Here is a 46,172-nt window from a genome sequence, read left to right as displayed (position 1 = left end):
CGCTGTCATGAGCAGGATTGTGGTCTAAACATGGGTCAACTTAGGATGCAAATTTCCTGAGAAAGTGGGTCAGATTTCAATGCAATTCAACATGGTGGTTATTGAGCTAAAGCGGGACGATGCAGGCCACATGGAACTGCAAGCGCTCCGCTACGCTGCGATGGTGTCAACAATGACGCTTGCGCAGGCTATTGTCACGTACAAGACCTATCTCATCTCTCGCGGGATGCCTGACGACGGGGCTGAACAGAAGATTGCCGACTTTCTTGAAAGCGACGCGAAATTCGGCGAATCCGTGCGCATAGTTTTGGCCGCGTCGACGTTCCACAAGGAGATCACATCGACGGTCCTTTGGCTCAACGACAGGGGCCTCAATATTTCGTGTGCCCGACTGACGCCATACAGCAACAACGGCAAGGTATTCCTCGACGTAGATCGCTTTATACCGCTACCTGGAGCGGAGGAGTATCAAATCGCTGTCAGAAACAAGGTGGCTGTCGAAAGAATAGCTGAAAGCGAGCGGATTGCACGCAATCTCGCAAAGTACTCTCTTCACACATCGTTCAAAGACTTCGATTCCTTGAGTAAACGAGACTTAATATTTAACGTTGTGAAGATCGCGCTCGAATTGAATGTTGGAGTTCAGCAGATTCAGGAAGCAATACCTTGGAAGTCGGACCTCTTCGTGTCTGCGAAAGGATCGCTTTCCATAGATGAATTCTTCCGACAGGTAGGGCCACGGGCTATGGCCGCCGGTTTAAATCTCGAACGTCTCTATTTCAAAGATCAAAAGCGACTACTAGAGTGCGACGGCATGACTTATCTCATGCGCCGGGATTGGGGGCCCAAGACCGAGCAAGCCGTACAAAGCGTCATCAAGCTTTTACCTGAAGGTCACGGTGTTACTTACAGCCTTCAAGAGTGAGACGAATCTGTTTAGAACCGAGGCGCATTGAACGTCCGCTTCCGGCCAATAACGGACTTCTGTTGCTCGTTCTGCCCAGCTAGCCGCCGCGCTGCTCAGCTCGTTCCGGTTTGACGGGCCAACTCAAACCGAACTGGGCGTCCACGAGCCGCGGCCAGCGGGAATTGCATTATAGAACTGCACCAGAAAGAAGCCGTCAGCCGTAAAAAAGCCCGCAGTCGCGGGCTATATTTGGCAATAGGGGAATTCGCCAAAACAGCGCTAGTGCAATCTTATCGAACGCTGTTCATGAGAAAACTTTGGGCCAACGACGTATTCTTCAGTATCAAGCTCCGGGCAGACATTCATCGTGGTCATGATGATTTGATGGAGAACGTTAGACTGAGCCGATTGGTCGCGAATGATTCTCTGGAAATTGTAGCTACGCTCAACTTCCATGCCGCCGTCTTCTACTCCATCCAAGATAAGCAGGTGCGGATACGCTAAGCGGCAAACGTGACTCTCGCTTAAGCACGATGGATGCCTTAGCTGGCGCCATGAATACCAGTCTAGTCGCGGTGCCGAATCATCTGCTGCCTGAGGTGTTACGCCTCATGTCGGGCAAGGTCATTGGACCAGATGATGTGCCGACCGCCGCCGAACGCATACTGAGAGGTGAAGTGTGAGAAAGTCCACGCCGGTCCGCTATCAAGAAGTTTGGTTGCAGGACCAGCATGCAGGCTGGCTATGTGAGGCTGACGGCATCACTCGATTTGTGGCCACCGAGCAGTACTTAACCAACACCAGGCGACCGACCCTATCTATTTCAATTACCCCGCCAGGTTCAGACGACTTGAGCCGAAGTATCTTGGGCAATCAATTCGATCCCGCCATTTACCGCGAACGGGGGCAACTCCCCCCATTCTTCGCTGGCTTGCTACCTGAGGGCTCATTGCGACGTCGCCTCGCATCGACGCGCCTGCATGCCGAAGACATGGATGATTTCGGGCTGCTGGCCTTGGCCGGCGAGGATCTCCCTGGAGCGGTCAGGGTCGTACCCGCGCGTCTCGACCATCTGACGCCAACGGCACTCGCTTTGGGCGCCACCGGCGGCGCCGATGGGCTCAATGTGTGCGTTCCAGAGGGCGCCGCCAAAGGTGCGGCATCACTTGCGGGCATGCAGGACAAGCTAGCGCTCTCTCAAGTTCACCATAAGTGTGGGTATTGCCTTCCCTCCGAAGGGCAGTTGACAACCATCATCGCAAAGCTGCCAGCGCCCAACGATGATGACCAGGTGATGAATGAATATGCCTGCATGCGGTTGGCAGCACTAGCCGGTGTCGACGTCGCACAGTGCCAACCTGAGCCAATGAAGGCCATAATTGATCAACCTGATTTGATTGAGGAGCTTGGCCCCGCCACCCGGTTCCTCAAGGTAGAGCGCTTTGATCGCAGCCTTGATGGTGCGATACACATGGAAGATGCTTGCCAGCTCCTGACGTTGATGCCGCCGCAAAAATATGCCAACCAAGACCGCTTCGTCACTTTGCTCGCGATAGTGAATCGTCTGAGCTCTCGGGGCATCGAGGATGTCCGGGCGCTGTTTATACGTCGAACCGTTAATACCTTGCTTGGAAATTCGGATGCCCACTTGAAAAACGTTAGCGTGCTGTACCGAGATGGTCGTTTACCGCAGCTTGCGCCGGCATACGACATCGTATGCGTGGCATCCTTTCCGAGTTTCCGGGGATATGCCGTGAATGTGGCCATCGATAAGCAGCAGCGCCTGGAAACACATGAGACTTACGCTGCAATCGCAAAAGCTGCTGGCATCTCGCAGCGCATCGCGAAAACCGCAGTTAAGCAAACAGTGACCTTAGCCAAGGAAAGTTGGCCCTCAGCTTTGCGTAAGATGGATGTTTCGCCGAGGGTGAGCAATGAGATCCTGCATCGACTAGCGACGCTGCCGCTATCGACAGCCTTGTAGGCATACAAAGATCGTCTTCATGACCGCGCGTGAATAGCGTCAATCAGCGTGGCAAGTTACCATTCTGCGTACCTTCACCATCCCTCCGCGTACGACGTGATTGCAAGGAAGCCCGTGACTGGGGGGATGGTAGCAATGATTCAGGTTAGCTCGCGCTCAAAGTTGCTGGGCGGGCGATGGGTCGATAGTGCTATATCTGCTGTGACGTAGAGCGCAATAATCAGAGAGATCGCATAGATACTTGCGGCGAGCCATCCAACCATCCGGAAGTTGTTGCCGCTCACGATCATTGCTGCCATCACAGGACCCACCCCCTGGCCGACAAAGACGGCAGCATTTGCCAGGCTGGTGAGGCGTCCGGTTGGGTCGAATTCGGCTGACAAGGCAAACAGGTAGGTCAGTCCAAAAAACCACACCGCCATGATCAGCGCTGCTGACGCAGCATAGACCAGTTGTGTTTGACCATGGACAATGGCTAGCGAGGCGGCAATAGAGCCGGCAAAGCCTATCACCTGTGCTGACATATGTCCCAGACGCTTCCCTAACATGCCGGCTATCGCCGCGCCAGCTGCGCCGGCCAACGTGCTCAGTCCGAGAATCGCGCCAATCACTGGGCCCGGCAGGCCGATGGAGACACCAATACGCTCCTGGTAGACCCAAAGCACGCCATGCCCGGCAAACAGCAGGCCGAACAAGAGCAGCAACAAGGTGGTTCGCAGATTGAGCGGTGGTGCCACCATAGGCTGAATACTCCGCGCCTCGCCTGGCTGACGCGGAATCAAGCGTGTCATCGCCAGGGCTGGCAAGGCCATCAGGGGGAAGCTCAGGAATACCGCGCCCACGCCGGCCGCCGAGATGAGCAAGGGTGCAGCGCCAATCGACACCGCTCCCCACAGCAGCAGCATGATGTTGGTGGCCGCATAGGTCCGATCCTTATTGCGGCGCTGCGCACTGGTGGCATAGACCACCGTTTGCGAAACACCGCCGCCGAAACCCGCAACTGCGCGCGAGGCGCACAGCAGCCAGTAAGTACCGTGCAAGGCACTGAGCGCACTGCCGCCGGCCAGCAGCAACAAGCCGCCCTGGCACAGCCGGCGCCGGTCCCAGTGATTGACCACCAGCGCGGAACTGCCGCAGCCGATGGCCATTGCGATCAATTCAGCCCCAAACAGCATGCCCATCTGCTGCAGGTTCAATCCCCAATGATCGACCAACGCGCCGCCCAACACCGGTTGCATCTGCAGCGTGCCCACGCCGATCATCATCAGGAATCCCAACAGGCCCAGCGTCTTGCCGCTGTCGACGTTGTGGCTTGCCTCTGTCTTGTATTGCTGGCTCATCATGTTCTCCTGTAGTAGCCGGACTCAGAACTCGTAGGCGTAACGCGCCTGCAAGACCAGGCTGTTGCGGGTGCGGTTGCGCACGTGGCTTTCGGTGTAGCTGTTGATCCACAAGGCATCGCGCTTGTCACCGCGATGGATGGTGAACATTGCGCCAAGACCCACACCAAGCACTTGCTCGCGCGAATCGGCCATATCCGTGCCATTGGTCTTGCTGTCGGTGAGCTGCTTGAAGTAGTAGCTGTTCACGCCCAGCCGCACGTCGCGCATCACTTCATAGGAAGTGGACAGATTGATCCAAGCTGCCTGCCCGGCCTGGGTGTCGCGCACGGCCTGGCCCTGGTAGGCAAGCGGGGCGCTGCCGGCTGGCTGGGTGTTCTTGAAGTTGTAGAGATAGTGCAGGCGCCAGCTGATTTCCCAGCGCGGCGTGGGCAGCAGCGTGGCGGCCCAGAAGGGATTGATAGAGTAATAGCCGGCCCCCTGATTGAGGTCATTGTTGCGGTTATAGTGTCCCGTAGGAAGCAGGAAGGAGAACTCCAGACGCTGCGAGTAAAGCGGCCCGGCCGCTCCCATCACGGGATCGAATTGCAGAGATGGGCTAATAGTCATATCGCCGATGCTGGTCCCGCCACCGGTCAAGGTGGCCCCTGGCTGGCCAAACCGCCCATCCAGGGAAACTACCGGCAGAAGAGCGTTCAGGCCGAGCGTGGCGTTGCCGATCCGAATGGGCGAGGTATAAGACAGGTGGTTGATCAGCGTGAGGGAGTCGATGCGAGGATCCTTGAAGGCGGCCGAGTCGCGTCCACTACTATCCTTGATGGCGTTGCCGTTGGCGTAACGTAGCGCGGGCAGGTAGGCCCAGCCCGGGTCGGTGCGCGAAAAACCATCCATGAAACTGGTTTCACCCAGGTTCAGTCCCTGCGGCTGCGATACCGTAGGTGCAATGCCGCTGACCTGCGCCAGCGCATGATCGGCCCCCAGGGCCAGGCTGGCACCGAAGAGGGTGATGGGGATGAGATGACGGAAAGCACGGTGCTTTCCCGATGGCACTTGCATGGTTGTCTCCGGTATGGAGCGATCTGCGGATCGCTGTCTTGTCTTGTTATGGTGAAACCCGCAGCCGCTTTGCCAGCCTTATCAGGGCAGTGCTCTCAAGCGGTCTGATCAAGTTCGGCACAAGTGTAGAAGCAATGCCGTAGCGGCTCTTTTGCGTAAGCGACGCGCTCTTTGCTCAAAGTGACCTGTGCATTAGCGAAGTCGCGGCAAGCAAAGAAAACACCACGCAGAAAAGCGAACGGCCCGCCAAAGCGGGCCGAACCATTCCGGTAAAACGACACAAGCGCGTTCAACAGCGTGCAGCCACCCTGCACTCGCGCGGACTGAGACCATAGGCCTGCTTGAACGCATGGCTGAAGTGCGCCGCATTGCTGAAGCCCCAGCGGAAAGCGATCTCGGTGATGGTGCAGCCGGCCTGCTCGCTATCCCGCAAATCCTTCAGACTCTGTGCCAGCCGCCTCTGCCACAGAGTCTGGGCCACCGTCATGCCGGTCTCGTCGCTGAACATGCGATGGATCTGCCGGCTGGAATAACCGAATTCCTCGGCGATGCGCGCCACCGTGAGGTGCTCGTCGCCCAGGTGCTCATCGATGAATTGCACGATGCGCTGGCGCAGTCCCATGGCCGCGCCGCCAGGATGGTCGTTGCTGGCTTCCAGGGCCGAGGCCACCAGTTGCAGGATGCTGTTGGCCACCACATTGCCCGAGCGCAGGGGCATGGTGTGGCATTCGCGGAAGGCACTGGTGATCTGTTCTCGCACCATGCGTTCAATGCCGGTGCGGCCGAAGCTGCGCGCAGCAAGTTGGCCCAAGGCCGCTTGCAGGGGTGGTTCGGCCGAGCGCGGATGCAGCAGGACCAGATGCTCTCCCTCCCCTTCGCTGGCAATGGAAAAGGCGCGCGTGGTGTCGTAGACACTCCAGTCGCCGGGTCGCAAGACATCCTGCCGCCGGCCTTGGCGAAACACACTGGTGCCGCGTGTCTGCAGGACGATCATGGCCGTACCCGGAGCATCCTGCGTCTTGGCAGGCTGGCGCACGTAACGGCAGGCATCGCTGCGCACCCGGCACAGGCTGGCGTCGCCCAGGTCGCCATATTCGATGCAGCCACGAAAGCCCAGCCAATCGCCGGGACTGAAGCTGATGCCGGACGTTGCCAGATCTTCCGGATCACGCGCCACATAGGTACTGAGCCAGGTTTTCCAGACCTGGCTGCGGTCGACTTGGGCGATGTCGTCGGTCACGACGACGGCCAGTTTTGCCATGCTGATCTCCTTGGCTAGCGTCTTCGCGGCTGCATGAGGCAGCTCACGCGTGCATTGCTCTTTTTTTTTCGCCTGCGGCCTCGCCGGGCAACAGGTCATGTCGGCTCAGGCGCTTGCGCGTCTGGCCTCGTCCTCTCCGCCGCCCTGCATACCTGCGGCAATATCCCGGCTGCCGGTAGCCAAGACACTGGCCAGGATGGGAATGTGCTCCTGCCCGGCACTGCCCGGCAGCACGAAGCTGAGGCTGCCGATGGGCTGTCGTGCTTCGCCCAGCAGTGCCACGGCGATACCGATGCGGTCCGGATCGATCTCGCCGAAGGACACCGCATAACCGGTCTTGCGCAGTTGCGACTGCTGGCTGCGGAACTGTTCCCAGGAGTCGGCCATGCCGCTGCTGCGCAACTCTTCCTGGTGGCGTTCGTAGAGCCGCTTCAAGCGGCGCGTTGGTTCATGCGCCAGGATGATGCGCGAGGTCGCGCCGCGCAACAGCGGCATCGGCCGGCCGCGCTCGTAGCTGATCAGCGATTGCGGCCCCTTGGTATGCACCTGGTGGATGCACAGCACGGTATCGGCAAAGGCACGGCACAGCAGCACCACCGAGCCGTCCGGTGCATAACCGGCCAGGCGGTTCATCACCGGGCGCGCACTCAGCAGCAGCGGATCGGTCAGCTGGATCTGGCGATCCAGCTGCAGGATGGCCGGGCCCAGGATGTAGTAGCCGCCACCGCTGGCGGCGACCAGGCCGACCTCTTCCAGCGCCAGCACGTAGCGGTAGGCGGTACTCATGGACACCTCCAGCGTGCGGGCTATCTGCTCCACGGTCCAGGCTGGCGTCTCCAGCGTGAACAGGCGCAGTACGCTCAGCGATCGGTCGGTTGCCATGGGTTTCCTGTCGGTCTTGCCGGGCCGGCGCTCAGGTCCGGATCCAGGCGCGGCCCCACGAATTGAGGGTGTATTCATTGTGGGGCCAGACGCCGGGCGTGGCGTCGATGGCGACGCGATCGAGCTCGGCCGAAATTTCCAGTCGGTTGCCATCCGGATCGGTGACCATGAAGAACAGGTTGTTGCCTGGTCCATGACGACCCGGCCCGAAGAAGATCGGAATCCTCAAGCGCGCGAAGCGATCGCCCCAGTCGCGAATGTTATTCCATTCATCGGTCTCGTAGCAATGATGATCCCATTCGTTGCGCGATCCGCGGAAGAAGGCTAGCGAATGATGCTCGTCATCCGAGCGCAGGAAGACCACCATGACGCGCCCGCTCTCTTCATCGATGCCCTCGTCGGAGACGGTGAAGCCCACCTGTTCGACGTAGAAACGCACCACTTCATCGAGCTGGGTGGTCTGGAACACGGCGTGCTGCAGGCGCGCCGGCATGGCATCGGCCTGGCGCGGTGCGCGTGCCAGGCCGTAGACGGTCAGGCGGCCTTGCGGATCGGCGATGCTGAAGGCGCCGGCTTGCAGCAGGGGATCATCGATGCCTTGCATGGCCACGCCATTGCGCGCCAGCCGCGTGGCCAGAGCGTCCAGGGCGGCGGCGTCGCGCAGGACATAGGCGGGATACAGCAGGCCGGCCGGTCCGGACGAAATCACGGCGGCACGGCTGCCGCCGCGCAAGACGTGGCGGTCCTGTTCAAGGCTGGCTTGCAGGTCCATGTTCTGGCTGTAGAAGCGCGCCAGCGCATCCGGATCCGGGCTGGTGATGTGCAGGTGGTGCAGCTGGGCCGGGCTGTGGGATTGCATTCTCATGTCGGGTTTCCTCATTCGGTTCAGGCGGTGGGACGGGCCAGGGCGCTTGTGTCGGCAATGCCATCTGCACGAGCGGGGATGGCGGCCGGGGCCGGGCGCAGGCCGAAGCAATCCATGCAGGCCTGGGCGAAGCCAGCTTCCTGGGCAACGGTAAAACTGCCGGCGACGTAGCGGTCCGGACGGACCAGCACGATGGATTGCCCCAAGGACTTGAAGAAGGCCAGGGCTTGGTCCTCCGCGTCCACACACTGGAGCACGCCCGCGATATCGGTGGGCGCAGCGGCCTGGCGCGGCAGAATGGCGATGCGGCGCACACCGAGGGCCTCCCACAGGGGTGCCTGCAAACCGGCCAGCCACTGCGCCGCTTGCGCACCAAAGGCCAGCAAGGCATAGCGTGGACCCACCACATCGTCGAGCCGCACGATGCTGCCGTCTGCCGCCTGCAGCCTCGGCTGCGGGCTCATGGTGCCGACCAGCGCCTGGGCACCCGCCTTGCCCTGGCCGATCAGCAGGCCACGGTGATAGCGCGGCTTGGGCTTGAATTTCATCTGCAGGAAGTAGTCGCGCAGCGGCGGCACATGCGCCACCAGCCGGAAGAAACCGCTGATGGCGGCGGCATGCCAGCGGCTGCGCGGCGCCATCACTTCACCCAGGTTCAGGGCCAGCTTGATGAGTGCCCAGGCATGCGGACGGCGCTCGGCTTCATAGGAATCCAAAGCGGCATCGGGCAGGCGCCCGGCGATCACCTCGGCCAGTTTCCAGCCCAGGTTGTGGGCATCGCGAATGCCGCTGTTCATGCCCTGGCCCGCATAGGGCGGCGTCAGGTGGGCGGCGTCGCCGGCCAGGAAGACGTTGCCGATGCGCCAGCGTTCGGCCATGCGGGCGTGGAAGGTATAGACCACCTTGCGCACGATGGTGGTGGGCTTGTCGCCCCGGAAGGGCCGCAGGAATTCGCGGATGCGCTCGTCCTGGAGCATGGCATCGGCATCTTCATGCGGATGGATCATCACCTCGAAACGGCGCGTGCGATGCGGCCCCGGCACTTCCACGATGGGACGGCCGGCATCGCAATAGACGCGGGTCTGCCAGAAGGGATCGTCATCGTTCTCGGTATCGAGCACGATCCAGCGCGACTTGAAGGTGGTGCCCGACATGGGGATGTCGAGCAGGGTGCGCACCGGACTGCGGCCACCGTCGCAGGCCACCAGATAGCGCGCGCTGACCTTCAGTGGCTGGCCGGCGGCGTCGCGGATCAGTGCCTCTACCTGCCCGTCAGTTTGCAGGAAGGACTCCAGCTCGTGCCCGAAGCGCATGTCCAGCGCAGTGAAACGCTGCGCACCCTCGCGCAGCGTGGCCTCGAAGAGCGGCTGGCGGAAGGCGTTGCGGCGCGGGAAACCATACTCGCTGCGGGTCGGCTCGACCTTGCCGAAACAGTGGCCGCCAGGGCGGGTGAAATAATGCACGCCGTATCCCAGCACTACGTCCTTCAGCACCGGCTGGTCCAGTCCGATGAATTGCATGGTGCGCAAGGATTCATCATCGATGGAGACTGCGCGCGGCTCGGCCACGGTCGATGGCTTGCGGTCGATGATGAGGGTGCGGATGCCGGCCTGGCCCAGGATGTTGGCCAGCGTCAGGCCGGTCGGGCCAGCCCCGACGATGAGGATATCGACGCTGTGCGTCTGTTGGTCTGTCATGGGTGTCTCTCTCTTCCAAGGCGCCCTGCCCCGGCGCTTTCATCGCCACAGGGTCAGGACGCAGGCTCCCGCTCAGGCTTCCTGGGCGACCGGATTGACCAGCTTGCCCAGGCCGGAGATCTCGACCTCGACCACATCGCCGGGCTTCATCCACAGCGGCGGTTCACGGAAGGCACCCACGCCACCGGTGGTGCCGGTGATGATGACGTCGCCCGGATTGAGCTCGGTGAAGGTGCTGCAGTATTCGATGAGCGCCGGGATGGGGAAGATCAGGTCATCGGTGCGGGCTTCCTGCACGACGGTGCCGTTGAGCCGGGTCACCAGGCTCAGTTGCGAGGGATCGCCCGCTTCGTCAGGCGTGACCAGCCAGGGGCCGAAGCCGCCGGTCTGCGGGAAGTTCTTGCCGGGGATGAACTGGATGGTGTGCTTTTGCCAGTCGCGCACGCTGCCATCGTTGTAGCAGGCGTAACCGGCCACATAGTCCAGGGCTTCGGCAGCCTTGACGTGACGTGCCCTGCGGCCGATGACCACGGCCAGCTCCCCTTCGAAATCGAGCTTTTCCGACGCATGCGGACGGATGATGGGCTGCAGGTGGCCGGTCTGCGAGTCGGCAAAACGGGCGAAGATCATCGGGTGCTTGGGCAGTTCGCGTCCGGTTTCCTTGACGTGCGACAGGTAGTTGATGCCCACGCACAGGATCTTTTCAGGATCGGGAATGACCGGCAGGAATTGCACTTCCGCAATGGCCAGCGCCCGTCCCTGTTCGGCGTCCTGCTGCGCGCGCGCTGCGCCGCCCCGGGCCAGGTACTGCTTCAGGCTGCCGGCACCGGCATGGCCCAGATCGATCACCTGCTCGCCCGTGACGAGGCCGAAACTGTCCTTGCCCTGATGGCGAAAACTCGCGAATTTCATGACATCTCCTTTGTTGTTCGAGGACCCGATCTTAATCCCGTCAACGCGAAGAAGTAAACACAATTATCAAAATAAGATAATTTTTGTAGTAGTTACATATCAAAAAATCCAAATAAGAGATTTGTGTTTAATTTTATTCACCATGCGGCCCGGCGCCGCCCGCATCCCCGAACAAGCGCGCGATGATCTGCCGCAACCATCGGAGGCCGGGATCGTTGGCGTAGCGCCCATGCCAGTGCTGCATGACGCGGTAAGGTTCCAGCCGGAAGGGCAACTCCACCAGCCGCACCGGATTGTGGTGGGAAACGATGCGGCCGAAGCGTTCCGGCACCAGGGCCAGGTAATCCGAATCGATGATGCTGGAGACCACACCCAGGTAGTTGGGAATGCGCAGTCCCACCTTGCGCTGGATGCCCAGCTCTTCCTCGATCTTGCGGTCGATCATGTGATGGCCGGTGCCCTGGGTGGAGATGACCAGATGCCGCTCCCGCTCGAAGTCGCGCAGCGACATGCGCCCCCTGCGGATGCGCGGATGATCGCGGCTGACCATGCAGATGAAGCGTTCGGTGAACAAGGCCTGCTGGTAGAAACCGGCATCAAGACCGCTGATGTAGCCCAGCGCCAGGTCGATCTGGCCCGATTCCAGATCCTTGCTGGTGCGCTCGGACACGTAGCTGAGTTCCATGCGGATGGCCGGTGCGGCTTGCTTCAGGTGCGCCAGGAGCCGGGGAATGATGACGCGCTGGCCGATGTCGGTGATGCACAGGCGGAACAGCCGGTCCGAGCGCGCCGGGTCGAAGCTCACGCGGTGTTGCAAGGTCGAGGTCAGGGTACTGAGCGCCAGCCGCATCGGCCCCACGATCTGCTCGGCCAGCGGGGTCGGCAGCATGCCGCCGGAGGTGCGCGAAAACAGCGGATCGCCATAGTGTTCGCGCAGCTTGGCCAGCGCCATGCTGACTGCCGGCTGCCCCAGGCCCAGGCTGGCAGCCGCCTGGGAAATGCTCTGGGTCTTGTAGATTTCGAGAAAGATGCGCAGCTGCCGGAGGTCGAGATTGTCCATGGCCTTTATCAATATTGCTGATGAAAAGTATCAGCATGGGCGTATTGATTGATAAAAGTCAAACTCCTAGACTGCCTCGCGATGGCCGCCGCTTTTGCGGCAGGCCGTCGGCCGCCTGCGCCGCTGCCCTCCCCGGGAGCGCAGCGCACGCCAGGACAACAACGACAATCACGACAAGAAGAGGAAGAGACACATGCAATCCGCTACCCCCATCCAGGTCAGCGAGGTCATCGACGCGCGCCCTGTCGGCATGGTGCAATGGAGCGCCATCGGTACCTGCATCCTGATCGCCGTGCTGGACGGCTTCGATACCCAGACCATCGGCATGCTGGCCCCGGCCATGTCGCGCGAACTGGGCATCCCCATGGCCCGCTTCGGCCCCATCTTCAGCGCGGGACTGCTGGGCATGCTGGTGGGTGCGATGATCCTGGGCCCGCTGGCCGACCGCTTCGGCCGCAAGACCATGGTGATCGCTTCCACCCTGGCCTTTGGCAGCATGTCGCTGCTGACCGCGCTGGCGGCCAGCCATGATGATCTGCTGCTGTTGCGCTTCCTGACCGGCATCGGCCTGGGGGGTGCGCTGCCCAATGCGCTGGCGCTGGCGTCCGAGTATTCCCCGCGCCGCCATGCACGCGTGATCGTCGCCACCCTGATGTGCGGCATGCCGCTGGGGGCGGTACTGGGCGGCATCGTCACTTCGCTGCTGCTGCCTTCGCATGGCTGGCACGCGGTATTCATCGTCGGCGGCGCATTGCCCATCGCGGTGGCGCTGTTTGCGCTGGTGTTCATGCCCGAGTCGGCGCGCTTCCTGCTGGTACGCGGCAAACACCGCGCCCGCCTGCAGGCGCTGATGCGCCGTATCGCGCCGGAACTCGGCGCCGATCAGGACCTGGCGGCACCGCCGCCCCAGGCGCCGGGCGTGCCCGTGGCCGAGCTGTTTCGCCATGGCCGCTGGAAGGACACGGTATTGCTGTGGACCCCCTACTTCATGAACCTGGTGGTGCTGTATTTCATCGTCAGCTGGATGCCGGCCGTGCTCATGGGCGCGCATCATCCGGTCACCGTGGGCATTACCGCCATCTCCTGCTTCAGTGCCGGCGGAGTCCTCGGTAGCCTGTTGCAGGGCTGGCTGATGAATGCGCTGGGCGTGCGCCGCACCCTGGTGCTGGAACTGGCGCTGTATGCCTTGCTGGCCCTGGGCCTGGCCAACTGGCCGCAATCGGAATGGAACGTGATCGTGGCCAGCGGCCTGATGGGCGTGGTGATCCAGGGTGCACAGGCAGGACTGAACGTGCTGGCCACCGAAATCTATCCGACCGCCATGCGCGCCACCGGGGTTGGATTCGCACTGGGTATCGGCCGCATCGGATCGATCTGCGGACCGCTGGCCGGCAGCCTGATGCTGGGATGGCAGATGGACGTGAAGCATATCTTCCTGATGGGCATCACCCCGGCGGTGATCGCCGGGCTGGCCATCGTCTTCAATCGCCGCGCCGAGACACCCTGCACCGACTGACGCGCGGAGGTAGGCGACCGGTTGAAACAGCGGCGGACAGGTGTGAACCTGTCCGCCGCTGCGCCATGAACCTCAGTCTGGGGACCAGTTGCCATGCAGGGACATGCGCATGCGCAAGGGAATCTGGACCCGCGCCACCGGTCCGGCAGACAGATCGCGCGTATCCAGGATCACCAGCTCGGCCGCGCCGCTGCGCAGGTGATTGAGCAGGCTCAGCAGGAAGCCGTCGCCCTCGGTCGCGTCGGCGCTGCGCGGCACGAAGACCGGTTCCTGGAAGCAGTGCGCATCCCCCGCAAACCAGGTACGGGTCTCCCCGGTGCGTACGTTGACGTGGGCCAGCTGGTTGAAGAACTGGAACGGCGGCGCGCCCAGCGTGGCGGCATCAAAGGGTAGCGTCGGATCGAAGGCCAGCATGAAGCCATGCTGGTAGGGATGGCCGCTGTAGCGTTCGTCGCAACGCGGGAACTCGCAGGGGAACGTGGTCAGCGGTTCGGGCAGGACCTGATCGCTGTCGGCATCCAGGTCAAAGGTCCAGCGCGCCAGGCTGGATTTGAGCGTCTCCGGGGAAGGGACGAAACCGTCGGCCTGCGGGAAGAAATAGAACACGTTGCCGCTGGTGACGGGCATGTCCAGGATCAGCTTGCGGCCCTGCTCATAGGCGTTGAGCGTATGGCCCTGGAAGCCGTCGGCCGGACCATGGAACCAGCGCACATCGCTGGCCTTGCCATCGCGCGGCAGCACGCCGAACAGTTGCGGCAGATCGGGTTGCCACTGGAAGTGCTGGCCGCCACGCTTCATCCTCTCCACGTCCACGGTCAGGGGGATGATGGGGAAGATCACGTAATTTTCCGTCACCGCGAAATCATGGATCATGGCCGCGTAAGGCGCCTGGAACCAGGTTTCGCGGGTGAGCTTGCCGGCCGCATCGATCTCGTAATAGGCGATGTCGGGGGTGCCGTCGCCCTTGGCCTCGTAGGCGAAGCACAGCATGCTCCCGGTCTGCGGACAAATCTTGGGATGGGCGGTGAAGGTCGCCGATTTCACCTGGCCGTGGAAATCCCAGACCCCGAGGGTGTCCAGGGTCACCGGGTCCATGGCATAGGGCAGGCTGTCTTCCTTCAGCGCCAGCAGTACCCCGGCATGCTTGATCACGGTGGTATTAGCCGTGGTGTTGTCGCGGGCCGCCTCGGGCGCATTGGTATGGACATTGCGGTAGATGCCATTGAGCGAGCGCCCGGCCTGGCGCTGCGCCTTGAGCCGCTCGGTCTGGACGTAGCGGCGGGTCAGGCTCACCTGCCCCTGGCCGAAGCGAAAGGCACTGACCATGCCGTCGCCGTTGAAAAAGATGTCCTGGCCCAGCATCGGCGGATAGGCCGGATCGGGCGAGACCTGGTAGAAGCAGCCCTGCAGCTGGGCGGGCAGCTGGCCTGAGACTTCCAGCGCCTGCACGCTGGCCTCGACCCGGCTGGGACGATAGATACCCTGGAACTCAGGGGTGGCGGGATATTGTAGAGACATGATCTGGCTTCCTTGTGGAGAGGGGAGGAACTTCAGTGCTGCCGGGACTGCGGCGACTGGATGCTGACCCAGTGCTCCATGGTCATCTCGGCGACGATCCAGTCGCTGTTGAAGCGACCGATGCCACTGTTTTTCTCGCCACCGAACATGTTGTTGGGATCGTCGCAAGGAGAGATGGCATTGACGTGCGTCATGCCCGCCTCCACACCTTGTGCAAAACGCACGCCGCGCGTCTCATCGCGGGTAAAGACGCAGCTCGACAAGCCGAATTCGGTCTGGTTGGCCAGGCGCAGCGCCTCGGCCTCATCGGCAGCTTTGATCAGCGGCGCAATGGGTGCGAACTGCTCGGCCTGGGCCAGCGGCGAATCATTGGCCACGTCCACGAAGACCTGCGGTGGCAACACCAGCCCCTGCGCCTGGCCGGTCAGCACCTGGCGCTGACCGGCGTTACGGGCCGCCTCCAGACGCCCCTGTGCCGCGTCCAGCTGACGCTGGTTGATCAGCGGGCCGATCAGGGTATCGGGATCGTGAGGATTGCCGCATTTGAGCGCCTTGGCCTTCTCGACGAAGGCGTCGACGAAGCGCGAATAGAGGCTGGCGTCGACGATGATGCGATTGCTGCTCATGCAGATCTGACCCTGGTGCAGGAAGCGCCCAAGGATGGCGCCATCGACCGCCCGCTCCAGCTCGGCATCGTCCAGTACCACGCAGGGCGCGTTACCGCCCAGTTCCAATCCGACACGCTTTATTGTCGGCCCGGTCATGGCCAACGCACCGATGTGGCGGCCGACCCGGGTCGAGCCAGTAAAGGAAATGAACTTGGGCGTGGGGTGCAGCGTGAAGGCATCGCCAATCTCGCTGACCGCACCGATGACGACGTTGAGCAGCCCGGGCGGCAAGCCGGCCTCTTCATAGATCTTGGCCAGCAGCAGGCCGCCCGTGACCGGAGTGTCGTCAGCCGGCTTGACCACTACTGCATTGCCCACGGCCAATGCCGGTGCAATGGAACGGTTCGATAGATGCATCGGCCAGTTCCACGGACTGATGACGCCAACCACGCCCAGCGGCCGCCGATAGACCCGGCTTTCACGACCAGCAATATCGATGGGCAGGATGCGACCATGCACGCGCGCAGGCATGGCGGTAGCGGCCAGCATGCCCGACTTGACAGCGGCCCACTCGATTTCGGCCTTGATACGGGTGCTGCCGGATTCGCGGATCAGCCAGTCCACGATCTCGGCGTGGCGCTGGTCCATGATGGTGGCGGCCCGCAGGAACAAGGCCGCCCGCTCCGACGGCAGCACCGCCGCCCACGCCTGCTGCGCCTGGGCAGCGGCGGCATAGGCGGCATCGAGGTCACCCAGGGATGCCTGGCGGATCTCGGTCAGCAATTGACCGGTATAGGGATCATGGTCTTGCAGCAGGCTGGCGGCACTGCCTTCTCGCCACTGCCCGCCGATGAATTGGCCGGTAAAGCCTTGCTGGTAGCGCGGCAATGTTTCGTTGTCTTGCACGGTAGTCTCCTTGATTGTCATGCGCCGGGGAGGCGAAAGAGTCCGCGCCGGACCGTTGCCGCACGCGAACCGGATAGTGCGGGCAGCCGTGATCGATCAGGCTTCAGCTCAATAATGAACGATGTCGTTCATTTAAAAAGATGGTAGCACAGCCCGTGATAAAATGTACGAATACGTTCAGATATAAGAAAAGGATCTATCGCGATGCGGGTCAAGACCGTGGAACAGCGCAATGAATTCATCGATGCTGCAGGCTACCTGTTCATCCAGCAAGGGTATGCCGCCGTAACCATGGAGGCCATTGCAGCGGAGGCGTGCAAGTCCAAGGTCACGCTGTACAACTATTTTTCGAGCAAGGAAGAATTGTTCGAGGCCTTCGTCGTACAAGCCGGTGCGGGGGCAGTGGAAGAGCTGAACAAGGTCTACGTGGAAGAGGACAGCGCCCGGGACATCTTGCAGCGCCTGGGCCTGGCGCTGCTGCGCCTGGTGTCGCGGCCGGATGTGATTGCATTGGACCGGCTCATCATCGGGGAAGCGAAGCGCTATCCGGAGTTGGCGCGGATCTTCTTCGAGAATGGCCCCAAGCGCACACTCGATGCGCTCGCAGAAGTGATGGCGCTCTGCATGGAAAGTGGAAAGATCACCGCCTCTGATGCCCAAGTGGCGGCCCTGCATTTCAAAGGGATTTGCGCTGGCGACTTGATCGAAAACCTGATGTGGGGAACCACAAAAGCACCTACAACAAGAGAACTGCAAAGGATTTCAAAAGATGCGGCGAATGCATTTTTAAACGGGTATCGCCAAGCACAATGACTGGATCAACGAGGACATATTCCTCGCCGATCCCCCAAATATGCGGTGGTTGCTTCTGGCCGATTACGGAAAAGGTATTGGCTGCTCAGCCGTACAAAGGTGGAAGCATTCCGCCGAAGAGAAATGCTGTCACTGACGCAGCGACAAGCAAACCTGCAGATATTTTCCCTGGCGAGACAGACGTTCGCGTCAAGAGGAACGCCCTAGCATTGAGAAGGATAGCCCCAGGCAGTATAGCAATGGCTGGATATACAATGCCTCCCCACCCCACGTCGGTAGCATCATTCAAGAATGCCAGCCCGAGAAAGGTGAATAACGCCGGTGCAAAAGGCAAGGCGATGTCGGAGGGTAGCAAAGTCCCGCGTCGGCCAAGAGAGCGCCAAGGTATGATGAGCATCAGTAGGAGCGCCAGAAAACCAACACCCAGACAGATGTATGTTTGCATGATTTGAGTCGCTTTCTCAGGGGCGGCTTCTTCTGATCGATCGTGGACCTTGCATCGTATTCTCCACTCGTTCTCAGAAACATAATACCGGCAATTTTAGCCAGAGAGCTTTCAGCGCCTTACAGAATTGCAGACCATTTTGGAACTGGCAGCCCAACGGGAAAATGCGTCTGACAAGCCAGTTTCAGATTTTTTGTCATGCCCTCGACAACGGACAACATCACTACCGCCTCGCGTTTGTCGAGCGTCGCCAACGTTTTGGAAATCGCCGTCCAGCGCAACCATATTTCGCATTATTGCCAACGTGCATTTGCGTATCAGCCCTCAGCTGCCTGTCGGTTCAAGCGACACCGCGCGCAGCAGGGTGCCGCAATAGAAAATCAACGGCTCACCTTCCTTGTGCGCCAGCCGAAGCACTCGCCCCACAACAATTGTGTGGTCGCCTGCTTCGTAACGTGCATACATTTCGCATTCAAAGCGTGCGTGATAATTCTGCAAAAGCGGAAGGCCATGCAGGCCCGTTTCGAGTGGGACATTCGCAAATCGGTCTATGTCTCTGGCAGAAAACTGACGACATAACTCACCCTGTCCGGCTTCAAGCACATGAACAGCGAAGTGGGTCGCGACGCACATTGCCGGATAATTGCGAGAGCTGTTCGCAATCGACCATTGGACTAGCGGCGGGTCCAGAGACAAGGAAGTGAAGCTGTTGCATGTCATGCCGATCGGCGTTGCCCCGTTGCCGCCTGCAGTAACCACAGTTACACCGGTAGTGAAACGGCCGAGGGCACGGCGAAAATTTTGGGAATCAAAAGAGGCTTGGGTCATGATAATGGGATTGGGTCTAGCCTAGGTCATAGCATCAATTCGGATGACCTAGGCTTGAAGAAAGAAGGTCGACATTTTTGTGGCAGGCGGCAGCTCCCGCTTTCGAATAAACCAAGCCAAGCCGGTCAGCTGCTTCATTGCCATTTATAAAGGACCCAAGAAAAATAAAGCAGACGTCATATATGCCAACCGAAAGCCCCCCTGGCCTAACCTACTTCGCCGGGCGTGAACGGGCCAACTCGGGCAAGCATGGTTTAAGAGGCGTCCTGGCCTGGTTGCAGAAGTCACAGCGCTTCGTGGTGACGCTTGGCCGAGCGATATGTGTGAGTTTCCAGCTGTCTCACACCTATGAATTCGGTCCCAATTGGCCTGACACAGTTCGCTCAACTTCGCAATCGCACTACACCGTCCGAGTGGATTTCCCGCGCTGCGCCATCGCTGCCACTTGAACTGCTCAGAACGCGTAACGAGTAGGAGTCGCGCCTATTGTCATCCACTGCCATTCAGTAAACTCGTCGACGTTCGTTGTGCTGCCAAAGCGTGACCCGTTGCCCGATTGGCCCATGCCCCCCATGGGGATGCCAGGCAGATCAGAAATGGTTTGATCATTGATATGGACCATCCCGGCTCGTATGCGCTGCGCCACACGAAGCCCGCGCTCGAGCGACGCCGTTTGTACGGCGGCGGAAAGGCCGTATTCCGTATCGTTAGCCAACTGAATTGCGTGTTCTTCGTTCTCTGCGATGACGACGGGCGCAACCGGACCGAAGATTTCCTGCTCATAAGCAGCCATTCCGGGAGTTACGCCGGACAACACTGTCGGACGGTAGTAAGGATGCGCATACGTGCCGCCGGTTATGATTTTTGCGCCGCTTGCGACACTTGACGTCACGAGCTCATGTATGCGCTCAATTTGCCGCCGGTTGATGATTGGGCCAATGGCGACATTCTCTTCGAAAGGGTTGCCTACGGCCAAGCGCTCGGTGTGATCGCGCAGTAATTCAAGGTAGGTCTTTGCAACGCTGCGCAGCACAATATGTCGCCCAGAGGCCATACAGATCTGTCCTTGGTGCAGGAACGAGGCCCACGCGCCCGCCGAAGCGGCCGCTTCGAGATCGGCATCATCCAGCACGATGAACGGACTTTTTCCTCCCAATTCCAGTGACACCTTTTTGACGTGTTGGCCCGCGAGCTCGCCTACACGACGGCCTACCCGCGTCGAGCCCGTGAACGTCACAAGCCGTACCGCCGGCGCGCCTACTAACGCCTCCCCAACATCAGCCCCGCCGTTGACGATCTGAAAAACGCCTTCTGGCAGCCCGGCCTCGGCGAAAATCTGTGCCAACACAACCCCTCCGGTAATCGGAGTCTGCGGGTCCGGCTTCAGCACGACTGCATTTCCGAGTGCCAGAGCTGGCGCAACCGATCGCATCGCCAGCAGCAGAGGAAAGTTCCACGGCGTGATGACACCCACTACGCCGAGCGGCACGCGGCGCGCAATACTCAGACGTCCGGAATTTGCTGAACGGAGGACGTGCCCCTCCGGTTCGATGAAAAGCGCGGCAGAATGAAACAATTCTCCGATCGTGCCTTGCAGTTCCGTTTCTGCCTTCGCACGCAGGCCGCCGGTTTCACGAACGATCCATTCGATCAGCGTGTCGTGATTGTCCTGGAGGAGCGCGGCCGCGCGTTGCAATATGCGCGCTCTAGCCTCAGGGCTCTCGCTCTGCCACGTAAGTTGGGCACACTTTGCGCGATCAACTGCGTCGAGGACGGATCCCGGTGTGCTGCTCCCGACCGTGCCGAGCGGCAGGTCAGTTGCAGGCTCGCGAACCTCGATCAATTCTCGCTCGGATGGTACCCATCGTCCTTGAAAAACACGACCAGCCCAAATGCCAGGCGAAAGGATACCTTCGGCATGCAATGGCTGGTCAATGGTTGTTCTGACGTTCATCAAATTCTCCTCATCATCAAATTGCATTGCACCAAACGTCTTGCAATGGTTTAGCTAGCGCAGTCATTACTCCCTGAGCAACCATCGCTGGCTCGCTCATGCGACCGCAACAAACTAATCACCCGAGCCACATGCGCCCGGTGCTCTTGACTCACGGACGTACTGCCCTGATGTGCTCTCTTCTACACCCTGCGAAAGGAATACCTTTATCTCGCCCGTAAATCAGCCAAGCAAAGGACGTTTACTTTCGATTTCCCAAAACGCGAAGCTCTGTATGGCTCGCGTAGGGGCAGAAGGAGAAAGGATTTGGCCTGCCTCGTCCGCACCCATGCTCGGAAGGCTACGCTTATTAAATTCTTAAACCAGAGGCCAGATTAAAGCGCTTGATACAAGGCTCGCTGATCGCCACGCAGTTCTCTGCGAGCAGGCCGGATGCGGCATATTTTCTACAAATTGGTTTTTTCAACATGACGGACAGAGAAGTCCGCAGACTAGGCAAGTTAGCGCGAAGTTATTCCGCTCGATAGGCCAGAAGCACGGTGACGAACATTTATCCACCTTGTTTTCTATTGAGTGACGAGGTGAAATGGCACCGAATCCTAGAGAGAATTCACATGATTTTCTCGGAAGGGCGGCTTTTAACCATCGATCAACGTGTGATTTGGTCATGCCCGGTCGAATTGAGTCATGGATGCCTGAGGGAAAACGCGCGCCGCCTTTCGGGATCAGGGAGGCATCCGAAGATGGTGAACGCAGCAGAGGACGGGATGCGATCGCGTACTCCTTTTTTCATCTTCAGCGGCGCTGCCACATGACACCAAGACACAGCAGCAACTCAGAGCGATCCAGTGGCGGCCATCCCGCCTTGCCAGTTTTTCAAACGTTTCTTAATGAGACTCTATGAACCAGATGTAGCTTGATCTTAGGAGGAAGCCCTTCCTGATCTGTGGATACAACATAGGAAGCGGTCGCTGCATCGAGCTGGAACTTACAAACGTGGATAGTAACTTCATGCAAGCGCCTCCTCAAAGCTGCAGCGCGCATCCAGCGGTCCCTCACTTCTAGTGTCAGCTAACAGCTGATCGCCGACCACTGAGGCGTAACGCGATTATCGAGGCCGCCACGCAGCGTGCTGGAAAGAACCAGATCGATTTTCTCCGCGTATTCATTGATACATCCTAAGAAAACCCCAAGCGCAGTATGCAGAAAGCGATCTTCAGTCGATACGCATAAATAACCAATATGAGATGCGCCTTTCCACATTGAGTCGATTCCGTATGTGATATCGATCAAGCCAAGCACCAGCCGGAATACGGCAATTACAAGGAGGAGACATGAAATTATTCAACAAGCTGACGGGTGCTATCACATTAGCGATCCTGACTCTAGGATGCTCATCGCTTTGCACAATGGCATCAGCTGACAATCTGCAGGCTGCTGAGGCAACCAACGCTGCAAGCGGGGCAGGGAGCATGCCGCTCACGGACAAAAATACCTCCCCCTCCCGTGATGTCTCGACATCTTCCAATCGAGATATCCTTCAGGCGCAGACAGAAATCGGTCAAAGTCCACCCATGGCTTCCGGCGTGAGCCCTCCCCCGCCAAGCGAGGGGCAACTGCCCAGAAAGGGACCGCTTAGCGGCATCGGCGATGCGCTTGAAGACCACGGAATCAACCTTGGCCTGCGGTTGACAAACTTATCTGCGGCGAACCCTTCAACTGGCATCGCGACCGGAAAATCGACCGACTACTTCACACTTTTTACGGGCGCCGATGTTGACTTGCAGAAGTTCGCGGGGATTCCTGACACGAAATTTCATTTTATTTGGGCCTGGGAGCCGCCTTCTCACAACACGGTAAATTACACCACTCAAACCGGATCGGCCTTCACTCCACTTGTTCCCCAGACCACCACCAACGACCTGATCAAGTTCACACTATCGCATGACCTGTTTGAAAAACGTCTCCACGTTGAGTACGGTCGCATGAATCTGACGGACGATTTTTTGGTGCCGACGATGTGCGCAGGATGTGTGGCGTCGACTCCCGCGATAACACTCAACGTGCCAGGCATCACGAAATCGTTGTGGGGAGCACGGCTCGCGTACATGCTCTCGCGCCATACCAGCCTGGGATTCGGCGTGGTCGAAGACAACTCCACGCTTTACATGAACTCCACTGGCTGGAACTGGAGCACCCGGACCAGAACCGGGGTTATAGGTATCGCAAATGGCACTTACAAGACGGATTTCTCCGACACCCGGTATCCCCTCAATGCCGAAGTCGGGGTATATCACAATACGAGTCCTTACACGGACGATCTGCACAACGTGGATGGCTCGAGTCAGATCCTCAATCCTTCTGGCAGCGCCCTCAAACACGGCAACGGCACATGGGGATTCTATGGCCAGGCAAGAAAAGTCATCTGGACCGCTCCTGGCGCAAAAGGCCCTACCCCTCCTAACGTCGCACTGTACGGCGGCGCATTTATTACGCCCGGCCCTGGCCAGTCCTTCCCGATCGAAGCGTATGGCGGAGCCGAGTACGGTGGCTTTCTCAGAGACAACCCTGCAGCGCTGGTGGGATCGATCATTCGTTATATCCAGTTGAGCAGCGGGCGCGCGCTTTATGAGCAGCAGCTCAGTACGGTGAGCGGTTGGAGCAGTGACGGCGTTAACCGCAACACATTCTCTTTCGATGTACACGCACAGTACGGGCTCGCTCCCGGGGTACTCGTCAATGGCTTTGCTCAATATCTTCTGCACCCCAACAGAATGCATCCATTGGCCGCCACCGGTTCCACCCACAGTGGCTGGATGATCGGTTTGACGCTTCTCGTCGATCTTGGGCGTATTACGGGCCTGACAAGACCTTAAGCATTGCGGTGAAGCCGCCGTATATGTCTGATCAACGCCGGACGTCAGGTGCAGCGCCTGGCGCTCCAGCGCTGATCATTCCATCGAGGCTGCCGGCAACTTCGGCGGGCAGTTCGCACATCGCCGACAGACGATTTCAGTTGTTTCTTTCTGTTCAGAATTCGAACGCAGCGCGCCAGAAAATCACCGGCGGTTTTCTCGGGGAAACCAGTCTAAGCCGTTTCGAGGGACACGAGCGCTATTTTCCATAGATCAGCCAGGTCCTGATAACCGCCCCATGTTGAATTCACGCTACTGGTTAACCGCCTCGCCAGGGGTTAAAAACGCAGGATGTTGCGCGGCTCCTCGAACCCGCCGCCGCCAGCCAGATGATCGCTTCTGGCAGCGATCGCGTCCCGATTAGACGCACGGCCAAATCTGCGAGCGCATCAACAGCGACTTGAGTCGCCGTTGCGCCTCACCGATAAAGGCTTAGCAGCCATCAGGCTGGGCAGGATACCGCCGACGGACCACAGATACAGGTTAAACGATAATGACACCACCCTTGAAGGAGCATCTGATGAAACACAAAGCAGTTCCGATTACTACCGCCGCCGGCCTGCCTTTGGCCAGCGATCCGCCAGCACGTACCGAGATGAGCCGCGAGGGCATTGTCGTTGCGATCGCCTGCTCCATATGCATGGGCCTAAGCTTCGCGCCTGTCTTCATGGGGACATTTCCCCTCTTCCTTGAGCCGGTGTCTCAGCGATTCCACTGGAGCGCCGCGACGTTTCCGCAAGCGATGTTGATCTCAGGCTTGACAGGCGCTCTTTCCGGGCCTCTGGTGGGCCGACTGATCGACACCATGGGTGTCCGCAAGGTACTACTCCCCGGACTGCTAGCTTGGGCGGCCATCTTAGCAGCTATGAGTCTTCTCAACGGCAGCATTATCTTGCTTTACGTCATCTCGGCGTTGATGGGGCCGCTGGCTGCAACATGCGGCCCGGTCGCGCTGGCCAAGGTCGTGTCGAGCTGGTTCGACCGCAGCCGCGGTATTGCGCTAACCGCCGTCCTAGGCGGGTCGGTTGCGATCTTCACTTCCTTGATGCTGGTGCTCACACGTGTGCTTATCCTTGATATCGGTTGGCAGGGTGCCTATCTCGCACTCGCGGGACTGATAGTGGCCATCGCCCTGCCAGTTTCTTACTTTTTCTTGAAGGAAGCTCCGCAATCGAGCCCATCCGTCATGATGGGAAAGCCCGATATAGCGGGCATGGACTTGAAACCCATGACTGCATTTACGAGTCGTGCCTTCTGGACGGTGATCCTGGCATCGACCCTCGTTTGTGCTTCGTGCAGCGGCTTGAGCAGTCACTTCGTTCCATGGGCTGGAGAACGCGGCGTCTCCTCCGCCACAGCGACGTTTGCACTGACTCTTTATTCTCTTGCCGGGCCATTTAGTTCATTGCTCGCCGGCGGTGCGGCCGATAGGCTGCCGCGCCCGGGTATGCTCGCCATTGTCTTCGCTCTGCCGCTGTTGGGATTCCTCGCGATGATGACATCGCAGGAATGGGCGGTCGTGATCGGACTTGCGCTGATGGGTTCCGGCTTTGCTGCAGTGGCCGGTCTTCTGCCGTTCTTCACGAGCCGATACTTCGGCCTGGCCAACGCCTCGACGATTTTCGGCGTGGCGGTTGGGCTCACCACACTATCTCTGGGCGTGGGACCGGTCGTGCTGGGGATACTGCGCGATAAATGGGGGGCATACACTCCGGCCTCTCCAGTGCTAGCGGGGGCACTGTCTCTGGCCATCATACTTGCGTTGACCTTACCGCGTTATCCGCGTCGTTGACGTTCAAACTGAACACGTATACTGTCGAGTCCGAGCTAGACAATTACAGGACCGGCCGTTGTAGGAGACAAATCATGACTATGGCGCAGCCAGCGTCGGCGCAATCATACGCCAGTCAGCGCAAAACAGTTTCTCACTGGAAAACCGCCAATCCGCTGTTCGATGCGATCGTAGGAGGTGGCTCCGCAAATACCAAAGCGGCCTGCATCATCGCGGCGCAAATCGAGGAGGATCTGATAGGCCGCAGTTGGCCCACAGGGACAATCTATGGGTCCGAAACGCATTTGGAATCCAAATTCGGCGTTTGCCGCAGCATCGTCCGTGAAGCGGTTCGGATTCTCGAGAGCCGCGGCACGGCTCGGATGCGACGAGGACCAAACGGCGGCCTGCTGATTCTGGCACCGTCCATGTCGCTCGTGCTGGAAGCGATTGATCGGTACGTCACATCGCATTGCCGCGAGCTCCATCGGGGAAAGGACGGCAGAACGATTCTGCAAGCAGTTCATGCGAGATTGATTGGCCCGGGAGCAAAGAACTGTGTCGGTCCAGGACTTGCCAGCTTCTTGGAGGAGATGATTTCGGCGGTCAACCAACATGCACGGCAAGGGCCTTCCGGTCGTATCCCCCTGGGCGCAACGGTTGAAAGCGCCCGGTCCCGGGCGCAGCATATCTTCCGCCTGCTTATGAAGGACCTGAACAGCAGTCGCACGATTGACCGCCGCCTGGGGTCCGAATTGGATCTCTGTGACCGCTACGGTGCTGATCGTGATGTGCTGCGCCAAGCAGTGCGTGTTCTGGAATTCGAGGGAATAGCTGAGTCAGTAGCCGGGCGTGGCAAAGGACTGATGACACGCACGCCAGAGCCCGCCGCCTTATGCCGGCTTATAAACTGTTATTTCACCGCTGCCCGCGTCACACCCAGCGATGCCATGAGTCTTTTCAAGCTCTTGAGCGTAGAGGCCATTTCGATCGCTGCGGAGGACGCGACTGACGAGGAACTTGCGCGACTGAAGAATGCGCAGCGTCTGCTGCATGCCGCAGACGTGCGCATGACTGCAAAAGTGATGCAAGAAGCGGAGGAAAGCCAATTCGGAATCATCGACGAGCCACTCGTCGACATTCTCCTGCGCTGCACCAAGAGCTATTCGACCTGGTGGTCTTCGCTGCGCAATCCCCAAAGTGAGCAACTGGATATCATCTATCGAACTGAGACGCTCAAGGTCATCTCTGCGCTCCTCGAACGCGATGTAACCGCCGTTGCGGCTGCCCAGGCCGCTAAAGTCGAACGTCTTAACGGACTCATCTTGAATCAGCACCGAGCCGTGTCGGCGTAGCGGTCTTTCCCCGGTTGAGCCGATCAACTGTCCTGTAAAATCCCGCCCGCTTCGTCGCTCGCGAGGAACGCGACAATGATGGTGGTGAGGATGTCTGTCGGGGTGTCCAACGGTCACACGCGGGATCGAACTTTCACGTTTTTTATAATGGCTGGCTTGCGCTCGGCCACGCAATATAACGCATGGCCTGCGCGCGATGATGCGCAGACGCAATGCCATCGAACCGGTCATCGGGCGCAGGAGGGCTGACGGCAAACTCGATCAGAAATGGATAAAGGAGTACTGGGTGGGGCGATACACGCAGTGCTGTGCGGCACTGGCCAAAATCTGGGCTTGATACCCAGGAACCTGCTGCTCTTTAACGTCCAGATTTCTGCCTTGTTTGACCGCGGCTTCACCGTACTATCGCTGGAACGACACACGCTTGGGAGAAAGCGAATTTTCAGATCCGATTAGTGAGCTTTGTGAGAAAGCTGTACTGGCCAGTTGGAGGTGGGCAGCTGTTCTAGTGCTGACAATCGACGGGGAGGCCTCCGTGGCACGGAGCCCTCCCTCCGGGTACGTCCGTCCGGGACAAGCGATGAACTTTCCAGCCTGCCCCGGGTTCTGCAACAATGCCCGTCAATGTCGGACCACGCAATCCCGGGGCGAAACTGAAGAATGCATAGCGTCTGAACAATTGGACATTCTTTATCGAGCTGAAACGCTCAACGTCATCGCCTCCTCGAACGTGATGTAATCGCCGCCACCGACCAGGCAGCGAAGCTCGAGCGCCTTGACGGACAGAGTCTGATTCAGCGGCGAGTACCGTCAGCCCAGTAGCGATCCTCCGGTCGCGTCGATCACCTGCCCGGTGATCCAGCCCCCTTCGTCGCTCGCGAGGAACGCGACAATGTTGGCGATATCCTCCGGCGTGCCCAGTCGCCGCAGGGCGGATTGCGCCTTGGCATGCTCGATGAAGGCAGGATTGCCCTCGGCCATGCGCAGAAATTCGGCGGTTGCAGTCGGACCCGGTGCAACGGCGTTTACCGTAATTCCGCGAGCACCTAGCTGCAGAGCAGCGGTCTTGCTGAACACCTCGAGCGCGCCCTTGGCCATTGCATAGGACACGACATTCGGATTAACGATGCGCGAGGTTCCAGACGAGATGTTGATGATCCGGCCGCCATCGCGAAGGCGCGGCAATGCCGCCTGCGTGAGGAAGAAAGGTGCCTTCACGTCCACGGCAAATGCCTTGTCGAATTCTGCGGAACTCAGTACTTCAACCGAGCCGAACATGATTTGGCCAGCATTGTTGACCAGGATGTCGAGCCCGGTCTGGCCGGAACACGTCAACAAGCTGCGATCGAACTCTTCGAACGTCGCCGCAAACGAAGCGTCCGACGAATGGAGATCCGCCTGGATGACAAAGGCCCGCCCGCCGGTCTGCTCAATGGTAGCCAGCGTCTCTTGAGCAGCCCGCAGATTGGCTCCGTAGTGGATGGCCACGGTCGCGCCGTTGGCGGCAAGACGCGTGGCAATTTCCCGGCCGATTCCGCGGCTCGCACCAGTGACGAATGCGACTTTCCCTTTGAGGTCGGCCATCTTACCAAGCTCCTGGAAAATTGGTTTCGCCACGCAACTGTCTGCCACCATACCAATATCCGTGGCCAGTGCTACGAAGACGGAACGGCAGGGCTACCGTTGCAACAGGTGGCGCGTTGATATCGCTCGCATCCAGGATGAGGAGTTCGCTGCGCATCTGCTCGTGCCGGCCGACCACGGTCATAATGTAACCATCGCCTTCTGCAGCGTTGTCGTGAGCGGGAACGAACTGAGGCTCGCCGATCGAGCAATTGTCTCCTGCATAGAGGATTTTGGACGGCTTCGCGCCGTTCACATCCATGGTGGCGATCCACTGGAAGCCGCGCCCGACGCGTTCTTGGCCAGGCACGTCCAGAAGGTTCATGGTGGCGAAACTGTATGGCAAGGTTTCGAAACGGGTATCGATTCGCGGAAGCTCGCAAGGGTATTCGAAAAGCGGCTGTTCGACAAAACTGTTGTCACTGCGCTCCATGTCGATCACCACCCGCTTCATATATGGCATGGCGTCGGTCGGCTTGAACTGCGAGCCGTCGACGTTTGGGAAAAAATGGAAAAAGGACCGCTTGCTGAAGGTGTTGTCGGCATAGATATATCGCCCATCATCATAGGCACCGACGGTATGGCCGTGGCACTGATTGGGCCCCTTGAACCAACGAATTTGATCGCCACGGCCCTTGCGTGGCAGCACGCCGAGATAGACACTCTCGTGCGGATCCCATTTGAATGCAGGCTCACTCCGCTTGATCCATTCCAGCTCATGACGGAGCGGGGTGATCGGGAAAACGACATAATTCTGCGTGACCATGATGTCGTGGACCATGCAGGTGTAGGGCGCATGGAACCAGGTCTCGTGAGTAACGTTCCCTTCGCTATCGGCTTCATAGTAGGCGATATCCCTGGTGGCAGGACCAGCCGCGCAATATCCAAAGAACACCAGCTCGCCCGTTTTTGCATCGATCTTGGGGTGCGCGGTGATTGCCTTGGCGGTCACCTTGCCGTTCCAGTCATATTCCCCGATGGTCTCGAGGGTGAAAGGGTTCAATTCGATAGCAGGGCTGTCCTCCTTCAATGCGAGTAGCTTGCCGCCATGCATCAGCATTGTCACATTTGCGGTGCCGCGGCTGAGCCCGGCAACCGAGGGATCGTCCGAGAAAGGATTTCGATAGTGGCCGAACAGAGCACGGCCGGCCTTTTCCTCCGCCACGAAGCGGGGCGTACGGACATAGCGCATACGGAAGTCGACCTTGCCGTCCTTGAAATAAAAACAGGAGGCCATGCCGTCTTCGTTGAGCATAAAGACATCATTGTCGACAAAGGCTGGCCATTTCCGATCTCCGATCAGGCGAAAGAAACCGCCCTCCAGGTTCTTCGGTACTTTTCCTTGCACAACTTCAAGCCCCGTCAATTCGATCTCTGCGCGCATCGGTGCCTCGAAGCTTTTGAAATCGTTATTTGAAAATCGGATATTCATCTCTACATCACCTCTATGAGCAAAAGAAAGCGCTATCGCGGAGGAAACGCTACCGCAGTTTGTCTCCATGTATTTTGACGCCGTTGTTTCAGGCTAACCATGTGCCACATTTCCACTAGAGTACGATGGTTCGTCCCATCCAACAGACTTGCCCAAAGGCAAAAATTCTCGTATCTCATCGATGATCCGAATCTCTCCGTCGACAACCTTGAACAATCCGAGCATATACATGGCACCGGCGTCAGGTCGAGGATGCGCAGGGATGGGATGGAAGTCCACCACTACAAAGCTGGCTGCAAGACCGAGTTCCACGTCCAGCACTGGAAAGCGTCGTTCGCGTGCCTTGGGTCTCGCGGCGCGCGTATCATTCAGCGCAGAGGCGCAGGTATGCACCTTGCCGTCGGGCGAGAGCAGCGTGCGTAGCGTGTTCGTCGTTTTCGCACCGTTATCGTATTTGTCGCAACGATAGCTGAAGCGCGGTATCAGGCCATCGCTCTGCTCCAGTCCTTCCCAATAGCGGTTGGCCGCCTCACGCAAACCTTCACGGTCGACGCGGCGATTCGGCGGGACAATAGCCTGATAGAGGATATCGGGCTTCAACAATTGCTCGACATCAGCGAAATGCCCTTTCGGGTCTGTGCTGAGGATGGCCTCAGCTTCTGCCAATTCACCCTCGAAAATTCGCAGGCGTTGAGCGAAGGGACGCGGCTGACCCGCAACATAGGCAACGCCTGCGCAAACGATCTGGCCCGTAAGCGCGTCCGCAAACGATTGGATGCCGGAGAAGCGCGGCTTGCAGCGCCACAGTCCTTCGTCGATGCCGAGCGTCCTGCCATTTTCCGTCAGACGGAAGTTCGATGCGAAGCGCAATCTGGTGTGATCGCCGACGGACATCGCCTCCAGGTAAATGTCCATTTCCTCTCTGAGTGCCGTCCCGTTTGTCATGCAATACCCACGGTCTTCTGGAGGAAATGTGCGCGGCCATAATTGACTGCAGCACTGTCGGACTGGTGAGCGAGATGGCCGCGCAGAACCCCTACATTGCGCCAATATCGGCCGAGCATCGAATCCTTCTTCGATGCGGACGTACCGACAGTGCGGAAGATGATATCGACTGCTTCGTGAGCAAGGTGGATGCTCTGCAGTATGACGAGCGTCAGACGTCGCGCGTCGTCGTCCGAACAGGGCTCGCCCGTTGCACAGGTCCGCCGCGCAATCTCCATATATTCACCTGCCGCGTGGAGCAGAGCGGCTCGCGCGGTATCGACCAATGCGCGACAACGGCCGAAGTTGAGCTGATATTCCGCAAGTTCCAGCCTTGGCGCGCCGGTCGGTCCGGTCGCCTTGCGGGTGCGGAAGCTCTCCTCGTAGAGGTCCAGCGCGCCTTCGGCGGCGCCGACGATCACCGATGCGGATTCGGTGATGATGAATGGCCGCGCCGGGCCATGAAAGAGGGGGCTGTCGTCATAGACTCGGGCAGGTAGCACCGCCTTGATTGGCGGATATGCCTTGGTTAGATGCATCGGGACGAACACATCCTGCAGAACTACCCGATCAGATCCGGTCCCCTGCATACCGATCACGTCCCAGTTACGAACGATCTCGTAATCGTCGCGATCGAATAGGCCCATCCGCATCGGAGCACCACCAGATTCGGCATCCTCGACCGTGAAGGTGAGCAGGATATGCGTGGCGTGCGCGCAGCCCGACGCATAATCCCATGCACCACTGACACGATAGCCGCCCGGGACAGCAACGCCATGGCCCTGCGGCGCTGCTACCTCAGGCGCCCGAAATTCTCCAGTAGTGCCATAAGCTTCGCGCTGCGCCTCCAGCGGATAGGTTGCGAGTTGGTGAACGTGGCCAAGGACAAGTGACAAAACCCATGCTGTTTCGGGGCATCCCCGCGCAATCGCCGTGACGAGTTTTACGTAGGTGGGCAGATCGAAGCCATAGCCACCGAAGACTCGGGGCTGGATCACGCGGAAAAAACCGGCGTCCACCATCGCCTGGTTCGTTTCCGCAGAAATGTTACCAGCGGCCTCGGCCGCTGCTTGAGCAGATCGAAGGATCTCGCGCATAGCTTCCGCCCGGCGGATCATTTCCTCCGGTACGAGATCAGGCTCTGGCGGAGCAATGCCTTTGATATCATGTTTCACAAACGTTGCTGATTTCATTTCTTTTCCCTGGATTTATGTATAGGATCGGCGCTCGCTTCAATGCTCCGACGGTACGCTTGCCCGCCACCGTCTTGCCCGGGAACAGATCTTTTTTGCATCCTCCGTCCCGGATCAATCGGCAAGCTATGTCGATGTCTAGGTGGGTGAAAGTGCGGAGCAAAGACAAGGTCATAAACTCGCCAAGGCTGACTAATCAAACCAAGATCTCCAAGGCTTGAAGGTACATCGACGCAATCAGCGATCTACGCAATAGCCGCTTCCGCGCTGTCCGACACTGCCCACTTCTCTAGCAAAATAGCACCCACCATTTTCACCACGCACGAAGTTGATCCGTTCACGACCACAAGACGTTTTAGGTTCCGCGGTTAAATGTAATTGACATGTCGCCCGTAAAACGAGTGGTGAGAAATGGGGCCAACCCTCGGACCTGCCCTGGGTCTGGCAAGGAAGCCGCACGCTTGATCTACCTCCAGACTACCCATCCAGGTCAACACCACAGATAAGATTGCTGTTCAGCGCCCGGACGCGGGCAAGGAGCAGGCAGGAAACGCTCGAGATTTACCGAAGAAAATCGGCCATGCGTTGCGATTGACTAGTGGTCGCTCGCCTAAGATCGGCGTCTGTTTTTACGAGCGTCTTATCTCGCTGACGCTCACTTCAGAGAGTGAGCAAAAAAGATATACGTGACTCTGCTCGGGAGATTCGAGTCAGCTTCAACATCTTCGAAGATATGGAGAAAGCGATTTATTGGTTCAAATGCCGCAGCATCGCCGCTTTCAAGGGATTGTCTGCTCAGCCGTTAGCCTCGACCCGCAGCCCAAAAGATGCGGTCCAACACCTTTTTCGATAGAATCAAAATTCGTGAAGTGAAGCTTTTCTGTTCGGAGTCTAGATTGAAGTTATTTTGTTGCATCAGCTTTTGGATTCGATTGCACTGAACAGAATCAACAGTAATTGATCCTCACTTTTTGGAAGTTCCTTCCAGACGGCACCTTTCTGCATTGAGTGTTCGCTCGACGCCTGAATCATCTCGTCCACTCATCTAAGGCTGGCTAACGCAAAAGGCCGCCAATCCACAGATTCCCCGCAAGCAACATTCAGCTTTTTGCTAGGAACGAAATCCGCAAAAAAACGCTTGACCACACAAATCGAGCCAGTGTACCCAGCAAGGCATTCGCCTAGTCCTCTTGATGAGTTTGCTCCCAAGCTCTCCGCCTGGCTGAGCGCTGAATCCGTTAAATCTCGCAAGCAACGAAGAACCCTGAAATAGATGTTCCTGGATCTGAGAGAGCTGGGATATGAGGGGTCGTACGACCGTGTTACCGCCTTTGGTAGATGGTGGAAGGTGGGGCAAATGGAAAGGGTCAAATCCGCGAGCAAATTAACAGCTGATAGGTATCTTCCGACCATCGGTCGCTAGGTGATTGTGGCCGTGTACATTAAATGCAGAACTGCATCCGCAGATGCGATGCCCTCGGCTTTGATCCCGCCGCCATAATCGGACATCACTATAGAAAAACCAAAAGAGTGATTCCAGGCTAGGCAGAAAACTGACGGACGTAGACCGCTGAACGAGGTTAAGCCACAATCGCCCGTGGCTATCGACGCTGACTGAAGTTGAAACCAAGGCCGCGATTGAATCTGTTGGTACGGCCGACAGTTACTTGCTAGGGAAGTTGGCAGCACGAGGAAAGTAGTCTCGTTCTAGAGGAAAATCACCGCACTTCTCACGTATGACGGTCCCAATTCCTTGGGGGAAAACCCGGCATCTTTGCGAGCTGGTTGTCAGGTCAGCCGAGGCGATAGGGTACCGCCACAAGCGGAACGACGGCCCGGTCACGGGTATAGACCACACAAGGCGAAAGCACCAGGAATATCCTTATTTTCAGTCGCGGAGCCTCCTATCAAAATGTGTCATGACGAGATGTGGTACGTCCGCTTAATCGAGTCTCGTGAAACCGACAAATTTAGGAGGCAATATGAAAGTGGGCGATATCAAAATCAGTGTAAGACTCGGGGCTTGTTTTGCCACGCTGATCATAATGATGTGCGTAGTGGCCGGCGTGGGCATGAAGAACCTGTGGGCAGTTAATGAGGCCACCGCTGAAATCGTCAATGATCGGTATGTAAAAGTCGCTTTGGCGAACCAGATATCGGAGAAGGTGAATACCGCTGCTCGCGGGATCCGAAATGCGATTATTGCTCCTGATCAGGCTACCGCGCAAAAGTACCTGGACAGTTCACTGAGCAATACTCGCGGCGTAAACGAGCACATGACCGAGCTTGAAAAACGACTCAATACGCCCAGGGGCAAAGAGCTCTTCAGCAAGCTTAAGGATGCTCGCGCCGAATATGCCAAGCCGCGTGATCACATACTTGAATTAATTCGCCAGCAGCAGAAGGCTGAAGCTAGTGCATTCCTTTTCAAAGAAGTCATTCCGGCGCAGGATAAATACTTCGCTGCGCTCAAAGAGATGGTCTCCTTTCAGACAGGGTTAATGGACAAAAGCGTGGCCGAAAGTAACGCTGCGTCAGCTGACGCCGTCAACCTCATGGTCGTTCTCTCTGCGGTCGCCATTTTGCTCTCAGTAAGCTGCGCCTTGCTGATTACTCGCTCTATTACTCGTCCTCTCAATGACGCGGTTCAAGTGGCTAGTGCGGTTGCGTCGGGGGACCTCACCGTGCAGATCACCACAACGTCCAAGGACGAGACGGGCGCTCTGCTTTCCTCCCTCCGAACAATGAACGATAATTTGCATCGCATAGTTACCGAAGTTCGGTTGGGCACTGACACGATTGCAACTGCATCCGGTCAGATCGCCACTGGCAACCTCGATCTTTCCTCTCGAACCGAACAGCAAGCCGGCGCCCTTGAAGAAACCGCCTCAGCGATGGAAGAGCTCACTTCCACTGTTAAGCAGAACGCCGATAATGCCCGCCAGGCGAATTCCTTAGCCGCGAGCGCCTCAGAGGTGGCTACCCAAGGCGGAAGTGTAGTCGGTGAAGTCGTTCAGACCATGGGCCAGATCAATGATGCCTCCCGCAAGATCGTCGACATCATCTCAGTCATTGATGGCATCGCGTTCCAAACCAACATCCTGGCTTTAAATGCGGCCGTGGAAGCTGCTCGAGCTGGTGAACAAGGGCGTGGGTTCGCGGTAGTGGCGTCAGAAGTGCGTACCCTTGCTCAGCGAAGCGCTGCCGCAGCGAAAGAAATAAAGCTCTTGATCGATACCTCTGTCGAGCGGGTAGAAAATGGTAGCCGTCTGGTGGAAAAGGCCGGTGCCACCATGAGCGAAGTGGTGGCCAGCGTGAAACGGGTCACCGATGTCGTGGCAGAGATCAGTGCTGCCAGCGGTGAGCAGAGCGATGGCATTGAGCAAATCAACCAAGCTATCGTACAGATGGATGAAGTGACGCAGCAGAATGCAGCTCTGGTCGAAGAGGCTGCCGCCGCTGCACAGTCGCTGGAGGAGCAATCCAACCATCTTCAGAAAACCGTAGCAATCTTTAAGCTCAGCGACAAGGATGTGAAGCAATCCTCAACCGGTGCCACAAGCATACCTCACCAGAGCGCAAATATAAAACTGTCCCCGGCGGGAATTTATCGCTAGTGGAACCGAGAAGATACGTTTTAGCATCCAGTCCCCGCTGGCAATTTTATCGTCGCCGCGAACGGGGATTTTTACTTTAAATTGACGCAGAAGCGTCTCTTATCGCTAGCACTGCATTGAGAAGGTACAGCGGAGCAGCTTCGCCTTCCCATTCCTTGCAAAATTTCAGCAGCCGGCCTTCGCCGATATCGTCCGACACGTGCAGGAAAGAGCGTAACAGATTGCGAATCCATCGATTGCCCAACGCCGAACGGCGTCAGAATCATCAGCTGCACGATTTCCTTTCACCCGAACATCGATCTTCTCGGCACCATGCGTGATCGCCACCGATCATACAAATCGTCGCCACTCATATACAACAGCCAGCTGCGCTCCATAAGTTCATACGCAGATCCTGGCTCACCGTACTGCTTTACATACGCCGGAAAAGCACATAACACGGGCCTGTTGGATTGCGCCAACGGGATCGCCACCATACTTGAATCAAGAGGCACACAGTAGCGCAAGACCAGATCGCCCGGCTACCGGACAATAACGGCGATGCGGACTGTCAGTTGCAGCAGCACGGGGACCGAGGGATGGCGTGCCTGAGATTTATCCCGCCAGCGCATCAATAAATGTCGACCAAGATCAGAGGGCATGGAGATATGGAGAACGCCGCGTAGGCTCTGCTCGTGGGCTCCGCCGGCGTGGAGGGCAAAGCCATTTTTCGGGCATTGCCGTCGTATCCACTGTAAACAAAGTCACCTATCTATGCTGAGTCACACCTAAAAGAGGCTGTCCCCAAGAGAGTAAGCGGACGGCCTTGAAGCCTCCTTCGGCGGACTGCGCCGGCAGGAGCACCGGGGCAAAGCCTGAAAGGATTATGCCGCTTTTGAAGCTGCCGCCAGACGCTTTAGCGCGCTGCAGTCAGCCTTGAAAACGTGCATATGGTCCGCCAACATTGACATCCGCACGTTGTCACCGGTTGCGCTCACATAGGAGCCATCAGTCTGCACCACAAGTTTCTCTCCGCTTGGCAGTTCAACGTGCACAAGCGTCAAGGATCCCAAGCGCTCAGCAAACAGAATCTTGCCGCTCAATGCGCCTGATGCATCGAAGCGGATGTGTTCCGCCCGCACGCCGAGAGTCACCTTCTCGCCAATGGAAACACCGTTACCTTCGGCTGGCAAGCAAATCTCAATCCCCTGAGCTGCGCTGACAACTAGGCCATCGGCAGTAGTTGTCCGCACGTTAGCTTGGACCAGATTCATTCTTGGCGAGCCGAGGAAAGTCGCCACGAAGAGGTTCCGCGGCTGGTGATACAACTCCAGCGGGGAGCCGATTTGCTGAACCTCACCGTTGTTCAACACGACAATTTTGTCAGCCATCGTCATGGCTTCGACCTGGTCGTGCGTCACGTAAATCATTGTGGCGCCCAGCTTTTTATGCAGGTCCGCCAGTTCGACACGCATCTGGCCGCGCAGTGCTGCATCCAGATTCGACAATGGTTCGTCGAACAGGAAGATTTTCGGGCTGCGTACAATGGAGCGGCCAATAGCGACTCGCTGCCGCTGACCGCCAGAGAGCTGCCCTGGCTTACGTTCGAGATATCTTTCCAGCTGCAGAACCTTTGCAGCCTTCACAATCTTTTTCTGACGTTCGGGCTTAGACACGCCGGCCAGCTTGAGAGCCAAGCCCATGTTGTCCGCCACGGTCATATGTGGATACAGCGCGTAGGATTGAAACACCATCGCCAGCTCGCGCTTCGAAGGAGCGATATCGTTCATCCGTTTTCCATCGATAAGCAGATCACCTTCGCTGATGTCCTCCAAGCCAGCAATCATACGCAGCAAAGTTGTCTTGCCGCAGCCGGATGGGCCGATGAACACAACGAATTCGCCATGCTTAACCTCAAGGTCGATGCCTTTGATGGCTTCTTGCCCGTCATACGACTTCCCTACCGCCCGTAATCTCAGGTTTGCCATACCCTCTCCTTTTCACCGCTTGTGCTGCGGATTAATTCGGTCGCTGACCGTGAACGCCGCTTGATCTGCAGGTCCAGGGATTCTCAATAGTTAAGCGGGAGCATCCTGTCCTAGCGCCCGCTCTGCCCTACTTAAGCAGCCTTTCGTAGCGGAGCCTCCGTAATCTTTGAGTCTTCCTCCAGCGAACGGGTCGGGCGCATGCCCAGCTTGTCCAGTTCGCTGTGGTAGAAGCGCACAGCTTCTTCAGTACCCAGGTCGCCGTCGACGACCCTACGCATAGTCGAAACCATGGTGACAGGCGATTCAGCCATGTTGATTTTGCGACCGAACAGTGCCAGGCGTGCGCCGAACTTCTCGGCTTGGCGAAGCAGTTCGAAGGTATCGCGGGTGGTGCCAGCTCCGCCACCCAGAACGCCAACCACCAGGCTGGAGTCGTAGGAACACAGCTCTTCCATAGCTTCGGGGCCGTTAAACGGCATCTTCAGGAACAGCGGACGATCGGCGTCCATCACGCCAGCCAGAGCGCGCACGATATGGTCGTTCACGAATTGAGGAATCTTTTCCTTGTCCAGGCGGGATGCTGCGTTCGGATTGAACACTTCCAGAAAGTGGCGGAAACCGTTGGCGGAAGCTTCGGAGCGAAACTCTGCGTAAGCTTCCAGCGAGCGCATGTCAGCGTCGATGTCGTTGTTGAAGGTCACCGAATAGAGGCCCAGGTCGGTGCCGCCATTCGGCTGCGATTCACGTAGACGCTTGATGTTGGCGGTACGGAAAGGACGCGACGGGGTGCTGACGTAGTTGCCACCACGCAGGCCGCCCCAGCAATCGGTCGTATCGTTGGCACGAATGGCCGGCTGAACGTGACTGCCTTTGAACAGACCTTCGTTCTGCAGCACTTCCAGATTCGAGGCCGAGACCAGCATAATATCGACAATATCCTGCTTCAGGACGGTGCGGATTTCTTGCAGATATTCTTGACGGCTGCGGAAACCGTTGGCCGAACCATCCTTGGTACGACGCGGGCCCATGCTGGTGCAGCCGCCGCCCATGTCGTTGTCCTTGGCGTCAGCCAGCATGAAGTCCTTCTTGGTGTAACGGCCAGCGCGGATATTGCGCAGTTTTTCATCCATACGACTCATTTGATTTTCCTCTTTTACCAGATTGAATAACCAGCGTCGGCCACCACGACCGAGCCCGTGAGAAGACTCGACGCATCAGATGCCAAGAACAGCACAACAGAAGCAATCTCATCAGCGGTTCCCGCCCGGTTCATTGGCGTCATGGACAACCAGAAGGGACCTATTTCAGGTGTACGCAGGCCGCCACCCGACATCGGTGTGTCGATGTAGCCAGGAGCAACAGCGTTGACCCGCACGCCGCTCGGTGCCCATTCGGCTGCCAGACAGCGGGTCAGATGGTGAACAGCGGCCTTGGAAGCGTTGTAGTGCGCTTGGCGCTGAGGCTTATTGGAAATCAGGCCGGACAGCGAGCCTGTTGCAACGATGCTTCCACGCTTGCGCTCCAGCATGCGCGCACCGAACTCACGACAGCACCAGAACACGCCGTTCAGGTTGACGTCGATGACCTTGGTCCAGATTTCATCGGACATGTCCTCAGCACCGGTATCGGGCCAAGCTATGCCAGCGTTGGCGAAAAGGATGTCGACGGGGCCGACTTCGCGCTCGACCTGGGCGGCCAGCTTCTTGACTTCGTCCGACTTGGTCACGTCCAAAACGTAAGAGCTGACGTTATAGCCCTTGCTCTTGAGGTAGCTGGTGCCCTCTTCAAGGACTTGCGAATTGTGGTCGGACAGGACGATGCGTGCGCCGCACTCGGCCATTGCTTCAGCCGAGGCCAACCCGATGCCGCGGCCACCACCAGTTATGAACGCAGTCCGGCCGTCCAACTTATATCGCTCAAGATACATATGAACCTCTTTTCAGTTTTTATTTGACCGCCCCGAACGTGAGTCCAGGTACGAGCCGTCTTTGAGTGAGCCAGCCCAGCACCAGAATCGGAGCAATGGCAAGCAGGGATGCAGAAGACAGACGGGCCCAGAACAACCCTTGTGGGCTAGAGAATGCTGCGATGAAGGCCGCCAGCGGCGATGCGTCGGTCGAAGTCAGGTTGATGCTCCAGAATGTCTCGTTCCAGCTCAGGATGATGGACAGCAGAGCTGTGGAGGCGATGCCCGGGCCAGCCAGGGGGAGCAGCACCACAGTCATTTGCTGCAGCGGAGTGGCACCGTCCATACGCGCCGCTTCGATGATGTCTCGTGGTATTTCCTTGAAGGACGTGAATAACATCCACACCGCGATTGGCAGGTTCGCCATGACGTGCACCAGGAGCAGGGCCGCAATTGTGTCCAGCAGTCCCAGATTGCGAACAATCAAGTAGATGGGAACTAACACTGCGACGGCCGGCATCATCTTGGTAGAAAGCATCCACAGGAGGATGTCTTTAGTCCGCTTGCCAGGATAGAACGCCATCGAGTACGCACCAGGGATGGCGAGAATCAGGCAGATGGCCGTCGACCCGAGCGCCACAATGACGCTGTTCATGGCGCTATGCAGGTATTCGGCGGAAGTCAGCATCGTCCACAGATTCGTCCAATCGGGCTGGAAGAACAGCAGTGGGGGCGTCGTTACAGCCTGCGCTTCCGTCTTCATTGCCGTCAGGCCCATCCAGAGGATTGGAAAGAAGACGATGAGCCCGAACAGCCAACCACCTGCTGTCAACAGAACTTTACTTAAGAATCTAGTCATGACCTGACTCCTTACCGGTCGATACTGCGAGCGACGGTGCGCACCAGTACCACTGCAACAACGTTGGCCAATATCACAGCTACGATACCGATCGCCGAAGCGCCACCAACGTCGAAGTTCAACAGGGCCGTCTTGTAAATCATATAGGACAAGGTCGTGCTTGCGGTTCCCGGACCACCACTGGTTGTCACCAGAATCTCTGCGAAGACCGACAGCAAGAAGATGGCTTCCAGCATGACCACGACACTTATTGCTCGGCCAAGGTGCGGCAGGATGATGTAGCGCATCAGCGAAATCGGACCCGCTCCGTCCATCTTTGCTGCTTCAAGCTGCTCGTTGTCCAAGGACTGCAAGGCTGTAAGCAAGACCAGGGTGGCAAACGGCATCCATTGCCAGGTGACGATGATGCCGATGGAAGTCAGGGGCAAGTCCGCGAACCAGTCAACGGCATGAAAGCCCAGGTACGTCGCCACGAATGCGAAGAGACCATTGACCGGATTCATCAGCAGGTTCTTCCAAACGACCGCGGCCACCGTCGGCATAACGAAAAACGGTGCAATCACCATCAATCGAACGATTTTCTGCCCAATGAACTTCTGGTGGAGGAGCACCGCAGCCGGCACGCCGATGACAATGGTCCCGGCCATAACGCCGCACGTAAGCAAGACGGTATTGATGAGGCTCCTGAGCAAGTCCGGGTTCGACACGATGTATCGGAAGTTCTCAAGGCCGGCGAACGACGTGTCTTTATTGAGCAAGCTGTAGTGCTGCACCGAGAAATACAGGGTCAGTACCAGCGGCACAATCATCCAGACGAACAAAGGAATTACCGAAGGAGCCAGCAAAATCCTGGAAATCAGGGACGCCTTGAAGTTCTTCCCCTGCTCGACTGGCGTAGGCGGCTGGCTAGCCGCGGCACCCAATTCAGAAAGCTTCAGCACGTTAATGTCGCTTTTCATTTCAGATACCCGCCTTGTTTCAGCGCGCGAGTCATGTTGGCCTGCGCGGTCTCCAGTGCTTCATCCGGAGTAGCGCTGCCGGCAACGGCCGCGGCAATCTGTTGGCCCAGGTCTGTTCCGATTTGCTGGAACTCAGGGATGTTCATATTGGTGATACCCACGTACGGAACCGGCTTTTGAGTCGGATTACGCATGTCAGCAGTGCTCATCGATTCAAGGACGAGTGCCGAATACGGTGCCGCCTTCTGGTACTGGGGGTTCTCGTAAGTCGAGACGCGCGTTCCTGGAGGCACACGACCCCAGCCATTTGTCTTTGCTACCAAGTGGATATACTCCGGCGAAGTGGCCCAGACAATGAACTTCTTGGCTGCTTCGGCTTTCTTGGTCGACTTGGGAATCGCCAAATTCCAGGCCCACAGGTAGTGCGAACCCTTCTGGGTAGTTTCGTACGGTGCCATTGCATATCCAACCTTGCCTGCGACGGTGCTCTGCTTCGGGTCGTCCAAGGTGCCGGCTGCGACAGTCGCATCGACCCACATTGCGCAGTGGCCACCGGAGAACAACGCCAGGTTTTCGTTGTAGCCGTTCGAAACGGCGCCCTTGGGACCGTACTTCTGCATCACGTCAACATAGAACTTAAAGCCGGCCTTCCACTCCGGCGACTTCAGTTGTGGCTGCCAATTCTCATCGACGAAGCGACCGCCGTAGCTGTTCACCAGGTCAGCGACGGTACTCACGTTTTCACCCCATCCAGGCTTGCCGCGCAGGCACAAGCCATAGACGCCACCTTGTGGGTTATGCAGCTTCTTTGCGAACTCGGCGATTTGGCTCCACTTCGGCTCCTGCGGCATCTGCAAGCCTGCCTTGTCGAACAAATCTTTGCGATACATAGTGAAGGCGCTTTCGCCATAGAACGGCAGCGCGTACAGTTGGTTATCGGTGGAGAGGATGTCTCGCACAGGCTTGATGAGGTCGTCGACGTTGTACGACTCGGGGATGTTGGTCACGGGGAGCAACCAACCCAATTTCGACCAAATCGGCACCTCATAGGTACCGACCGTGACGATATCCAGCAGGCCTGCGTTGGTCGCAATGTCTGCGGTGATGCGTTGGCGTAAAATATTTTCTTCCAGCGTGACCCATTTGAGCTTGATGTCCGGATTTGCTTTCTCGAACTGGGGCGCCAGCTTTTGCATGACAATCATGTCGGCGTTGTTCACCGTCGCGATGGTCAGCGTTGTTTGGGCATTTGCTACCGTGCTTGCTACAGCACCCGCTGCAATGTAGGCGCAAACGCTCAGCTTCTTCTTAAGCGATTTCAACATCTTTGTCTCCTAGTTTTTTAGTAGTGGTGATACATGGCGCGGGCACCTAATACAAATAGACACCCGGCCATAAAGGTGTCACCCAGACCTAGCGTAGTTGTGGGCTTTTCCAACCACGGTGCCGGACAGGCCACGTACTTCCATTGCCCATCGGTGGAGTCTTCAAATGGCACATCGCCCAACTTCGACGACGGCGGTAATCCAGTAGGAACGATGGTCTTGCCGGCTGCCGCACGTGTAGAGGCCAGCAAACAGCCCATCATCAAGGCTTGGCGTTCACGCTCCATGTCCGCACAGGTAAGTGCAGCCGCCCAGTCATCGGCATGCACGCATACGCGCTTCACCTTGTAGCGAGCAGCAATATCGGCTAGCCCTTGCTTCAACGGGACGTCCTTACCGACTAGACTTTGGAATTCGGAGTAGCTCATACCGATGGAATTGACCACATCAGCGAACTCGTTCAGTACGTAGTCCCGCAACAAATCGGTCGCGTACCCCGCAAGTTCGAGATGCAGCAATGGCAGGCCATGTTTCAGCCAACGTGCTCCCAGCCTCGTAGCGGCGCCTACCTCGCGCGAGATGTCATTCTGGGAGAGGATGCTGAATCCGGACATCACGCCGGCCCCGGCCTTCAGCACGTTGTTCAAGCTCGCGCGGACAAAGTCCTCATCAATATCCAGTACTTCGTCATGCAAACGCACGATGACGCGTGTTGATCGGGGCGCAGATTTACCGGCGATTTGGACGCCAGCCGTGATTTCAAAAATGTAGAGGCGACGATGGTCTGGCTCACCTGCTGCGACGTCAGCCGCCGACACTGCCCGGCCTCCGCATGACAGCAGAATCTTCGGGCCCAATCCTGCCAGCATTTCCGCGCTACGTGCACGCACGGCCAGCAGAGCGGGTGCCCCGAGAATAGTCAAGGCACGTGCAGCATGTGCACCGGTACCACCGACCGCCAGCTCAAAAGGGACATGTTTGTTCAGCCATTCCGCACCGTCTGCCCAATCGATTCGGATTTCGCCGCCGACTCCCGCATGCGCGCGGCGAACCAGTTCGTTCACCAAAACGTTGCCTTCATCAGGGATATTGCGGAAGTGAGGCACCGCTTTATCAAGCGAGATAACAGCATCCAAAACGGTAGCCAGACCGCACAGGGTCAGCTGAGAATTCGCCACCTTCTGTGGAAGCGAGCGAACGAGGTCCTCATATTTCTGATTCCAGAACATGCTTGGCGTCTCCGTGCCGTGAATTGTATTTTTCGTTTTGCGCTTTTATGCTTATCTTTGCGCTTATAAGCTTGTTTGTCAAGCATTTCGCGCTGCGTTAATATTTCGCAAAATTGGAGATTTGCAATGGTCAAGAAACCAAGCATGGAACCCGAAGAATCAGCTACCGCTGGCGCGGCGCTTCCAACAACCCGCCACGCGCAGATTGTCGAGTATGTAAACACCAATCATCAAGCGACTGTCGCAGAGTTGATGAACCTTTTTAAGGTGGGTCGCGACACGATTCGTCGCGACCTAATTGCTTTAGAAGAGCGACGTTTGCTCGTACGCAGTCATGGGGGCGCAGTCGCCTTGGAGAGCTTGGTTGGCGTTCAAACGACCTTATCTAGTCGCATGGATGCGCAAGTTGCAGCAAAAAAGCGCATAGCTAAGCGATGCGCCGAATTGATTCGAGATTCCGAGACGATCGCACTGAATGGCGGCTCGACTACGGCCTACCTGGCAGCGGAACTGGCAGACAAGCGCTATTTGACCGTGGTGACCAACAGCCTGCGTGTGCCACTCGTGCTCAATGAGAACGCTGTTCGTAACATCTATCTAGTCGGCGGAAACTACTCTGTATCAGCACAGGTGACGATAGGATTGGTGGGATTTGCAGATATTGCTGGAATCAGCGCTGATACAGCTATCATTGGCGTGACTGGCCTAGACACGAACGGCTTTACCATCGGTACGCTGGAGGAAGCTCTTGTAACCAAAGAGATGATGTCATTCTCGCGCCGCACCGTGCTCGTCGCCGATAACTCGAAATTGAACAATCGAGCCTTTGCACTTATCGCGCCGCTGAGCGCCGCTGATGTTCTGGTCACGGACCAAGAACCAACAGGTGACATCGGTGCAGCTTTGCAAGAAGCCGGCGTTCAGGTGATTGTCACCGGCTAGATTCGGCAGCGGGTGCCAGGCCCGCCGCCTTTCAGAGACGGTCGCCTAGCACAGTCGCATGTGGCGAACTTCTCGATGATGTCTAGCGGCCCAACGAGCGCTTCAGCTGCTTTCTTCACTTTTCCAGCGGCGACTGCCTCTGCCACCTCGGCGTGCAGTCTGGCCATAGCAGGCTCAATAGCAATTCGCAATCAGATGCTCCTAATGAAGAAACGCCCGCGAAGGGGCGGGCGTTTTTCTTGGACGGGCGATTTCTGCTTCTGGCCGATCGGCGCTGTCTGCTCTTTCAGGTGCCGCAATTCTTCGCGAACCGAAGAATTTTCAGTGTTTCCTGAAAAGTCTCCTGAACGGCTGGAGACGGATTAACACACGCCAGTTGATCGCCCTGGATTCCTGCAATCATCTCATCAAGCTTAACAGCGCCAGTCGCGTCTAATCGTTGAAGCAGCATCGTTATGATGTACCGAATAGCGGCGACGTTGGTATCTGGCTCTTCTTTTTCCATGGGAGCTCCCTTCCAAAATGCGCAGTATATAAGATGAGGTCCGCTGGCCGATTGCGGACACGATGCGAGGCACTCTGTCACCGCCCGCCGCGCCTGGCCAACGTGGTTTATTGGGCAGAAGCCGGTCTAATGAAATGAAGTATTTACAGATACCTATCGACCGAACCAATAACCCGCCCGCCCTGCTCTAATCCTTTGAATTTTATATGTTTTTAGCCGCGAGTAACGCTATTTCGTAATCAGATGCTCTGAACTGGAAAACTCCCGCGATCCCCGGGCGTTTCACTTGGACAGATGAAGCCCGCACCTGGTCGATTGCGGCACAACAAGACGTCGCTACTTTTTTGCCAACTTTTCAGAGCTCTCCTTCGCTCCTGGAGTGCCGTACCGCTTTTTTACTTCGGCGCCGCCCATGAATTGGCATCCTTCAAGGATTGGTCGGATAGCCTCGACGAGCGCATCAGCATTTGGTTCGTAAAGATAGAGAAAACCATTACTGCCATCCATAGCAATTTCGTGCCTATGCAATTCGCCTGTGCCCGTAGCGCTAATAATCTGCTCAAGGCGATCCTCCAAAGCATACAGCTCAGACAAATTCGTTGATCCATACTGTAAATGAATGGTTACGGCATGCTGGGTGGTGCTACCGCCAGCCGAGGGGGCAACCATGAACAGTCCAGATGTGAGGAATGGAACAAGAAAGCGAAATTTTTCATTGGGCGATTTTCGATTTTTTATGTTGTCCGCATCGGCCGATTGCCGACTTTATTAGGTAGCGTTATTAGACTGAATTTGGGAAGTGGGAGGAGCACTCCAAGATTCGGCAGGCTTTGATCAGCGCTTTCCGATGGCTATACTGAATTTATGTCATGGGAGGCCAGAGGGAGAGTCACGAAGACACCCCAATCGTCGTATACCCTGCTAGACTTAGACGAAACATTGAAGTGACCTGCGACGAATTTTGTAGCCACCGGATAAGTGAGTTCTTTATGCTAACGCCAAGGAGAACTCAATGAAGAAGCGATTTACGGACGAACA

At 57.8% G+C, this 46,172-nt stretch carries 34 protein-coding genes; 9 read left to right on the top strand and 25 right to left on the bottom strand.

The features are described 5' to 3' along the window. Nucleotides 1-130: 130 nt before the first annotated feature. Both J2X56_RS26795 and J2X56_RS26790 read left to right on the top strand, forming a co-directional pair. Complete coding sequence (locus J2X56_RS26795; RefSeq protein WP_310164218.1) at nt 131-925, top strand: oxidoreductase; 795 nt, start codon at nt 131-133, stop codon at nt 923-925. Between the two features lie 661 nt (nt 926-1,586). Continuing rightward, entirely contained in the window at nt 1,587-2,891 is a 1,305-nt protein-coding gene (locus J2X56_RS26790) for a HipA domain-containing protein (protein ID WP_310164216.1), read from the top strand. Between the two features lie 140 nt (nt 2,892-3,031). Here J2X56_RS26790 and J2X56_RS26785 read toward each other — a convergent pair whose 3' ends face one another. The 8 genes from J2X56_RS26785 to J2X56_RS26750 form a co-directional block, all read right to left on the bottom strand. Next, a complete protein-coding gene (locus J2X56_RS26785; RefSeq protein ID WP_310164213.1) occupies nt 3,032-4,231 on the bottom strand; it encodes an MFS transporter in 1,200 nt (399 codons plus the stop codon). Nucleotides 4,232-4,255: 24 nt separating this feature from the next. Continuing rightward, on the bottom strand, nt 4,256-5,287 hold the full coding sequence (locus J2X56_RS26780; RefSeq protein WP_310164211.1) for a transporter: 1,032 nt from the start codon (nt 5,285-5,287) through the stop codon (nt 4,256-4,258). Between the two features lie 289 nt (nt 5,288-5,576). Then, nucleotides 5,577-6,548, bottom strand: a complete 972-nt coding sequence (locus tag J2X56_RS26775) for a helix-turn-helix domain-containing protein (RefSeq protein ID WP_310164208.1) — start codon at nt 6,546-6,548, stop codon at nt 5,577-5,579. Between the two features lie 105 nt (nt 6,549-6,653). Beyond that, nucleotides 6,654-7,430 (bottom strand): helix-turn-helix domain-containing protein, encoded by a 777-nt coding sequence (locus tag J2X56_RS26770; RefSeq protein ID WP_310164207.1) that lies wholly within the window; start codon nt 7,428-7,430, stop codon nt 6,654-6,656. A gap of 31 nt (nt 7,431-7,461) precedes the next feature. Continuing rightward, a complete protein-coding gene (locus J2X56_RS26765) occupies nt 7,462-8,295 on the bottom strand; it encodes a VOC family protein (RefSeq protein ID WP_310164203.1) in 834 nt (277 codons plus the stop codon). A 20-nt stretch (nt 8,296-8,315) separates the two neighbouring features. After that, nucleotides 8,316-9,992, bottom strand: coding sequence for a bifunctional 3-(3-hydroxy-phenyl)propionate/3-hydroxycinnamic acid hydroxylase (locus tag J2X56_RS26760; RefSeq protein WP_310164200.1), 1,677 nt, complete (start codon nt 9,990-9,992; stop codon nt 8,316-8,318). A gap of 72 nt (nt 9,993-10,064) precedes the next feature. Further along, entirely contained in the window at nt 10,065-10,904 is an 840-nt protein-coding gene (locus tag J2X56_RS26755) for a fumarylacetoacetate hydrolase family protein (RefSeq protein ID WP_310164197.1), read from the bottom strand. Between the two features lie 133 nt (nt 10,905-11,037). Then, nucleotides 11,038-11,964 carry a LysR family transcriptional regulator gene (locus J2X56_RS26750; RefSeq protein WP_310164195.1) on the bottom strand — a complete coding sequence of 309 codons (927 nt, stop codon included), beginning with the start codon at nt 11,962-11,964 and terminating at the stop codon, nt 11,038-11,040. A gap of 193 nt (nt 11,965-12,157) precedes the next feature. On the opposite strand from J2X56_RS26750, the gene J2X56_RS26745 reads away from it, so the two are divergent. Continuing rightward, nucleotides 12,158-13,480, top strand: a complete 1,323-nt coding sequence (locus J2X56_RS26745; protein WP_310164192.1) for an MFS transporter — start codon at nt 12,158-12,160, stop codon at nt 13,478-13,480. A gap of 72 nt (nt 13,481-13,552) precedes the next feature. Here J2X56_RS26745 and J2X56_RS26740 read toward each other — a convergent pair whose 3' ends face one another. Together J2X56_RS26740 and J2X56_RS26735 are read right to left on the bottom strand one after the other, a co-directional pair. After that, nucleotides 13,553-14,998: a carotenoid oxygenase family protein gene (locus J2X56_RS26740; protein ID WP_310164189.1), complete on the bottom strand. Its 1,446-nt coding sequence runs from the start codon at nt 14,996-14,998 to the stop codon at nt 13,553-13,555. 32 nt (nt 14,999-15,030) lie between these two features. After that, a complete protein-coding gene (locus tag J2X56_RS26735; protein ID WP_310164186.1) occupies nt 15,031-16,512 on the bottom strand; it encodes an aldehyde dehydrogenase family protein in 1,482 nt (493 codons plus the stop codon). A gap of 204 nt (nt 16,513-16,716) precedes the next feature. Here J2X56_RS26735 and J2X56_RS26730 point away from each other — a divergent pair, with 204 nt between their 5' ends. Then, nucleotides 16,717-17,325, top strand: a complete 609-nt coding sequence (locus tag J2X56_RS26730) for a TetR/AcrR family transcriptional regulator (protein ID WP_310164183.1) — start codon at nt 16,717-16,719, stop codon at nt 17,323-17,325. A gap of 769 nt (nt 17,326-18,094) precedes the next feature. On the opposite strand, the gene J2X56_RS26725 is transcribed toward J2X56_RS26730, so the two are convergent. Together J2X56_RS26725 and J2X56_RS26720 are read right to left on the bottom strand one after the other, a co-directional pair. After that, nucleotides 18,095-18,598, bottom strand: a complete 504-nt coding sequence (locus tag J2X56_RS26725; RefSeq protein ID WP_310164181.1) for a flavin reductase family protein — start codon at nt 18,596-18,598, stop codon at nt 18,095-18,097. 454 nt (nt 18,599-19,052) lie between these two features. After that, nucleotides 19,053-20,552 carry an aldehyde dehydrogenase family protein gene (locus J2X56_RS26720; protein ID WP_310164221.1) on the bottom strand — a complete coding sequence of 500 codons (1,500 nt, stop codon included), beginning with the start codon at nt 20,550-20,552 and terminating at the stop codon, nt 19,053-19,055. 1,334 nt (nt 20,553-21,886) lie between these two features. On the opposite strand from J2X56_RS26720, the gene J2X56_RS26715 reads away from it, so the two are divergent. The 3 genes from J2X56_RS26715 to J2X56_RS26705 all read left to right on the top strand — a co-directional run bounded on the left by J2X56_RS26715 (nt 21,887) and on the right by J2X56_RS26705 (nt 26,593). Continuing rightward, on the top strand, nt 21,887-23,428 hold the full coding sequence (locus J2X56_RS26715; RefSeq protein ID WP_310164178.1) for a carbohydrate porin: 1,542 nt from the start codon (nt 21,887-21,889) through the stop codon (nt 23,426-23,428). 559 nt (nt 23,429-23,987) lie between these two features. Next, nucleotides 23,988-25,259, top strand: a complete 1,272-nt coding sequence (locus J2X56_RS26710; RefSeq protein ID WP_310164175.1) for an MFS transporter — start codon at nt 23,988-23,990, stop codon at nt 25,257-25,259. Nucleotides 25,260-25,333: 74 nt separating this feature from the next. After that, nucleotides 25,334-26,593, top strand: a complete 1,260-nt coding sequence (locus J2X56_RS26705) for a GntR family transcriptional regulator (protein WP_310164172.1) — start codon at nt 25,334-25,336, stop codon at nt 26,591-26,593. Nucleotides 26,594-27,403: 810 nt separating this feature from the next. Here the strand turns inward: J2X56_RS26705 and J2X56_RS26695 are convergent. The 4 genes from J2X56_RS26695 to J2X56_RS26680 form a co-directional block, all read right to left on the bottom strand. After that, entirely contained in the window at nt 27,404-28,177 is a 774-nt protein-coding gene (locus tag J2X56_RS26695) for an SDR family oxidoreductase (protein ID WP_310164169.1), read from the bottom strand. 1 nt (nt 28,178) lies between these two features. Beyond that, nucleotides 28,179-29,648 carry a carotenoid oxygenase family protein gene (locus tag J2X56_RS26690; RefSeq protein ID WP_286867133.1) on the bottom strand — a complete coding sequence of 490 codons (1,470 nt, stop codon included), beginning with the start codon at nt 29,646-29,648 and terminating at the stop codon, nt 28,179-28,181. Between the two features lie 93 nt (nt 29,649-29,741). Next, a complete protein-coding gene (locus J2X56_RS26685) occupies nt 29,742-30,563 on the bottom strand; it encodes a hypothetical protein (RefSeq protein WP_310164163.1) in 822 nt (273 codons plus the stop codon). Nucleotides 30,564-30,589: 26 nt separating this feature from the next. Next, complete coding sequence (locus J2X56_RS26680) at nt 30,590-31,825, bottom strand: acyl-CoA dehydrogenase family protein (RefSeq protein ID WP_286867135.1); 1,236 nt, start codon at nt 31,823-31,825, stop codon at nt 30,590-30,592. A 1,982-nt stretch (nt 31,826-33,807) separates the two neighbouring features. Between J2X56_RS26680 and J2X56_RS26670 the strand changes: the two genes are divergently transcribed. Continuing rightward, on the top strand, nt 33,808-35,442 hold the full coding sequence (locus tag J2X56_RS26670; protein ID WP_310164160.1) for a methyl-accepting chemotaxis protein: 1,635 nt from the start codon (nt 33,808-33,810) through the stop codon (nt 35,440-35,442). 863 nt (nt 35,443-36,305) lie between these two features. Here J2X56_RS26670 and J2X56_RS26665 read toward each other — a convergent pair. The 7 genes from J2X56_RS26665 to J2X56_RS26635 all read right to left on the bottom strand — a co-directional run bounded on the left by J2X56_RS26665 (nt 36,306) and on the right by J2X56_RS26635 (nt 43,687). Further along, nucleotides 36,306-37,409: a sn-glycerol-3-phosphate ABC transporter ATP-binding protein UgpC gene (locus J2X56_RS26665; protein WP_310164157.1), complete on the bottom strand. Its 1,104-nt coding sequence runs from the start codon at nt 37,407-37,409 to the stop codon at nt 36,306-36,308. Between the two features lie 131 nt (nt 37,410-37,540). After that, nucleotides 37,541-38,548 carry a hypothetical protein gene (locus J2X56_RS26660; RefSeq protein WP_310164154.1) on the bottom strand — a complete coding sequence of 336 codons (1,008 nt, stop codon included), beginning with the start codon at nt 38,546-38,548 and terminating at the stop codon, nt 37,541-37,543. Between the two features lie 14 nt (nt 38,549-38,562). After that, nucleotides 38,563-39,336, bottom strand: a complete 774-nt coding sequence (locus J2X56_RS26655; RefSeq protein WP_310164152.1) for an SDR family oxidoreductase — start codon at nt 39,334-39,336, stop codon at nt 38,563-38,565. Between the two features lie 19 nt (nt 39,337-39,355). Next, the gene (locus J2X56_RS26650) at nt 39,356-40,174 is read right to left on the bottom strand and encodes a carbohydrate ABC transporter permease (protein ID WP_310164149.1); all 819 of its coding nucleotides are present in this window, start codon (nt 40,172-40,174) and stop codon (nt 39,356-39,358) included. Nucleotides 40,175-40,185: 11 nt separating this feature from the next. Further along, on the bottom strand, nt 40,186-41,133 hold the full coding sequence (locus J2X56_RS26645) for a sugar ABC transporter permease (protein WP_310164146.1): 948 nt from the start codon (nt 41,131-41,133) through the stop codon (nt 40,186-40,188). After that, a complete protein-coding gene (locus tag J2X56_RS26640) occupies nt 41,130-42,458 on the bottom strand; it encodes a sugar ABC transporter substrate-binding protein (protein WP_310164143.1) in 1,329 nt (442 codons plus the stop codon). Before J2X56_RS26640 ends, J2X56_RS26645 begins: the two co-directional genes overlap by 4 nt. A 17-nt stretch (nt 42,459-42,475) precedes the next feature. After that, nucleotides 42,476-43,687 carry an ADP-dependent glucokinase/phosphofructokinase gene (locus tag J2X56_RS26635; protein WP_310164140.1) on the bottom strand — a complete coding sequence of 404 codons (1,212 nt, stop codon included), beginning with the start codon at nt 43,685-43,687 and terminating at the stop codon, nt 42,476-42,478. A gap of 144 nt (nt 43,688-43,831) precedes the next feature. Between J2X56_RS26635 and J2X56_RS26630 the strand changes: the two genes are divergently transcribed. Further along, the gene (locus J2X56_RS26630) at nt 43,832-44,629 is read left to right on the top strand and encodes a DeoR/GlpR family DNA-binding transcription regulator (RefSeq protein WP_310164138.1); all 798 of its coding nucleotides are present in this window, start codon (nt 43,832-43,834) and stop codon (nt 44,627-44,629) included. 286 nt (nt 44,630-44,915) lie between these two features. On the opposite strand, the gene J2X56_RS26625 is transcribed toward J2X56_RS26630, so the two are convergent. Next, a complete protein-coding gene (locus J2X56_RS26625) occupies nt 44,916-45,134 on the bottom strand; it encodes a hypothetical protein (protein WP_310164135.1) in 219 nt (72 codons plus the stop codon). Between the two features lie 336 nt (nt 45,135-45,470). Next, nucleotides 45,471-45,803 carry a hypothetical protein gene (locus J2X56_RS26620; protein ID WP_310164132.1) on the bottom strand — a complete coding sequence of 111 codons (333 nt, stop codon included), beginning with the start codon at nt 45,801-45,803 and terminating at the stop codon, nt 45,471-45,473. Nucleotides 45,804-46,172: the final 369 nt, after the last annotated feature.

Source organism: Herbaspirillum sp. 1173 (assembly GCF_031455335.1).
In the GTDB taxonomy this organism is placed as follows: Bacteria; Pseudomonadota; Gammaproteobacteria; order Burkholderiales; family Burkholderiaceae_D; genus Herbaspirillum; species Herbaspirillum huttiense.
The sequence above is the reverse complement of the archived record's forward strand: the minus strand, read 5'-3'. Positions and strand labels throughout refer to the sequence as shown.

Bases quoted from the DNA above. Each gene is read 5' to 3' on its own strand.
- J2X56_RS26795 (WP_310164218.1), top strand. From the start codon at position 131: ATGGAACTGCAAGCGCTCCGCTACGCTGCGATGGTGTCAACAATGACG.
- J2X56_RS26785 (WP_310164213.1), bottom strand. From the start codon at position 4,231: ATGAGCCAGCAATACAAGACAGAGGCAAGCCACAACGTCGACAGCGGC.
- J2X56_RS26780 (WP_310164211.1), bottom strand. From the start codon at position 5,287: ATGCAAGTGCCATCGGGAAAGCACCGTGCTTTCCGTCATCTCATCCCC.
- J2X56_RS26775 (WP_310164208.1), bottom strand. From the start codon at position 6,548: ATGGCAAAACTGGCCGTCGTCGTGACCGACGACATCGCCCAAGTCGAC.
- J2X56_RS26770 (WP_310164207.1), bottom strand. From the start codon at position 7,430: ATGGCAACCGACCGATCGCTGAGCGTACTGCGCCTGTTCACGCTGGAG.
- J2X56_RS26765 (WP_310164203.1), bottom strand. From the start codon at position 8,295: ATGAGAATGCAATCCCACAGCCCGGCCCAGCTGCACCACCTGCACATC.
- J2X56_RS26760 (WP_310164200.1), bottom strand. From the start codon at position 9,992: ATGACAGACCAACAGACGCACAGCGTCGATATCCTCATCGTCGGGGCT.
- J2X56_RS26755 (WP_310164197.1), bottom strand. From the start codon at position 10,904: ATGAAATTCGCGAGTTTTCGCCATCAGGGCAAGGACAGTTTCGGCCTC.
- J2X56_RS26750 (WP_310164195.1), bottom strand. From the start codon at position 11,964: ATGGACAATCTCGACCTCCGGCAGCTGCGCATCTTTCTCGAAATCTAC.
- J2X56_RS26745 (WP_310164192.1), top strand. From the start codon at position 12,158: ATGCAATCCGCTACCCCCATCCAGGTCAGCGAGGTCATCGACGCGCGC.
- J2X56_RS26740 (WP_310164189.1), bottom strand. From the start codon at position 14,998: ATGTCTCTACAATATCCCGCCACCCCTGAGTTCCAGGGTATCTATCGT.
- J2X56_RS26730 (WP_310164183.1), top strand. From the start codon at position 16,717: ATGCGGGTCAAGACCGTGGAACAGCGCAATGAATTCATCGATGCTGCA.
- J2X56_RS26725 (WP_310164181.1), bottom strand. From the start codon at position 18,598: ATGACCCAAGCCTCTTTTGATTCCCAAAATTTTCGCCGTGCCCTCGGC.
- J2X56_RS26720 (WP_310164221.1), bottom strand. From the start codon at position 20,552: ATGAACGTCAGAACAACCATTGACCAGCCATTGCATGCCGAAGGTATC.
- J2X56_RS26715 (WP_310164178.1), top strand. From the start codon at position 21,887: ATGAAATTATTCAACAAGCTGACGGGTGCTATCACATTAGCGATCCTG.
- J2X56_RS26710 (WP_310164175.1), top strand. From the start codon at position 23,988: ATGAAACACAAAGCAGTTCCGATTACTACCGCCGCCGGCCTGCCTTTG.
- J2X56_RS26705 (WP_310164172.1), top strand. From the start codon at position 25,334: ATGACTATGGCGCAGCCAGCGTCGGCGCAATCATACGCCAGTCAGCGC.
- J2X56_RS26695 (WP_310164169.1), bottom strand. From the start codon at position 28,177: ATGGCCGACCTCAAAGGGAAAGTCGCATTCGTCACTGGTGCGAGCCGC.
- J2X56_RS26690 (WP_286867133.1), bottom strand. From the start codon at position 29,648: ATGAATATCCGATTTTCAAATAACGATTTCAAAAGCTTCGAGGCACCG.
- J2X56_RS26685 (WP_310164163.1), bottom strand. From the start codon at position 30,563: ATGGACATTTACCTGGAGGCGATGTCCGTCGGCGATCACACCAGATTG.
- J2X56_RS26680 (WP_286867135.1), bottom strand. From the start codon at position 31,825: ATGAAATCAGCAACGTTTGTGAAACATGATATCAAAGGCATTGCTCCG.
- J2X56_RS26670 (WP_310164160.1), top strand. From the start codon at position 33,808: ATGAAAGTGGGCGATATCAAAATCAGTGTAAGACTCGGGGCTTGTTTT.
- J2X56_RS26665 (WP_310164157.1), bottom strand. From the start codon at position 37,409: ATGGCAAACCTGAGATTACGGGCGGTAGGGAAGTCGTATGACGGGCAA.
- J2X56_RS26660 (WP_310164154.1), bottom strand. From the start codon at position 38,548: ATGAGTCGTATGGATGAAAAACTGCGCAATATCCGCGCTGGCCGTTAC.
- J2X56_RS26655 (WP_310164152.1), bottom strand. From the start codon at position 39,336: ATGTATCTTGAGCGATATAAGTTGGACGGCCGGACTGCGTTCATAACT.
- J2X56_RS26650 (WP_310164149.1), bottom strand. From the start codon at position 40,174: ATGACTAGATTCTTAAGTAAAGTTCTGTTGACAGCAGGTGGTTGGCTG.
- J2X56_RS26645 (WP_310164146.1), bottom strand. From the start codon at position 41,133: ATGAAAAGCGACATTAACGTGCTGAAGCTTTCTGAATTGGGTGCCGCG.
- J2X56_RS26640 (WP_310164143.1), bottom strand. From the start codon at position 42,458: ATGTTGAAATCGCTTAAGAAGAAGCTGAGCGTTTGCGCCTACATTGCA.
- J2X56_RS26635 (WP_310164140.1), bottom strand. From the start codon at position 43,687: ATGTTCTGGAATCAGAAATATGAGGACCTCGTTCGCTCGCTTCCACAG.
- J2X56_RS26630 (WP_310164138.1), top strand. From the start codon at position 43,832: ATGGAACCCGAAGAATCAGCTACCGCTGGCGCGGCGCTTCCAACAACC.
- J2X56_RS26625 (WP_310164135.1), bottom strand. From the start codon at position 45,134: ATGGAAAAAGAAGAGCCAGATACCAACGTCGCCGCTATTCGGTACATC.
- J2X56_RS26620 (WP_310164132.1), bottom strand. From the start codon at position 45,803: ATGGTTGCCCCCTCGGCTGGCGGTAGCACCACCCAGCATGCCGTAACC.